52 protein-coding genes are annotated in these 44,195 nt (G+C 63.2%); 19 read left to right on the top strand and 33 right to left on the bottom strand.

Features of this window, described 5'->3' with window-relative positions:
* The 20 genes from trbL to OPU69_RS18395 all read right to left on the bottom strand — a co-directional run.
* The coding region (gene trbL / locus OPU69_RS18490) for a P-type conjugative transfer protein TrbL (RefSeq protein ID WP_498512975.1) at nt 1–951 on the bottom strand (951 nt) is incomplete at its 3' end.
* A gap of 4 nt (nt 952–955) precedes the next feature.
* Nucleotides 956–1,327 (bottom strand): putative entry exclusion protein TrbK-alt, encoded by a 372-nt coding sequence (gene trbK-alt, locus OPU69_RS18485; RefSeq protein WP_054362437.1) that lies wholly within the window; start codon nt 1,325–1,327, stop codon nt 956–958.
* Between the two features lie 10 nt (nt 1,328–1,337).
* Nucleotides 1,338–2,102: a P-type conjugative transfer protein TrbJ gene (trbJ, locus tag OPU69_RS18480; RefSeq protein ID WP_054362438.1), complete on the bottom strand. Its 765-nt coding sequence runs from the start codon at nt 2,100–2,102 to the stop codon at nt 1,338–1,340.
* Nucleotides 2,099–4,537: a conjugal transfer protein TrbE gene (gene trbE, locus OPU69_RS18475; protein ID WP_058457577.1), complete on the bottom strand. Its 2,439-nt coding sequence runs from the start codon at nt 4,535–4,537 to the stop codon at nt 2,099–2,101. The genes trbJ and trbE overlap by 4 nt, the downstream gene beginning before the upstream one ends.
* A gap of 8 nt (nt 4,538–4,545) precedes the next feature.
* Entirely contained in the window at nt 4,546–4,827 is a 282-nt protein-coding gene (locus OPU69_RS18470; protein WP_058457578.1) for a VirB3 family type IV secretion system protein, read from the bottom strand.
* Complete coding sequence (locus tag OPU69_RS18465) at nt 4,827–5,159, bottom strand: TrbC/VirB2 family type IV secretion system protein (RefSeq protein ID WP_058457579.1); 333 nt, start codon at nt 5,157–5,159, stop codon at nt 4,827–4,829. Before OPU69_RS18465 ends, OPU69_RS18470 begins: the two co-directional genes overlap by 1 nt.
* Nucleotides 5,156–6,091, bottom strand: a complete 936-nt coding sequence (trbB, locus tag OPU69_RS18460; RefSeq protein WP_443026134.1) for a P-type conjugative transfer ATPase TrbB — start codon at nt 6,089–6,091, stop codon at nt 5,156–5,158. Before trbB ends, OPU69_RS18465 begins: the two co-directional genes overlap by 4 nt.
* Nucleotides 6,092–6,308: 217 nt before the next feature.
* Nucleotides 6,309–6,743, bottom strand: a complete 435-nt coding sequence (locus tag OPU69_RS18455; protein WP_058457581.1) for a ribbon-helix-helix protein, CopG family — start codon at nt 6,741–6,743, stop codon at nt 6,309–6,311.
* Nucleotides 6,744–6,750: 7 nt separating this feature from the next.
* Nucleotides 6,751–8,742, bottom strand: coding sequence for a conjugal transfer protein TraG (locus tag OPU69_RS18450; protein ID WP_058457582.1), 1,992 nt, complete (start codon nt 8,740–8,742; stop codon nt 6,751–6,753).
* A gap of 137 nt (nt 8,743–8,879) precedes the next feature.
* A complete protein-coding gene (locus tag OPU69_RS18445) occupies nt 8,880–9,620 on the bottom strand; it encodes an SDR family oxidoreductase (RefSeq protein ID WP_156416661.1) in 741 nt (246 codons plus the stop codon).
* 66 nt (nt 9,621–9,686) lie between these two features.
* A complete protein-coding gene (locus OPU69_RS18440; RefSeq protein WP_058457583.1) occupies nt 9,687–10,271 on the bottom strand; it encodes a TetR/AcrR family transcriptional regulator in 585 nt (194 codons plus the stop codon).
* A 77-nt stretch (nt 10,272–10,348) separates the two neighbouring features.
* Complete coding sequence (locus tag OPU69_RS18435; protein ID WP_443028503.1) at nt 10,349–12,103, bottom strand: relaxase/mobilization nuclease domain-containing protein; 1,755 nt, start codon at nt 12,101–12,103, stop codon at nt 10,349–10,351.
* 226 nt (nt 12,104–12,329) lie between these two features.
* Entirely contained in the window at nt 12,330–13,109 is a 780-nt protein-coding gene (locus OPU69_RS18430) for a lytic transglycosylase domain-containing protein (RefSeq protein WP_058457585.1), read from the bottom strand.
* Between the two features lie 3 nt (nt 13,110–13,112).
* Nucleotides 13,113–13,448, bottom strand: a complete 336-nt coding sequence (locus OPU69_RS18425; protein ID WP_058457586.1) for a DUF736 domain-containing protein — start codon at nt 13,446–13,448, stop codon at nt 13,113–13,115.
* 35 nt (nt 13,449–13,483) lie between these two features.
* Nucleotides 13,484–14,029, bottom strand: coding sequence for a S26 family signal peptidase (locus tag OPU69_RS18420; RefSeq protein WP_058457587.1), 546 nt, complete (start codon nt 14,027–14,029; stop codon nt 13,484–13,486).
* Nucleotides 14,026–14,547, bottom strand: a complete 522-nt coding sequence (locus tag OPU69_RS18415) for a DUF2840 domain-containing protein (RefSeq protein ID WP_058457588.1) — start codon at nt 14,545–14,547, stop codon at nt 14,026–14,028. The genes OPU69_RS18420 and OPU69_RS18415 overlap by 4 nt, the downstream gene beginning before the upstream one ends.
* Nucleotides 14,544–14,798 (bottom strand): ribbon-helix-helix protein, encoded by a 255-nt coding sequence (locus OPU69_RS18410; protein WP_058457589.1) that lies wholly within the window; start codon nt 14,796–14,798, stop codon nt 14,544–14,546. Before OPU69_RS18410 ends, OPU69_RS18415 begins: the two co-directional genes overlap by 4 nt.
* On the bottom strand, nt 14,795–15,433 hold the full coding sequence (gene parA, locus OPU69_RS18405) for a ParA family partition ATPase (protein ID WP_058457590.1): 639 nt from the start codon (nt 15,431–15,433) through the stop codon (nt 14,795–14,797). The genes OPU69_RS18410 and parA overlap by 4 nt, the downstream gene beginning before the upstream one ends.
* Nucleotides 15,434–15,641: 208 nt before the next feature.
* Nucleotides 15,642–16,526, bottom strand: coding sequence for a replication initiator protein A (locus tag OPU69_RS18400; protein ID WP_058457591.1), 885 nt, complete (start codon nt 16,524–16,526; stop codon nt 15,642–15,644).
* Between the two features lie 11 nt (nt 16,527–16,537).
* Nucleotides 16,538–16,819 carry a helix-turn-helix transcriptional regulator gene (locus OPU69_RS18395; protein ID WP_058457592.1) on the bottom strand — a complete coding sequence of 94 codons (282 nt, stop codon included), beginning with the start codon at nt 16,817–16,819 and terminating at the stop codon, nt 16,538–16,540.
* 366 nt (nt 16,820–17,185) lie between these two features.
* On the opposite strand from OPU69_RS18395, the gene OPU69_RS18390 reads away from it, so the two are divergent.
* Nucleotides 17,186–17,761, top strand: a complete 576-nt coding sequence (locus OPU69_RS18390; RefSeq protein WP_062348312.1) for a TetR/AcrR family transcriptional regulator — start codon at nt 17,186–17,188, stop codon at nt 17,759–17,761.
* A 259-nt stretch (nt 17,762–18,020) separates the two neighbouring features.
* The gene (locus OPU69_RS18385; protein WP_231735709.1) at nt 18,021–18,947 is read left to right on the top strand and encodes an alpha/beta fold hydrolase; all 927 of its coding nucleotides are present in this window, start codon (nt 18,021–18,023) and stop codon (nt 18,945–18,947) included.
* A 115-nt stretch (nt 18,948–19,062) separates the two neighbouring features.
* Here OPU69_RS18385 and OPU69_RS18380 read toward each other — a convergent pair whose 3' ends face one another.
* The 4 genes from OPU69_RS18380 to OPU69_RS18365 all read right to left on the bottom strand — a co-directional run bounded on the left by OPU69_RS18380 (nt 19,063) and on the right by OPU69_RS18365 (nt 24,317).
* Nucleotides 19,063–22,032, bottom strand: a complete 2,970-nt coding sequence (locus OPU69_RS18380; RefSeq protein ID WP_498512964.1) for a Tn3 family transposase — start codon at nt 22,030–22,032, stop codon at nt 19,063–19,065.
* A 91-nt stretch (nt 22,033–22,123) separates the two neighbouring features.
* Nucleotides 22,124–23,500 carry a mercury(II) reductase gene (gene merA / locus OPU69_RS18375; RefSeq protein ID WP_021222959.1) on the bottom strand — a complete coding sequence of 459 codons (1,377 nt, stop codon included), beginning with the start codon at nt 23,498–23,500 and terminating at the stop codon, nt 22,124–22,126.
* Nucleotides 23,501–23,579: 79 nt separating this feature from the next.
* On the bottom strand, nt 23,580–23,885 hold the full coding sequence (locus OPU69_RS18370) for a heavy-metal-associated domain-containing protein (RefSeq protein WP_017503487.1): 306 nt from the start codon (nt 23,883–23,885) through the stop codon (nt 23,580–23,582).
* A gap of 36 nt (nt 23,886–23,921) precedes the next feature.
* Complete coding sequence (locus tag OPU69_RS18365; RefSeq protein ID WP_014072602.1) at nt 23,922–24,317, bottom strand: mercuric transporter MerT family protein; 396 nt, start codon at nt 24,315–24,317, stop codon at nt 23,922–23,924.
* A gap of 76 nt (nt 24,318–24,393) precedes the next feature.
* Between OPU69_RS18365 and OPU69_RS18360 the strand changes: the two genes are divergently transcribed.
* Together OPU69_RS18360 and OPU69_RS18355 are read left to right on the top strand one after the other, a co-directional pair.
* On the top strand, nt 24,394–24,816 hold the full coding sequence (locus OPU69_RS18360) for a MerR family transcriptional regulator (protein WP_014072603.1): 423 nt from the start codon (nt 24,394–24,396) through the stop codon (nt 24,814–24,816).
* Between the two features lie 167 nt (nt 24,817–24,983).
* Nucleotides 24,984–25,544 (top strand): recombinase family protein, encoded by a 561-nt coding sequence (locus OPU69_RS18355; protein ID WP_017184234.1) that lies wholly within the window; start codon nt 24,984–24,986, stop codon nt 25,542–25,544.
* Between the two features lie 84 nt (nt 25,545–25,628).
* On the opposite strand, the gene OPU69_RS18350 is transcribed toward OPU69_RS18355, so the two are convergent.
* From OPU69_RS18350 to OPU69_RS18335, 4 genes are all read right to left on the bottom strand, one after another.
* A complete protein-coding gene (locus tag OPU69_RS18350) occupies nt 25,629–26,723 on the bottom strand; it encodes a Cj0069 family protein (protein WP_137776362.1) in 1,095 nt (364 codons plus the stop codon).
* Nucleotides 26,724–26,794: 71 nt separating this feature from the next.
* A complete protein-coding gene (locus OPU69_RS18345; protein ID WP_171007877.1) occupies nt 26,795–27,463 on the bottom strand; it encodes a superoxide dismutase in 669 nt (222 codons plus the stop codon).
* Between the two features lie 75 nt (nt 27,464–27,538).
* The gene (gene chrA / locus OPU69_RS18340; protein WP_062342956.1) at nt 27,539–28,936 is read right to left on the bottom strand and encodes a chromate efflux transporter; all 1,398 of its coding nucleotides are present in this window, start codon (nt 28,934–28,936) and stop codon (nt 27,539–27,541) included.
* A 2-nt stretch (nt 28,937–28,938) separates the two neighbouring features.
* Complete coding sequence (locus OPU69_RS18335) at nt 28,939–29,862, bottom strand: chromate resistance protein ChrB domain-containing protein (protein ID WP_062342958.1); 924 nt, start codon at nt 29,860–29,862, stop codon at nt 28,939–28,941.
* Nucleotides 29,863–30,057: 195 nt separating this feature from the next.
* On the opposite strand from OPU69_RS18335, the gene OPU69_RS18330 reads away from it, so the two are divergent.
* The 3 genes from OPU69_RS18330 to OPU69_RS18320 all read left to right on the top strand — a co-directional run bounded on the left by OPU69_RS18330 (nt 30,058) and on the right by OPU69_RS18320 (nt 31,751).
* Nucleotides 30,058–30,948: a DUF1259 domain-containing protein gene (locus OPU69_RS18330; protein WP_066659794.1), complete on the top strand. Its 891-nt coding sequence runs from the start codon at nt 30,058–30,060 to the stop codon at nt 30,946–30,948.
* 56 nt (nt 30,949–31,004) lie between these two features.
* The gene (locus OPU69_RS18325) at nt 31,005–31,349 is read left to right on the top strand and encodes a PepSY domain-containing protein (protein ID WP_236614763.1); all 345 of its coding nucleotides are present in this window, start codon (nt 31,005–31,007) and stop codon (nt 31,347–31,349) included.
* Between the two features lie 75 nt (nt 31,350–31,424).
* The gene (locus OPU69_RS18320; protein ID WP_223178489.1) at nt 31,425–31,751 is read left to right on the top strand and encodes a Rap1a/Tai family immunity protein; all 327 of its coding nucleotides are present in this window, start codon (nt 31,425–31,427) and stop codon (nt 31,749–31,751) included.
* 112 nt (nt 31,752–31,863) lie between these two features.
* Here OPU69_RS18320 and OPU69_RS18315 read toward each other — a convergent pair whose 3' ends face one another.
* Nucleotides 31,864–32,151, bottom strand: a complete 288-nt coding sequence (locus OPU69_RS18315) for a hypothetical protein (RefSeq protein WP_062342959.1) — start codon at nt 32,149–32,151, stop codon at nt 31,864–31,866.
* Nucleotides 32,152–32,675: 524 nt separating this feature from the next.
* On the opposite strand from OPU69_RS18315, the gene OPU69_RS18310 reads away from it, so the two are divergent.
* From OPU69_RS18310 to OPU69_RS18280, 7 genes are all read left to right on the top strand, one after another.
* Nucleotides 32,676–32,951: a PadR family transcriptional regulator gene (locus OPU69_RS18310; RefSeq protein ID WP_230959640.1), complete on the top strand. Its 276-nt coding sequence runs from the start codon at nt 32,676–32,678 to the stop codon at nt 32,949–32,951.
* On the top strand, nt 32,948–34,126 hold the full coding sequence (locus OPU69_RS18305) for a putative peptidoglycan glycosyltransferase FtsW/RodA (RefSeq protein ID WP_196490289.1): 1,179 nt from the start codon (nt 32,948–32,950) through the stop codon (nt 34,124–34,126). The genes OPU69_RS18310 and OPU69_RS18305 overlap by 4 nt, the downstream gene beginning before the upstream one ends.
* Nucleotides 34,127–34,131: 5 nt before the next feature.
* Complete coding sequence (locus OPU69_RS18300; RefSeq protein WP_062342963.1) at nt 34,132–35,064, top strand: alpha/beta hydrolase-fold protein; 933 nt, start codon at nt 34,132–34,134, stop codon at nt 35,062–35,064.
* A 49-nt stretch (nt 35,065–35,113) separates the two neighbouring features.
* Nucleotides 35,114–36,106 (top strand): alpha/beta hydrolase, encoded by a 993-nt coding sequence (locus OPU69_RS18295; protein ID WP_337192648.1) that lies wholly within the window; start codon nt 35,114–35,116, stop codon nt 36,104–36,106.
* A 95-nt stretch (nt 36,107–36,201) separates the two neighbouring features.
* Nucleotides 36,202–37,143 carry an alpha/beta hydrolase gene (locus OPU69_RS18290; protein ID WP_062342967.1) on the top strand — a complete coding sequence of 314 codons (942 nt, stop codon included), beginning with the start codon at nt 36,202–36,204 and terminating at the stop codon, nt 37,141–37,143.
* A 151-nt stretch (nt 37,144–37,294) separates the two neighbouring features.
* Nucleotides 37,295–37,927: a tyrosine-type recombinase/integrase gene (locus OPU69_RS18285; protein ID WP_053556534.1), complete on the top strand. Its 633-nt coding sequence runs from the start codon at nt 37,295–37,297 to the stop codon at nt 37,925–37,927.
* A 198-nt stretch (nt 37,928–38,125) separates the two neighbouring features.
* Nucleotides 38,126–38,758 carry an imm11 family protein gene (locus OPU69_RS18280; RefSeq protein WP_067399893.1) on the top strand — a complete coding sequence of 211 codons (633 nt, stop codon included), beginning with the start codon at nt 38,126–38,128 and terminating at the stop codon, nt 38,756–38,758.
* Between the two features lie 185 nt (nt 38,759–38,943).
* Here OPU69_RS18280 and OPU69_RS18275 read toward each other — a convergent pair whose 3' ends face one another.
* The gene (locus OPU69_RS18275; RefSeq protein ID WP_067403134.1) at nt 38,944–39,237 is read right to left on the bottom strand and encodes a hypothetical protein; all 294 of its coding nucleotides are present in this window, start codon (nt 39,235–39,237) and stop codon (nt 38,944–38,946) included.
* A 256-nt stretch (nt 39,238–39,493) separates the two neighbouring features.
* Between OPU69_RS18275 and OPU69_RS18270 the strand changes: the two genes are divergently transcribed.
* Genes OPU69_RS18270 through OPU69_RS18255 form a run of 4 tightly spaced genes read left to right on the top strand, consistent with a single transcriptional unit; the run spans nt 39,494 to nt 40,849 of the window.
* Nucleotides 39,494–39,787: a putative quinol monooxygenase gene (locus OPU69_RS18270; protein ID WP_062342971.1), complete on the top strand. Its 294-nt coding sequence runs from the start codon at nt 39,494–39,496 to the stop codon at nt 39,785–39,787.
* A gap of 38 nt (nt 39,788–39,825) precedes the next feature.
* Nucleotides 39,826–40,236: a MarR family winged helix-turn-helix transcriptional regulator gene (locus OPU69_RS18265; RefSeq protein WP_230959651.1), complete on the top strand. Its 411-nt coding sequence runs from the start codon at nt 39,826–39,828 to the stop codon at nt 40,234–40,236.
* Between the two features lie 26 nt (nt 40,237–40,262).
* Entirely contained in the window at nt 40,263–40,451 is a 189-nt protein-coding gene (locus OPU69_RS18260) for a putative antibiotic biosynthesis monooxygenase (protein ID WP_062342974.1), read from the top strand.
* Complete coding sequence (locus OPU69_RS18255; protein WP_081096823.1) at nt 40,448–40,849, top strand: carboxymuconolactone decarboxylase family protein; 402 nt, start codon at nt 40,448–40,450, stop codon at nt 40,847–40,849. Before OPU69_RS18260 ends, OPU69_RS18255 begins: the two co-directional genes overlap by 4 nt.
* A gap of 98 nt (nt 40,850–40,947) precedes the next feature.
* Here the strand turns inward: OPU69_RS18255 and OPU69_RS18250 are convergent, their stop codons facing one another.
* Together OPU69_RS18250 and OPU69_RS18245 are read right to left on the bottom strand one after the other, a co-directional pair.
* A complete protein-coding gene (locus OPU69_RS18250; RefSeq protein ID WP_062342978.1) occupies nt 40,948–42,066 on the bottom strand; it encodes a glutathione S-transferase family protein in 1,119 nt (372 codons plus the stop codon).
* A 16-nt stretch (nt 42,067–42,082) separates the two neighbouring features.
* Entirely contained in the window at nt 42,083–42,529 is a 447-nt protein-coding gene (locus OPU69_RS18245; RefSeq protein ID WP_419470498.1) for an AbrB/MazE/SpoVT family DNA-binding domain-containing protein, read from the bottom strand.
* Between the two features lie 249 nt (nt 42,530–42,778).
* Between OPU69_RS18245 and OPU69_RS18240 the strand changes: the two genes are divergently transcribed.
* The gene (locus OPU69_RS18240; RefSeq protein ID WP_230959431.1) at nt 42,779–43,360 is read left to right on the top strand and encodes a recombinase family protein; all 582 of its coding nucleotides are present in this window, start codon (nt 42,779–42,781) and stop codon (nt 43,358–43,360) included.
* Between the two features lie 6 nt (nt 43,361–43,366).
* On the opposite strand, the gene OPU69_RS18235 is transcribed toward OPU69_RS18240, so the two are convergent.
* The gene (locus OPU69_RS18235; RefSeq protein ID WP_066114288.1) at nt 43,367–43,978 is read right to left on the bottom strand and encodes an SOS response-associated peptidase; all 612 of its coding nucleotides are present in this window, start codon (nt 43,976–43,978) and stop codon (nt 43,367–43,369) included.
* Between the last annotated feature and the right edge of the window lie 217 nt (nt 43,979–44,195).

The following is a 44,195-nucleotide window of genomic DNA, read 5'->3' as shown; positions in this document are numbered from 1 at the left end:
CGCGAGGGCGGCGCCCCCGCGAGCGGCGGCGGCCGCGCCTCCTGCCAGCGCGGCTCCTCCGGACGCCACCGCTCCAACCGTGGCGGCGCCTGCGGCGACCATGCCGCCCGCGGCTAGGCCGGTTCCGATGGCGGCGCCCGCGCCGAGCTGGGGTCCGCCAGAGACGAGACCGTTGGCGATGCCCGGACCGAAGATGCCAAGACCGAGCAGCGTCAGCGCCGCGAGCACGATGGCCATGGCCTGATCGATGGTGGGTGTTGCCCCGCCGAAGCCGGCGGTGAATTCGGAAAACAGGCTCGACCCGATGCCGATGATGACGCCGAGGACGAGCACCTTGATACCTGAGGAGATGACGTTGCCAAGCACACGCTCGGCCATGAAGGCGCTCTTGCCGAACAGCCCGAACGGGATGAGCACGAAGCCCGCCAGCGTGGTGAGCTTGAATTCGATCAACGTCACGAAGAGCTGGATGGCCAAAATGAAGAAGGCCAACAGCACCAGCGCCCAGGCGAGCAGCATCACCGCGATCTGGATGAAGTTCTCGAAGAAACTCCAGTAACCCATGAGATCGGATATGGAATCGAGCAGTGGCCGGCCGGCATCGAGGCCGGTCTGGGCGACGCGGCCGGGCCGCATCATGTCGGCGACGGTGAAACCGGTGCCGGAGGCTTTCAGGCCGAGGCCAGCAAAGCTCTCGAAGATGATGCGGGCCAGGTTGTTCCAATTGCCGATGAGGTAGGCAAAGACGCCGACGAACAGCGTCTTCTTCACCAGGCGCGCCATGATGTCTTCGTCGGCGCCCCAGCTCCAGAACAGCGCGGCGAGCGTGACGTCGATCACGATCAACGTCGTGGCGATGAACGCAACTTCGCCGGAGAGAAGCCCGAAGCCGCCGTCGATGTAGCGGGTGAAAACTTCCAGGAAGTGGTCGATGACGCCGGTGCCGCCCATGATCTCAGCGCGCCTCGTTCGTGTGGGAGTCGACGGCCGGCACGGGCTCCTTGACGATGGGCTCGCGCGTGACCGGCGGATTCTGCGGGATGTCCTGCGGACCGGGCGCCTGCGGCGCCGGCTGCGACGGCGTGAGGAAGCGGTCGCGGTTCTCCGCCCAGGTCTGCAGGCACTCGCTGTCGCTGGTGCCGGCCTCGCCGAGCCGCTGGCAGCGGCGCAGCTTTGCCTTCAGCGGATCGGCCGCCGCTTCCGCGGGCACCGCGATGCTGCGGTAGATCGGCGGCTCGTCCTTGCGGGCGAGTTCGATGGCGGTGGCGGTGACGGCGAAGGTCACGAAGAAGATGGCGCCGATGCGCGCGAGGATCTTTCCGTCCATCGTCGCGCCCTCAGTTGCCGTTCTGGAACATCTGCGCGTTGCCGGGCTGGTAGCCCGAGCCCGGCGTCAGGAAACGGCGGCGCTGCTCGCGGCCCTGTTCGGCGGCCGCCGACCGCTCGGCTTCGGCGAGCGCCTGGGAACGGCCGTTCGCCGAGACGACGGCGGTCAGGTCCGCGAGCTGCTGGGCCTGGAGTGCGAGAAGCTGGTTGCCCGCCTGGGTGGCCTGCAGCGCGCCGGTGGCGCCCTGGCTCTGGCCGACCAGCGCCGACATCTGGGTGCGGTTGGTGTCGATGTTGCCGACCACGCCGGCCTGGACGCGCATGGCGTCCTGAAGGCCGGAAACGGTGTTGTTCCAGCGCTCTTTCGCCTGGGCGATGAGCTGCTGATTGGACGCGCTCATCGAGGCGCTTCCGGCCCCGTAATTGGTGCGGAACGCCTGATCGATGTTCTGGACATCGTAGGCGATGCGCTGCGCCTGCTGCAGAAGCTGTTGGGTGCGCTGGACCGATTGCTGGAGCTGTTGCAGCGAGGAGAACGGCAGGCTCGCGAGGTTGCGGGCCTGGTTGATCAGCGAGGTGGCCTGGTTCTGGAGCGAGGTGATCTGGTTGTTGATCTGCTCCAGCGAACGCGCCGCCGTCAGGACGTTTTGAACGTAGTTCGTCGGGTCGTAGACGATCCATTGCGCCGAGGCCGGCGCGACTAGCACCGGCGACGCAGACAAAGGGATGGCGAGGACGGCGGCGGTGATCGCCGCGCGGGGAATGCGCAGTTTCATGGCAGGCTCTCCAGGTTGGTGAGGTCGGGAATGAGGTCGACCGCCCATGTCGCGCCGCGCAGCCGCAGCCAGGCGGCGAGGAATCCCTTGCGGCCATGCTCGGTGACGATGCGGTCTATGGCGGCCTGGTCGGTCTTCGACGAGGCGGCGCAGAGCGCCAGCGCGACGTCGGACAGGCCCAGCTCGAACAGGCGATTGCCTCGGCGGGACTGGCAGTAGTAGTCGCGCTTGGGCATCGCCCGCGCGAGGATCTCGATCTGGCGCGAATTGAGCCCGAAGCGCTGATATATCGCCGTGATCTGCGGTTCGATCGCGCGCTCGTTCGGCAGTAGCAGCCGGGTCTGGCAGCTTTCGATGATGGCTGGCGCGATCGCCGAGCCGTCGATGTCGGAAAGCGACTGCGTGGCGAAAACGACGCTGGCGTTCTTCTTTCTGAGCGTTTTCAGCCACTCGCGGAGCTGGCCGGCGAAGCCCTCATCGTCGAGCGCGAGCCAGCCTTCGTCGACGATGATGAGCGTCGGCTCGCCGTTCAGCCGGTCCTCGATGCGATGGAAGAGATAAGCGAGGACCGCCGGGGCCGCATCGGTCCCGATGAGGCCTTCGGTCTCGAACGCTTGCACCGTGGCGCTGCCGAGATGTTCGCTCTCGGCGTCGAGCAACCGGCCATAAGGCCCGCCGACGCAATAGGGTCTGAGCGCCTGCTTCAGGTCGTTCGACTGGAGCAGCACCGCCAGCCCGGTGATCGTGCGCTCGGCGACCGGCGCCGAGGCGAGCGACGTGAGCGCCGTCCAGATCAGCTCCTTGACGTCCGGTGTGATCGCGACGCTTTCTCGTGCTAGGATTGCGATGATCCAATCGGCAGCCCATGCCCGTTCCGGGGTCTCGTCGATGCGGGCGAGCGGCTGGAGCGAGACGCTGTCGGCCGAGCCTTCGGTAAGCCCGCCGCCAAGATCGTGCCAGTCGCCGCCCATAGCGATGGCGGCGGCGCGGATCGAACCGCCGAAGTCGAAGGCAAAGACCTGTGCTTGGCGGTAGCGGCGGAACTGCAGCGCCATGAGCGCGAGCAGCACCGACTTGCCGGCGCCGGTCGGGCCGACGACCAGCGTGTGGCCGACGTCGCCGACATGGATGGAAAACCGGAACGGGGTGCTTCCCTCGGTCTTGCCAAACAGCAAGGGGGGCGCACCGAGATGGTCATCCCGTTCCGGACCCGCCCACACCGCTGATAGCGGGATCATGTGGGCAAGGTTCAATGTGCTGATGGGAGGTTGGCGGACGTTGGCGTAGACGTGGCCGGGCAGCGAGCCGAGCCAGGCGTCGGCGGCGTTGATGCCTTCGGGCATCGCGGTGAAGTCGCGGCCTTGGATGACCTTCTCGACGAGCCTGAGTTTTTCCGCCGCGATGCGGGGATCGTTGTCCCAGACGGCGATCGTGGCGGTGACATGGGCCTGGCCTGCGAAATCCGCGCCCAGCTCTTGCAGCGCCAGGTCGGCGTCGGCGGCCTTGTTGGCGGCGTCGGTGTCGACGAGCGTCGAGGCCTCGTTGGTCATCACCTCCTTGAGGATCGCGGCGATCGACTTGCGCTTCGAGAACCACTGCCGTCGGATTTTCGTGACGAGCCTGGTGGCGTCGGTCTTGTCGAGCAGGATCGCCCGGGTCGACCAACGGTATGGGAATGCGAGGCGGTTCAACTCGTCCAGGAGCCCTGGCGTCGTGACGGTCGGGAACCCGACGATGGTCAGGATACGCAGATGCGCTTCGCCGAGCCGCGGTTCGAGCCCGCCGGTCAGCGGCTGATCGGCGACCAGGGCATCGAGATACATCGGCGTCTCGGGCACGCGAACGCGGTGGCGCTTGGTCGATACGGTCGAGTGCAGGTAGGTCAGCGTCTCGACGTCATCGAGCCAGGCGCATTCCGGCATGAAGGCTTCGACGAGCTGCAGGATGCGGTCGGTGCGGTCGACGAAGCCGCGCAGCGCCTCCCACGGGTCGACGCCGCGATCGGCCTTGCCCTCGTAGAGCCAGCTTTCGGCGCGCGCGGCGTCCTCGGCCGGCGGCAGGTAGGCGAAGGTGATGAAATAGCTGGACTCGTAGTGGGCCGCGTCCTCCTCGAAATCCGCCTTGCGCTCGGCATCGACCAGAGCGGATGCGGCATCCGGAAACCGGCTCGCGGGATAGGCGCCGACGGCATGGCGCTGTGCCTCGACGAAGATTGCCCATCCGCTGCCGAGGCGGCGGAAGGCGCTGTTGAGGCGGCCGGCGACGGCGACCAGCTCGGCCTGCACGGCGGAATCGAGGTCGGGACCACGGAAGCGCGCCGAGCGCTGGAACGAACCGTCCTTGTTGAGGACGACGCCGGGGGCGACAAGCGCCGCCCAGGGCAGGAAATCCGCAAGGCGGGTCGAGGTGCGGCGATATTCGGCGAGGTTCATCATGGCGGGCCTCAGACTCCGAGATGGCCGGGGATGCGCAGGTGCCGACGTCCGACGTCGACGAACTGCGGGTCGCGCTTGGCCGCCCACACAGCGGCAAAGTGGCCGACGGCCCAGACCGCAAGGCCGACCAGCCAGAGGCGCAGGCCGAGACCGAGGGCTGCGGCGAGCGTGCCATTGAGGATGGCGATGCTCCGGGGTGCGCCGCCGAGCAGGATGTGCTCGGTCAAGGCGCGGTGAACCGGAACGGTGAAGCCAGGCACGTCGCCGCCGCTCTCGATCGGTCCGGCCATCAGACGAGCGCTCCGCCGCCGAAGCTGAAGAAGCTGAGGAAGAACGAACTGGCCGCGAAGGCGATCGACAGACCGAAGACGATCTGGATCAGGCGCCGGAAACCGCCGGACGTATCGCCGAAGGCCAGCGTCAGGCCGGTGACGATGATGACGATGACGGCGAGGATCTTGGCGACCGGTCCCTCGATGGATTCGAGGATCGATTGCAGTGGGGCCTCCCACGGCATCGAGGAGCCGGACGCGTGGGCGGCGGGCGCCAGCGCGAGGCTGACGAACGCGACGGCCGCGAACGTGCGGATGTGGCGCTGAATGCGCAGGACGTGACGGATCATGAGGGGTCTCCTTCGGGGGGCTGGGTTGCGGGGGTGACGCGGTAGTCGCCGCTGGGTCCGAGCCCCTCGACGCGGCCGAGTTCGGCGAGACGTCGGTTCGAGCCGCGTCCGGAGAGGACGGCGACGAGGTCGATCGTCTCGGCGATCAGCGCGCGCGGGACGGTGACGACAGCTTCCTGGATGAGCTGTTCGAGGCGCCGCAGCGCGCCGAGCGCGGTGCCGGCGTGAATCGTCCCGACACCACCCGGATGGCCGGTGCCCCAGGCCTTGAGCAGGTCGAGAGCCTCGGCGCCGCGTACCTCGCCGATCGGGATGCGGTCAGGCCGCAGGCGCAGCGAGGAGCGCACGAGGTCGGACAGCGTCGCGACGCCGTCCTTGGTCCGCATGGCGACGAGGTTCGGCGCGGCGCATTGCAGCTCGCGGGTGTCCTCGATCAGGACGACGCGATCCGAGGTCTTGGCGACCTCGGCGAGCAGCGCGTTGGTGAGCGTGGTCTTTCCGGTCGAGGTGCCCCCGGCGACCAGGATATTGCGGCGGTCGGCGACGGCCTGACGCAGGATCTCGGCCTGCACGGGGGACATGATGCCGGCGGCGACGTAATCCTGCAGCGTGAAGACGGCGACCGCCGGCTTGCGGATGGCGAAGGCCGGGGCCGCCACGACGGGCGGCAGCAGGCCCTCGAACCGCTCCCCCGTTTCCGGCAGCTCGGCCGAGACACGCGGATTGCCGATATGAACCTCGGCGCCGACATGGTGCGCGACCAGGCGCACGATCCGCTCGCCGTCCTCCGGCGACAGCGTCTCGCCGGTGTCCGACAGCCCCTCCGAAAGCCGGTCGATCCAGAGGCGGCCGTCGGGGTTGAGCATCACCTCGACGACGCTGGCGTCGCTCAGGAATCCGGCGATGGCGGGGCCAAGGGCCGTCCGCAGCATGCGGGCGCCTCGAAGTATCGCTTCAGATTTCTGGTGCGAATCGGCCACGCTGTCCCCGTTCTTTGCGGGACCGCGTCAGGCCGCCCCTGGATCGGGGATGAGTAAGAGAACCGGAAATCGGCCCTCGGCAACAGGTGTCAGGGCGTAGTAGCAGTGTAGCGTGCAGAGACAGGGAAACGGAGGAACTGCCGATTACTTGAGTTGCCGCAATCGCTGCTTATTGCGCGTCGCGCGCGGGCTCGATGTCCTCCGAAATCTCCTGACGGAGCTTTGGCCCCTTGGCGAGTCGGCGGCCGAGCGCAGCGACGAAGGCGTCGTAGCGTTCTCCAGCCTGTGCCCGGGCGGCGGCCTGGGCCGGTTCGGGCAGCGGCGGGTTCGAGGTCAGCCAGAAGCGCACGAACACCGCCAGCATCTCGACCGAAATCCCCATGTCGCGCTCCATGCGGGTCATGCGGCGGTCGAGCTGGTCGAGGCGTTTGGTGGTCGCCGCTTCCTGCCGCTCGGCCGCGTCCGGCGACAGGAAGGACGCGATCGCTGCCTCGGCGACCAAAGAGCGCGATTGATCGCGGCGTGCGGCATGGGCGACGAGCGCCTTCATCACCTCGGGTTCGAGATAGACCGACAGGCGCTGTTTCTTCGACGGATCGGCCATGGGCGTCTCACAGCTCCATGCCGTCGTTCGGGTCGAGCGAGACCTGACGCGCGACGCCCTGCATCACCTGGTTGGCGCGGCTGATCCGAGCGGCATCCTCGTCGGCGTCGTCATCGAGCCCCACCTCGAATTCATTGTCGATCGGCGCCTTCTTCTCGACGGGCGCTGCGCGGTTCAGCTCGGGCTGATGGCGTCGCTCGGAGCCGGTCGGATCTTCGTCGCCAGCGTCGGCCGCCGCGTCGGCCCCGGCGAGCGCGGCGACTGGGCGGGCCGGAACCGGCAGCCTGGTCCAATCGTCGGAGCTGGGTCGGTTCGACTTGGCGAGCGTCGGTGGCGCGACGATCCGCTCCTTGAAGCGTCGGTCCTCGAAATAGCGGGCCTTCTTCGCGCGGATCGGCGGCGTGCCCGCGACCATGACGATCTCGTCGGCCGGCGGGAGCTGCATCACCTCGCCGGGGGTCAGGAGCGGTCGCGCCGTTTCCGAGCGCGACACCATCAAGTGGCCGAGCCAGGGCGACAGCCGATGGCCGGCATAGTTGCGCATGGCCCGCATTTCGGTCGCCGTGCCGAGCGCATCGCTGACCCTTTTCGCGGTCCGCTCGTCGTTGGTGGCGAAGCTGACGCGCACATGGCAGTTGTCGAGGATCGAATTGTTCGGCCCATATGCCTTTTCGATCTGGTTGAGCGACTGCGCGATCAGGAATGCCTTCAGGCCGTAGCCGGCCATGAAGGCCAGCGCGGATTCAAAGAAGTCCAGTCGCCCGAGCGCCGGGAATTCGTCGAGCATGAGGAGCAGCCGATGCCGGTTGCCCTTAGCGTGCAAGTCCTCGGTCAGGCGCCGGCCGATCTGGTTCAGGATCAGGCGGATGAGTGGCTTCGTCCTGGCGATGTCGGATGGCGGCACGACGAGGTAGAGGCTGGTCGGATGCTTGGCGCCGACGATGTCTGCGATGCGCCAGTCGCAGCGGCGCGTCACCTCCGCCACCACGGGGTCCCGGTACAGCCCGAGAAACGACATGGCGGTCGACAGCACGCCCGACCGCTCATTGTCTGATTTGTTCAGCAGCTCGCGGGCCGCCGACGCGATGACCGGGTGCGGACCGGCTTCGCCGAGATGGGCCGTCTTCATCATCGCCGCCAGCGTCGACTCGATCGGCCGCTTCGGATCGGAGAGAAAGGCGGCGACGCCGGCGAGCGTCTTGTCCTCCTCGGCATAGAGGACGTGCAGGATGGCGCCGACCAGCAGCGCATGGCTGGTCTTCTCCCAGTGGTTTCGCTTTTCGAGCGAGCCTTCCGGATCGACCAAAATGTCGGCGATGTTCTGGACGTCGCGCACTTCCCATTCGCCGCGGCGCACCTCGAGCAGCGGATTGTAGGCGGCCGATTTCGCGTTGGTCGGATCAAAGAGCAGCACCCGACCGTGGCGGGCGCGGAAGCCGGCGGTGAGCGTCCAGTTCTCGCCCTTGATGTCGTGGACGATGGCCGAGCCCGGCCAGGTCAGCAGCGAGGGCACGACCAGGCCGACGCCCTTGCCCGATCTGGTCGGGGCGAAGCACAGCACATGCTCGGGCCCGTCATGCCTCAGATAGGCGTGGTCGAACTTGCCGAGCACCACGCCATCCTCGCCGAGCAGACCGGCGCCGCGCACCTCGTCGGCGCGGGCCCAGCGAGCCGAGCCGAAGGTCTCGGCGTTCTTCGCCTCACGCGCCCGCCAGACCGACATGCCGATCGCAACCGCGATCGAGATGAACCCTCCGGAGGCGGCGATATAGGCGCCCTCGACGAAGATCGGGGGCGCATACGCATCATAGAAATACCACCACGGGAAGAAGGACCAGGGATAGTAGACCGGCCAGTCGCCGAGCATGAACCAGGCCGGGCCGAGCTGCGGTTGGAAGCCGAGCTTCCAGGCCGTCCATTGTGTGGCGGCCCAGGTCGTCAGCAGGACGATCGCGAAGACGGTGAGGATCTGACCCCAGAGTATTTTCGTAGCAGACATCGACGCTCACCAATTGCATTTTCGCAAATTGGTGAAGAGCTGCGGCGCTATTCAATACGTGTCGTCATCATGTCGTACTGTAGCGCAAGGTAGCGAGAAATTACCGGTCTTCGACCGCCAATACGTGCGATCAACGTTCACAGCACGAACCCGCCATCGATAGTCAGGCTGGCGCCCGTCATATAACCAGCCTGATCGCTCGCAAGGTACGATATGAGGCCCGCAATCTCCGCCGGCTGTCCAACCCGGCGAAGGGGAATCATCTCTCGCAATTGTGGAATCATCCCCGCCGTCATGTCCGTCTCGGTCGGACCAGGCTGGATGTTGTTGACGGTGATTCCACGCGGAGCGAGATCGAGGGCAACGCCCTTTGCCATCGATGCGACAGCCGCCTTGGTCATGGCATAAACGCTGGCGCCCGGTGTGCCTGTGCGGACTGCAGTGTTGCTGCCGATCGTAATGATACGACCTCCGTCGCGCATGTGGCTGGCGGCAGCTTGGATGGCGAGGAAAACGCCCCGAACATTGACGGCCAGCATCAGGTCGAGATCCTCCAAAGTGAAGGCGTCCACCGTTGCTATCCGAATGATCCCGGCATTGACGACGACGACGTCGATCTGTCCAAGAGCCTCCGCGGTTTGCGCCGTGGCAGCTCGGATCGCCGTTGGATCGGCACTGTCAGCCCTTATCGAGAGCGCCGTCCCTCCCGCCGCCTCGATGGCGGAGACGACCTCTGCCGCCTTGTCCGGGCGCGACACATAGGTCAGAGCCACCGCGAATCCGTCTGCGGCCAGTCGCGATGCCGCGGCGGCGCCGATGCCACGCGATCCGCCGAACACCAGCGCTGTCCGGCGTTCCGTCCTTGATCCATTGCTCATGAAGAGTCCTTTCTTGATCGATCAGTGCATAACTAGGTGTGGTTCTACGCAGACCATGCCGATCCCCTAGTGAGATCGCAGGCGGTCGGTGGCGAAGTCGGCCATGCGGCGTAGTTCCTCCAAGCCACCGCCGCCACGCGCGGCAAGCTGAATTCCCGCCATGGTCAACTGAATGAAATTCGCTGCTTCCCCGGGGGTGAAGGTGGGGTCGATCTCTCCATTCGCCTGACCTTCGCTGAGTCGCTCGGCAAGCCGCTTGTTGATGGCCATCCCGACTTTGGTCCTTAGTTCGCGAAGTTCGGGATCGGATGCCCCGAATTCGCCGACCGAATTGACACCCATGCAGCCCATCGTCCTGAGCCTGTCGTCCTCGTCGATGAGTCCGATGAGCAGATCGCGGACGCCGGCTAGTGGTGAAATGGCGCCGTTCAGCCGCTTCAGGTGGCCGCTCGTCGTCTCTCGCTGATAGGTCTCGAGCGCTTCCACATAGAGCCGTCGCTTGTCGCCGAAGGCGTGGTAAAGACTCTGCCGCCCAATTCCCATTGCTTGGATGAGGTCTTCCGTCGACGTGGCGGCATAGCCCTTCGCCCAGAAGGCCTTCATGGCTTCCTTCAGGGCGACTTCCCGATTGAACTCTCGCGGTCTGGCCATGAACGCGGTTTAACCGTTATGCACTGATCAGTCAATAACGGCTCGCATGACTTTCATCGGCGAGCGACGTCAATTCCCTAGAGGCCGATTCCCCGCTGCCGGCCGAAGCTCCAGTCGACGCCGCCGTCGCCGCGGGCGACGCCCGAGACGTGACGGCCGAGCTGCTTTTCAATCGATGGTGTCCAAGGCACAAGGCTGAAGCCCAGGCCATCGTCGATCATGGCGAAGCGGCCGGTCGCGAGCGTGAGGCGCCGCTGATAGGTGCCGGTGACGTACTCGCCGGCCTCCGACTTGACCTGGGGTCGACCGGTCTCGGCGGTGATGCGGGCGGCAACTGCCTCCAGCTCGCGCCGGCGCAGCGTGTCGATCAGTCCGGGCTGGAAGCTGACGCCGCGCTTCTGGCGCTCGGCGAGGCCCTGACCGACGAGATGCTCGGCGCGGCGATCCATGGCGTCGCGCACCTCGGCGCCGAAGCCGCCGCCGAGCGCCACGGGCTCGCGGGCGATGGCCTGCCGGTCGAGCCAGGTCGCACCGGTCGCGGTGACCTGCCGCTCGATGTCGATATCGGAGCGCACGGCGATCGCGACGCGACGACGGCCCTGCGCATCGTCGAACTTGCGCAGCTCGACGATCGAGCCCGGCGCGCTGTCGCCGGCCGCGTCGAGGTCGGGCAGCTTGATATGATGGGTGCGGCCGTCGATGCCGTCGACAACGGCGAACGCCGTGCCCTTCAGCTCGTCGTCGAGCCCGCGCGCGACCAGGCGGCCGATGACGGGATCGTTGAGGCTTTCCGACGCGAGCACGTAGCTCGCGGTGCCGCGTGCGATGCCGCGCTCGGTCAGGCCATGATGGATGCGCTTGATGATGTCGCCGCGCTCGCCCAGCTCGCGCAGCGTCGCCTCGGCCTTCTCGGAGATCGTCCACTGGCCGGGGCCGATTTCATCGGCGAGGCCGAGCCCTTCGAGCTTGCGCAGCCGCCCGACTTTGAGCGCGCGGAATTCGTCTGGCCGGCGATCGGCATGCGGTGCGAGATCGATGACGCCGGTGCGATAGGCATCGCGGGCGAACTGGCGATCGAGATTGGTCCAACGATCGGCGTCGATCTGACGTTCGAGGGTGCGCCGGATCTCCTGATCGGTGCGCGGCCCCAACTCGTGGGTGATGAGGTCGCGCGCCCGGTCGCGCATGCCCTCTTTTATGTAGTCGCGCGAGATGACCAGGTCCGAACCGTCGTCGCGCACGCCGCGCACGATCAGGTGGACATGGGGATGCTCGGTGTTCCAGTGATCGACCGCCGCCCATTCGAGCTTGGTGCCGAGATCCTTCTCCATCTGCCCGACCAGCTCGCGCGCGAAGCCTCTGAGGTCGGACATCTCCACGGCGTCGTCCGGCGAGACGATGAAGCGGAAGTGATGGCGGTCGCCCTCGGCGCGCTCGGCGAACGCCTTGGCGTCGACATCGTCGCCGCCGGGACCGAACATTTGGGCCTTCTCCCCGTCACGGGTGACGCCGTCGCGCTGGAGATAATTGAGATGGGTGGCGAGCGGCGCGTTGCGGCCGCCATGGCGGAGCACACGCGCCTTGATCACCGCGCCGCGCGAGCGCGCCGTGATCAAACGGTTCGCCTGGATCGAGGCGCGTTGGCCGCGCCCGAATCGGGAGCGCGCGCCGGGCCCGATCTTCCCTTGCCGGGATACGCTGCCGCCAGCCCGCTGCGCCGCCGCCAGCGCCTGGGCGATGAAGGGCCGCACCCGCTGGGCGCTGGTTGAACGGATGCGGCCGGGCCGGATGCGGAATTCGTTCTCGTCGGTCACGGCTGAGGCCCCGCACATCGCGCGAAGCCGATGATTTTGTTGATGAAAGCGCCGGAGCGCAGGCTGCGCCGATCAGGCGCACCTCGCGAAATCGCGGCATAAGTCCTTGAAAAAGCACAACCGAACCAAGGCGCACATCGCGCCCTTTTATCCTGCCATCGTGCGGTTGTGCTTGCGGCTTCCCCTCCCGACACCCTCCAAGATGCGCCGTGGTTCGCCGTTGTGCGATGGAGTGCAAACCGGCTCATCGGGGACCTGCAGGGTCTCGCCGGGAGACGAAGAGGCCGCCGGCCGGTGCTGCCTCTGCCGCAGCGTCACGCGGCCGGACTGCGGTGTCGGTGTCGCGCGGTTGTTGTTCGGACTGCGCTGGAGCCGCCGCCGAGACGCGTTCGGCCGCACCGATGAAGAGCGGTGCGCGCGTCCAGGCCAGTGGATCGGCGACGGCAACAGTGACGGTGGCCGCCGTTGGTTCGCCGCCTGCAAGGGGGGCGAGCTGGGCGGCGTAGGCGCGCGTTTCCGCAGGCAATGCGCGACCGCCGGCGAGGAATTCCTCGTAGCGTCCTGGCCCGGCGTTGTAGGCCGAGAGGAAGCCCGGCGAGCCGTATTTGTCGTAGAGTTCGCGCAGATACGCCGTGCCCGCGAGAATGTTGTCGCGCGGGTCGAAGGCGTCCGTGCCGAGGCGATACCGGGTGCGCAGCTCTGCCCAGGTATCGGGCATGATCTGCATCAGCCCCATCGCGCCCTTGGGCGAGATGGCACGCACTTCGTTGGCGCTTTCGACCCGCATGACGGCGCGAATCCAGGCGACCGGAATGCCGAAACGCTGCGAGGCCTCCGCGACGAAGGCAGCGAACGGGCCGCCTGCCTCGGGCTGCGATAGCGGCACCGACTGCGCGAAGCCGTGCGACGTCAGCCCGGCGGCCAGGGACAGGCCGGAAAGGAGAAGGAGGAGCAGCCGGTGAGCGGCGCGGGTTCGCCGCGCGCCGCCCTGGTGCTGCCCCCGCTGCTGCTGCGGAGCGCGCACCGATCAGTCCTCCCTCTGCGGCTTGGTCGGGCGCGTCCAGTGCAGGCCCCAGGCGGAACCTTCGTCGTTCGAACGGAAGAGGTTGGCGCGCAACGGCCGGGGGAAAAGCGGGCTGTCGAACTGCGCGGAGACGTAGTCGCCGGCACGTTCGCCGACGTGTTTCCAGCCGGCGCCGACCTCGACGCCTTCCTCGCTGCCGAGCAGGATTCGGAAGTCCGGCGCGTTCTCGGCGTCCGAGGGTTCGGCGGGAACGAAGACGGCTTCGACGTCGATGCCGAGCGCGAGGATGCGCCCGGCATAACCGCTCCGGGTGCGTGTGAATTGTCCGATCTGGGTCATGGTGGTCTCCTTTGGTTTGGGGTGGACGCGGAAACTCAGTGGGTCGGCGCGCCCCAGACGTAGCGGCCGTCGCCGTCTTCATCGGTCCAGACCGGGAGCGCCCGGCCGATGACGGCGCCGACGGGCATTGGCCCGAAATAGCGCCCGTCCAGGCTGTCGCGGACGGCCCAGTTCATCAGGAAGAGTTCGCCCCCGGCGATGCGGCGGCAGCCCTGCCAGTCGGGCAGCGGACGGCCGAGATGATCGCGGTCGAGCGCGTCGCCCATCGGCGCGCCATCGACCGTGATGGCGTGATCGCGGCGGCAGACTTCTTGTCCCGGAAGGCCCGCGACGCGCTTCATCAGCGGGACGCCGCGGCCGATATAGCCGCGCTCCACCATGAAGTCGGCGAATGCCTCGGGCGCGCGGACGGCGACCAGATCGGTCACCGCGAGGTGACGCGGGTGGTCGATGCGATAGAGCCCGATCGGTGTGCTCGCCGAGGCGTTCCAGATGAAGGTCTTGGGGAACTCGACGAACGAAGCGATCGCGATCCCCATGGTCATGAAATAGGTGACCATAACGTAGCCGAAGCGGCTCATGACCCGACCCTCCGACGCAGGAGGAACGCCCGGTGATGGTCGTGCGTGTAGGTGCGCGGCTGATGGCCGGCGGCCATGCGGTTGTGGATGTGGCGCCAGTGATCCATCGAGACCTCGGCGGGATCGACGCCGATCGCCTCGATGGCGTCGATCATCTGCAGCACGCGCTCGACCTTCGGCCAGCCTTCGACCTTCAGCAGCACATCGGCGCCGGGACGGACGAAGGGAACGGTCTGGCGCGGCTCCACCGGCAGCGTGGCGCGCAGCACGTCGAGAGTGGACGCGACGGTGCCGAAGTCGTTGGCGGCCCAGCGCACGAAGGCGAACACGCTGTCCGGCGCGAAGCGCAGCACGCGCCGCCGACGGTCGAGGATCTGCTCGCCGGCCTCGCGGCCGAACCTGATCCAGTTCTCGACGCGCTTTTCGATCCAGGTGAGTTCGACTTCGGTGAGGATGTTTGGCGGCGGCGTGGTCGGTCTCGGTTCGCCGCGCGCATGGGTGGCGCCGGGGCCGGTCATGTCGCGTCTCCTTCGGTGGCTGGAAATTCGCGCGCGAGCAGCTCGCGCAGCATGTCGGCCACGGTGACGCCGCGCTGGAAGGCGGCGATCTTGATCCGCGCCCGCTGTTCGGTGGTCACGTCGATGGTGAGCCTGGCCGTGAACGCGTTGGCGTCGGTGACGCGGGCGGCGGGCGTGTCGGCTGACTTGATCCAGCTTTCCGGATCGCCCGGTCGGCTGGCGAAGCCGCGCTTCGGAGAGGACACGGTCACGGCGCGATCCTCGCGATCTCGGTGGCGAGTGCGGCGATCTCACGCGCGGCCGGGCTGTCGGCGTCCAGCTCACTGACGAGCCGTCCAGTCTGTGCGGTGTCGGCGAAGGCGACCCGCTGGCCGATCGTCGATGCGAGCAGCGGCGGATCATGGTCGGCAAGCGTTTCGGCCGTCTCACGGGCGATGACGGTGCGCGCAGCGCAGCGGTTCAGCACGAAGCGCGCGGCGAGCTGCGGCCGGTAGATGCGGGCCTCGCTGAGGAGCGAGAGCATTTCGGCGCTCGCCCATCCGTCGAACGGCGACGGCTGCACCGGGATCAGCACTAGGTCGGCGGCGAGCAGCGCCGAGCGCATCAGCCCGGCGACGCGCGGCGGACCGTCTATGATGACGTGGTCGACATCACGCGCCAGCTCGGGCGCTTCCCGATGCAGAGTGTCGCGCGCCAGGCCGACGACGCCGAAGAGCCGCGGCAGGTTCTCGCGCGTCCGCTGCTGCGACCAGTCGAGCGCAGAGCCTTGCGGGTCGGCGTCGATGACCGTGACGCGCTGCCCTCGCTGTGCCCATTCACCGGCAAGATGGAGCGCCAGCGTCGTCTTTCCCACGCCGCCCTTCTGGTTGAGGAGCGCGACGATCATGACGGTCTCCCGGTGATCGGGGACTCGTCCACAACTGCGCAAAAAGCGGTTTGCGTTAGAAAGATTCCGAAGGAATCTAGGTTAGAGAAGTTACGAGGCTCGCAAGTTGCTGATTCAGCGAGCGGATTCGACGATTCCGGTCCCCGATAGCACGAGGATCGGGTCCTCGATGGCACGATGAGTCCGGTCCCTGATAGCACGAGACGATTCACAGCTTATCCCCAGGGTGCATGGTCGAGCGGCGGCGCTGGCGAGAGATGCCGAGCGCGTGCGGGTCGATGGGTTTGAAGGAGAGGATTTCGGGCGCGCCGAGGCACTGCTCGATGGTCAGGCGGTAGCCCGGCAGCGGCTGGCGGCGGACGATGTCGCGCAGGTCGTAGGCGAAGTGCTTGAGCGGCGAGAGCGAACCGGACTTGGCGTGCAGATGCGGGAAATCGAAGCTCCAGCCGAACTCCTGTTTGCCGCCGTGCTTGCGCACGAGGCGGTAAAGCCAGCGCTCCAGTCCGCCCGTCAGGCCGAAATAGTCGCGGTCGATCGTGAGCACGAGCGCGTCGTCAAGGACGGCGGCGTAGAACCAGTCCGGCACGATCAGTTCGAGCCCAAGCGGACGTCCGCGTGCGTCAGCGCGCTCTTTCCACTCGTTGATCCAGGAGAAGCGGTGCAGTCGCCGTTCGGTCGGCTGGCGGATCGACGTCGCCACTGTTGTCGACTGGAGACGGTCGAGCGCGGCCTTGAGCCGGTCATAGTCCCGCAGGCTGACGCCGCGGCCGATGAACTGCAGAATCTCGTAGGGTGTGGTCGCCATCAGACGCGACGGCCGAAGACCGTGGTCGCGCGCCTCAACGATCTGCGAGGCCGCCCAGATCAGCACGTCGGCGTCCCAGATGGTGGCCATGCCGTGCTCGGGGACGGCCTCGACGCGGATGACGATGGAGCCGGCCTTGAAGTTGATCGGCGCCAGCCGCTTCGACTTGCCGAGCGCAAAGAACGGGTACGCCATCAGGTCCTGCGCGTCGCGCGGCGCGAGATCGCCAGGCAGCGCCCGGAAGAGATCGAGCTGCTCGCGTTCACTTCTGTGATGGCGCGCCGACATCCGCTGGCTGCTCAGCGCTGTGGCGCGTGGCTGCCTGCCGCGCCGGTCGGTTCGTGACGCTTCGCCGGCAGGATCGCGTCGCTGTCAGCGGTCGAGTTCTTGGTGCCGCGGTTGGCCCAGGCCTGTAGGTCGGCGATCGCGTAGACGACGCGGCCGCCGAGCTTCTTGAAGGCCGGGCCGGTGCCGTAGGTGCGGTGCTTTTCGAGGGTGCGGCCGGACAGACCGAGGAAACGTGCTGCCTCGGGCGTGCGCAAATAGCGGGGAGGGACTTGGACGGTTGTGCTTTCGGCCATGATCGAAGCTCCGTGCGGTGCTGGGGGGCCGCCGGATGTCGGCGGCGGTTCCAGCGCACGGTCGTTCGCTCAGGCGAGATTCACGATGTCGAAGATTTCCGGGAATAATCGACACCCCTTCGCGCTCTTGGTCAGTATCTGACGAATCACGGATAAAAGTCGCCCATCGGGATCTCGTCGGATCTGCGAACGTGTCGGATGCCAAAGCCGGGCCCAGCCCGCCACTCAGCGGGAAGCTACGATTGATCATCACAAGCGGGGATAGCTGCCCAATAAATCGAATAAAAAGATAATGCGCTGTGAATCGAAACCGAAGACTATCTGCCGGAACTTGATCTATCGGAAGATAGGTAGTATCACATCCTTATGAGTTCCGATGGACCTACCGACACCCGCAACGCCATCATGAAATTTGGCCGTGCCCTGGTTCAGGCGCACGGTTACAACGCGCTGAGCTTTCGGGAAATTGCTAAAGAGGTTGGCGTCAAAAGTGCGAGCGTTCACTACCATTTCCCGACAAAAGGCGATTTGGCAGCGGCTCTCGCGAAAGAATATACCGATCAGGCCGTGAGTTTTTTCCAGTCGTTGGAAGCGTCGGAGAGCGATCACGATCGTATGATCGACGCGTATATCAGTGTCTATCGGGCAGCTCTCGAGCAAGACAACCGGATGTGTCTCTGCGGGATGATGGCTGCTGAATCGGCCGATCTTCCGGCGTTTGTGCTGACTGAAGTCAACCGCTTCGGAGAAGTGAACGCGCGGTGGCTGACGAAAATGCTGTCGAAGAGACACCCCAAAACCTCTCACGAGAAGCTCGAAGCGCAAGCACTGTCAATCTACGCCGCGATAGAAGGCGCCCAACTCGTTGCCCGTGGTCGCGGGGACGTGGCGGTCTTCGATCGTATCATTGCCGCCTACAAGGCCCTGGGCTTGTTCTCTTAAGCGCGCCCTCCAAGATAACCAATCTATCGATTGATAGGCTTGACAGGTGACCAGCCACCCAAATAGAACGTGATCACCTATCTATCGATAGGTAATCATGCGATCAAGCACTCTATAGAGAGGGACGAATGTCTCGGGTTTTCGAACGCCTGACCTCGCTCCGCCGCTCACATCCTCAACTCAACGGAATTTAACAAGGACAGGTCCGATGCATCCTACATTATCAAAAAACTTGGTTCGTCTTGCGGTCGCTCTCGGCTTGGCAGCCGCGACCGTTCTCACGTCTCAGATCGCGCCCACCGCTGCTCTCGCCAAGTCGACCAAGACGAGTGTCGTCGGCGGCTCGTTACATCAATTCGCTAAAACGCAGTTTGTAACGGTCGATGGCACCCGTCTCGCCTATCGACGCTTTGGCAAACAGGGCGGCGTTCCGCTGGTCTTCTTCCAGCACTTCCTGGGCAATATGGACAACTGGGATCCGATGATCACGGACGGTTTTTCCAAGAACCGCGAGGTCGTCATCTTTGACAATGCAGGCGTTGCCGGCTCGGAGGGCCAGGTTCCTCACACGGTTCAAGGCATGGCGAAGTATGGTATCGGCCTGATTGAAGCGCTGCACATCAAGCAGACCGACATCCTGGGCTTCTCGTTGGGCAGCCTCGTCGCGCAGGAGGTCGCCTTTCAGCGTCCGGATCTCGTCCGCAAGGTGATCCTTATCGGTAGCGCGCCGCGCGGCGGCGACGGCATGGCAACTTTGACGCCGGAGTTCCAGGCGATGCTGACGAAGAAATACGAACCGGCAGACACCATCCTGCTGACGACGTTCTTCAACCCGACGCTGGCAAGCCAGGCAGCAGGTCAGAAATTCCTAGACCGCATTCGTCTGCGCACGGTCGATCGCGATGCAAATCCCGGTCCCGATGTATACGGTGCGCAGGTCGCCGCCTTCGCAGCCTGGGGCACACCGTCGGCAAATTCGAACGATTATCTGAAGAGCATCAAGCAGCCGGTTCTGATCGTCAGTGGCAGCAAGGATCTGATCCACTACACCAGCAATTCATATAAGCTGGAGGACAATCTGCCGAATGCCGAACTCGTAGTCTATCCGGACACCAATCACGGTTCCTTCTACCAGTATCCGGAGCTATTCCTGCAACAAGCAACGACGTTTCTTGATCAGAAATAAGCCCTGAATCAGCATGGGCCGGTATTCTCCCGGCTCATGCGCTTTCTTCCTAGATGGCGTCACCTCAAGCTTTGTTCGCCAGACAACGATTTCTCGGACATAAGCGGAACATGGGCTACGCTACACGCTTCAACCGCGCCATTGGCTCGTTGAGTGGGTGGAATTCACCTGCTGGAAGTCGCCTGGCCTGCTCCCAGAGGTAATCGCCGGTCAGACTGATGTGCGCCCAGCCCATCGGAGAAAGGTGCGCAAGCAGTGCCGCATCGAACGTCGTGCCGACAGCGTTGAGGTGCTGGGCGGCCCGGTCGAGATAGACCGTGTTCCAGTAGGAAATCGCCGCAATCAGCAGGTTCAGCCCAGATGCGCGAAATTCCTGATTTTCCAGCGAGCGATCGGTGAACCGACCCTGCCGGTTGGTATAGATGGCGGCGGCAAGCGTGTGCCTCGCCTCGCCTTTGTTGAGACCGGCCTGACAGGCACGTCGCAGTTCCGGTTGTTCAAGCCAATCGAGCGTGAACAAAGTGCGCTCGATACGGCCCAGTTCAGCCAATGCAAAATCCAGCCTGTTCTGGCGTTTGTAGGCGGCAAGTTTTCGCAAGATTACTGACGGCGCCACCGTGCCATCCTTGATTGAGGCGACAATCCTGACGATGTCATCCCAATCGGCCTCGATCGCTGCCGTTTTGATGGTGCGGCCCATCAGATTTTCGATGCCCTTGTATGTCGATGGCGCAGCGATCGAACCCAGCTTGCGGTCGCCAATATCGCGCAGCCGGGGCGCGAAGCGGAACCCGAGTAGGTGGCAGAGTGCGAAAACATGATCGGTGGCGCCGCCGGTATCGGTATAGTGCTCATGCAACGGAAGGTTGCCGGCGCCCAGGACAAGCCCGTCGAGCACGTAAGGCGCTTCACCTGCCGTCGCGGACATGATCCGTGATCCGAATGATGCGAAGTGATCGGAAAGGTGAGAATAGATTTTCACGCTAGGTTCGGCGCCATATTTGGCATTGACGTCCGCCGCCCCTGAACGTCTCCGCCCCGACCGGAAGAACTGGCCATCGGACGACGAACTGGTGCCAGCGCCCCAATGCCGCGCGAAGGGTAATTCGTGATGGGCTGAGATGATCATGGCCAGCGCGGCCTGATAGTTCTCGGGTGAAAGATACCAGTTGTGGGTCCATGCGAGTTGGGCATAGCTGACGCCTTCGCTGGCATTGGCCATCCGCTCCAGCCCGAGGTTGGTGCCATCAGCCAGAATTGCGGCGAGTACCGTGCTGGGGTTGTCGTGCTCCTTGCCTGAGCGCAGGTCACGGAATGCGTTCAAAAAACCAGTGCGTTCGGCGACTTCAAGCAGCAGCTCGGTGATGCGCACGCGGGGAAGCAGGGTATCGAGCTTGCGATCGAGGGCTTCAGCTTCCGGTGGGGTGACAGGCGGCATTTGCTGAAGCTTGAGCCGGTCTCGTTCGAGCGACACTCCCTCAAGCTTGTTTGTTTTCAACTGCTTGGCAAATCGGCGCAGCCGCCAGTCAAGATTTCGTGCCCGGTCAGCGAGGTAGGATGCAGCATTTGAATCGAACGGAAGCACATCCGCCACTTTGGCGGCGTCGCGCCGACCCAGCAAATAGGCATCGAAGCGCTGATAGTTGCGGGTTCCCTCGATCCATACATCACCGGCGCGCAAACGATCACGCAAGGTTGCCATGATCGCAATTTCATAACGTCGGCGGTCGATACGGCCGCTTTCGGTGATGAGACGCTTCCACTGCCGATTGGGGAATGGCAGTGGAACGCCATCGGGAAGGTCGCGCGACTTTCGTGTGTTCGCATCGCGAATGACATCGATGGCTTTGATCAGTGCCGTCCCTGTTCCAGACGCCTTGAAGGTGAAGGCGTCCAGAAATGCCGGGCTGAAACGCCGTAGCGTGGCGTAACGCTCGGTTGCCGTTACCAGTGCGTCCTCGCCGGCAAGATCAGCAAGGGCATCTACTTGGGCCTTTGCCGCAACAAGCCGGTGCCAGCCCACCGCTTCGTCAATCAATTCGAGCGGATCGCCGCCATTCTGGACAGCCTCATCAAGTGCTGTAATCGTGGCGCCAAACAGCCGCATGAGTTGCCCCACCGACTGAATACTATCTTGGTAGCGACGCTCGCGCCCACGCCGCGCGCGCGTGAACATGCCGCCGATAAGTCGGTCAAACATTTGGATCGCGGCATCGGCAAGTCTGGCCTCAAGGTCGATCACTGCGGCCGTCAACGTCGCCCGCCTGCGATTGACGCTGTAATCCGAAAGCAGGAATGCCGGTGCCACGCCGCCCTCGCGGACAAATTGGGCAAAGCGGAATTCCGGAATGGCGCCCCCAACTACCGGGTGGATACCTATGCCGCGAACATAGCGCAGGCGCTCAAGCAAGCCATTGATATTGGCCGCAGTCGGGGCTTCTTCGAAATTACGCAACCACGCCAGCGGTGTCATGCCGAAATCCGGGTTGTTGATTACGAGTTCGTCTAGCCGTGTCAGTTCAGCAGAGCTGAGGCCTTCGACGATTGCGGCTGCGGCAGCTTTGCGTGCGCGTGCCCGGCCAGCAAGACCGGCGCGTTCCAGTGTGTCGCCTGACGGAAGAATGAACCGCTCACCCTTCAGGCCAACCATGAGGGCGCGAACAATCGGTTCACCTCTGTCTGTATACTCGGCGGCTTGCGCGGCAAGATTCAGGGCAAGTGCCAGGTCGCCACGTCGAAACGGGCGTATGCCAAGATAACGCGCCACGAGATCGGCATGATCGGTACGGGTTTGCGCGCGCTGACCATATGCAGAGAAGGAGGAAGGATCGACGAATAACTGTGCCGCGAGGTACTGAAGAATGACGTCGGGAAGCCCGATCTCGGGTTGCAGACCAAAGCCGGGATGTCGCATCAAAGCGATTTGTGCAGCCAGACCGAGGCGATTTGCTGGACCATAGCGGCGCCCAACCAATTCAACATCTTCCGCAGAAAGGGTATAATGCCCAATGATCGCGGTTTCTTGGACAGGAGGATCGAACAGGCGCCGGCGCTCGTCTCCGGTCAGAAGTCGGCGTCGTGCCATTTTGCTCTCCCGCTGAGGCGAATAACAAAATTGACACCAAAGCGGCTTGCACTGGAGGGAGGCCATTCGTTGCCGGTTGATCCCCGAGCAATCACCCGGCGCAGCAAGACAGTTTGGCGACATCCTTATCAAACGTTTGGGCCGCCAGTTTGAGGCCTTCCACAGTGGTCAGGTAAGGAAATATCGTTGCACCCAATTCCAGGGTGGTCATGCCGTGTTTGATCGCCAGCACCAGTGTCTGGATCGAATCCGCGCCTTCGGGTGCCATGATCTGGCCGCCCAGCAAACGGTCGTTCGCCTTGTCGGCAATCAGTTTGATGAGACCCCGCGTATCGCGTGCTGCCAGTGCCCTTGGCACAGCATCGAGCGGGAGCAGCGAAACCTTGATGTCCAGGCCTTGCGCCCGTGCTGTCGTTTCAGTGAGGCCGGCGCTGGCGACTTGCGGGTCGGTGAAGACGACGGATGGCATGGAGGAATTGTCGTAGCGGTATTGGTTGCCCGTCACCGCGTTGCGCGCGGCCAGTTTTGCGCCATAGGCGGCCATGTAGACGAACTGGTCCCGTCCCGTTACATCGCCCGCCGCGTAAATGCCTGGAACCGACGTTTCGAGGTGGTCATCGACGACGATTCCACCATTACGGGCAAGCACTATGCCGCGCTCCTCCAGCCCAAGCCCGTCGCTATTGGGTCGGCGTCCGGTGGCGATGAGCACCTGTTCCGCCGCGACGGTGTCACAATGCCCCTCGCAGGTCAATTCGACCCCGCTCTGTGTTTGGGCGATACGCTGATAGCCGACACCTGCGCAAACCCGCACGCCCTCGGCTTCCAAATAGTTTTTCAGCGCGGCACTCACTTCCGGGTCCATTTCGGGGAGCAGGCGGCTTCGGCAGCAGATGGTGACATCAACGCCCAGACGCGAAAACATCTGTCCCAGTTCTACCCCGATCACCCCGCCACCGATCACCAGCAGCGATTTGGGCAAGCGATCCAGCGCCAGCGCCGATGTGCTGGTTAGGTAGGGCACGCTGTCCATCCCCGGAATCGGCGGCACGGCGGCGTGCGCACCCATCGCCAATATGACCTTGCCGACCTTCATGGGCGCATCGCCGACAATCAGCGCACCATCGGCAAAGCGTGCCTTGCCCTCGATATAGCTCACACCGTCATAGGCGGGCAGCAGATCGACATATTTTTTTTGGCGCAGCGTCGTGACAAGATCGTCCTTCGACGCCGCCAATACGGACCAGTCATCCATCTGGACAGCGCCCCCAAGGCCGGGAAAGCGCGCGGCGGCAAGCCCACCATGCACCGCTTCGGCGGCGCGGATCAGCGTCTTGGAAGGAACGCAGCCAACATTGACACAGGTGCCGCCAATCGTGCCGTGACCGACGAGCGCCACTTTCGCGCCCAGATCGGCAGCGGCGATCGCGGCGGAGAACCCGGCAGAACCCGCGCCGATGACGGCCACGTCAAATCCTTCCTGCCCGGGGCGGTTGCAACAGTCGTTCATTGCTTATCGCTTTCTTGAGGCGCTGGCGGCGCCCCGCTCAGTTTTGAATAGCGCGCGCCGGATAACCCGCGTTGGTTGATGCAGCGGCAATCGCAGCAGCATTGGTGCGGCGCGGGTTATAGGTTGCGCGCGCGGTCTTGGCTGCGAAATCGACCGTGACCGCCGTTACCCCGGCGACGCCTTCCATCGCCTTCTTCACGGTGATCGGGCAGGTGGCGCAGGTCATGTTCTCTATGGCAAAGGTGGTTTGCTTCTGAGCGGTTGCGGTAGCCGCGGGGCGATCTTGCGCCGTGCCACTAACTGCATAGGCGACCCCGCCGCCAGCCATAGCCAGCACGGCCATAGCGATACATACTGTCTTTTTCATGGGTATTTCCTTTCAATAGAACCAGGGTGCCCACCAGTCGATGGTGAGCGCCAGGATGGCGACGGCAAGGCCCAGCCACAGCACCGCCTTGGTGGTCCAAGCCGATTGTGGACGAGCGCAGTAGGAACCGTCTTCACAGGGCGGTTTCGGCTTGAAATAGACATGCCAGAAGCCGTAGCCGAGCAGCGCGAGCGTTACGCCTGCGACATAGGGCTTGTAAGGTTCGAGCGCCGTCAGGTTGGCGATCCACGCGCCGGAAATTCCGAGCATAACCAACAGTAGCGGGACGACGCAGCAAGCCGAGGCGAGCCCCGCGCCGATCAATGCGCCCGCCGCAACCCAGTTTGCCTGCTTCGGCTCGTGGTTTTCGGTGAGGGCTGGCTGTCCCGCTTCCGGCGTTGAGACCATGGCTTGAATCCCTTGTTCCAACTGAGTGATTCGCAATGTAGGCTCTGTAGCCACTACAGACTCAAGAGGTATTTTCATGGAGCAACAGGTCGGCATCTTGCGTGCCCAGCTTGCCCGGAAAACAGGCTGCAATCTCGAAACCATCCGCTATTACGAGAAGGTGGGATTGCTGCCGGGGCCGCCTCGCAGTTCCAACGGCTACCGCGTCTATTCGCCGGAACTGGTGCAAAGGTTGCAGTTCATCCTGCGCGCGCGCGACCTTGGCTATGCAATGGATGAGATACGGTCATTGTTGTCGCTCACCGATACCGGTGCACAAACCTGCGCGGAGGTTATGGCGAGAACCGAACTCCACCTTGAAGATGTCCGCCGCCGCATTGCAGATTTGCAGAAGATAGAGGTGACGCTGGCGACCACGTTAGCCAGATGCACTGGAGATGACGTTGCCGAATGTCCCATCCTGGAAGCACTCCAGTTTTTACCCCATCAAGGCAATTGACGCCATCTTTGAGGGATTTGATTTTGTGATGTCAGCTTGGAGTATAGCCTAACCGGACGTCAGGATGCAGCGGCGGTTTCTGTCAGGATAGGGTTATGGCAAGCATTTATTGACGCATGTTCCGCCGTGTCATAGAATTCAACCTGACATTTTGACCGGAGGCGGCGATGAAAGGCCAGAGGATCGGTTACGTCCGGGTGAGCACATTCGATCAGAATGTCGATCGCCAGTTGGACGGGCAGTCGCTCGACCGGATTTTCACCGACAAGGCATCGGGCAAGGACATCAACCGCCCCGAACTCGATGCCATGCTCGCCTTCGCCCGCGAGGGTGACACCGTCGTGGTCCACAGCATGGATCGATTGGCGCGTAATCTCGACGATCTGCGCAAACTGGTTCAGTCCCTCACCAAAAGAGGCGTCCGGATCGAGTTCGTGAAGGAAAGCCTGGCCTTCTCGGGCGAGGATTCCCCGATGGCCAACCTGATGCTCTCGGTCATGGGTGCGTTCGCCGAATTCGAGCGCGCCCTGATCCGGGAGCGGCAGCGCGAAGGCATTGCGGTCGCCAGACAACGCGGTGCTTATCGCGGGCGGAAACGTTCCCTCTCCGACGAAATGGTCGCCGAGCTGCACCGCCGTGTTGATGACGGCGAGCGCAAGGCCGTCATCGCCCGTGACCTGGGGATCAGTCGCGAAACCCTCTACCAGTATCTCCGCGCTGCCACCTGAGCCGGTTTCACCCAGCCTCGCTCACCCTTAGGCTTGTCTGATTGATACGACCAATGTCACGTCTCTTGAATTGCTTGAATCATATCAATGAGGATTGGAGGTCTCCTTCGTCAAACGAATGGCAAGAGCGCGACCGATTGCCGCTGCGGCGACTGGCTGGACGGCGCTTGGCGGAAATGGTGCAACCGAACTAGCATTGATCTCGCAAAGCGCATAGGAGCCATCGCTGATGGCTTCACCAGGGCGAAATAGGAAGTCGGCGTCCCAAAGAAGCGGAAGATCGTGGTCGGCGATCGACAGCAACCTTTGCATCTCTGGAATCCAGCGATCCTCCATCGCTTTCCGTAAGGCTGCGAAGCGCGTCACCTCCGGTCCGAACATGGCGCGGCCCATCGGCTGTGGGGTTGACGACGTTGTATCAATGGCCGTTGGCGTCATCAGCGCAGTGATCAGGTTGTGCCCAAAGCCAACCACTCGGTGCCCGCACACGTAGCAGCGGACCATGCCCTCGGACGACTGCGGCTGATAAGCCTGATCGATCAGCACGCCGCCGTCGTTTAGAAACGGCACCCACCTTTCCAAGCACTCGGCTAGGCTGATGCGCTCCGATTTGCTTCCTTGGCGGGCCTCTTGAACTTTCACCGACGTTTTCAAAGCCGGAGCGTTTCCCGCTTCGTCTAGTTGGACACGCCATACATTCCTGCCGCCGTTGCCGTAGTTCGGCTTCAGCACGCGCGGGCCTGCGGCAAGATGTTCGGGGAAACGAGCGCGAAGGCCTTCAGCGTCCACGTATCGATCGACATCGCTGCCCCATTCCATGGATCGCGTTGTGTAGAGCACTTCCTTGACGCCGATTTTGGCGATCACGTCAGGATGCGCGCTGACGACAACGCCGCACGCCGCGACTTCGCGCAGCATCGGGTCGAGCACCGAGCGGTCGCCTGAAATGTCCAACGGATTCACCCAGACCAGCACCGCGTCGAACGACAGCAACTCGTCACGAATGTCGCGAACCGCTTCGTCTCTGTACAGTACAGGCCTTGTGGTCGCCCCGAACGACCGCAAGGCTTGAACGATCGGCCACTGCCGAGCTTCATGAAAGCGATGCGTCCACTCGGCCGCTTGTCCGCGCCAAAGAAGAGCGATGTTCGGGCCGGATGTCACTGTTGCATCTCCCATCGGACCTGCCCCCTTTGTGGTCGCCAACTCAGGTGTCGCGCAGAAGTGGGTGTTGATCCTCGGCGGACGGGTCAGCCGCCGCCGCGCAAAGCCGCGGCATAGCGGCGGTCGACCACTTCCCAGTCGATGTTGCGGAAGAAGGCGTCGACGTATTTGGCGGCGGCGGTGCCGTAATCCATGTGAAAACTATGCTCGTACATATCGAGCGCCAGCAGCGGCACGCCGGCGATTGCGCCGTGCATATGATCCCACGCCCAATGGTTGTGCAGCGAGCGGGTGTGGAGATTGTAGACGAGCACGCACCAACCTGATCCGCCGGCAAGACTCATGCCGGTGCGGCGGAAGTCGGTCTCCCAGCGGTCGAACGAGCCGAACGCCGCGCCCAGCGCGTCGCGGATCGAGCCGGCTGCTTGACCGTTGCCGCCCAGCCCGTCGAAATAGATTTCATGGAGCACGACCGAGCCGGTGCGGTGCAGCTCCTCGCGCTTGAGGCCGCCATAGACCACCGGCGGTAGGTCCGGGTCAGCGAGCGCGGCGGCAAGGCGTGTTTCGATCATATTCAACGCCTTGACCGAGCCGGCATAATTGTTCTCGTGGTGCGATGTGATCAGCCTTTCGGAGAGGCCGTGGAGCCTGGCGGGATCGAACCTGAGCGGCTTGATCTGATGATTGCCGGCGAATGCGAGGACATTCGTCGGCGCTGCGGTCGGCGTCTGCGCCGAGGCTTCGTTCATAGTCATGGCTGCGGCTCCAATGCCAAGAGTTGCGATTGCACTGCGTCGGGAAAATTGGTCGATCGTCACACGTCACTCCCTTCAGATGATCATTACATATGCGGCCCCGAGGACGGAGCAGACGCCGAGCACCGGCAGCATGCCGGCCTTGAACCGGAACATGGCGAGGATCGCACCCACCGCCAGCGCTAACGCGGGCCAGTCGACGGACGTCAGGACTGGGAGATCGATGGCGCCGGCCGCGAACGGCACTTCGCGGACTTGCCCGAACAAGGTGTGAATCCCGAACCAGACTGCCAGATTGAGAATGACACCCACCACTGCGGCGGTGATCGCCGAAAGCGCGGCCGACAATGCGCGGTTGCCGCGCAGGCGTTCGATGAACGGCGCGCCGGCGAAGATCCACAGGAAGCAGGGCAGGAAAGTGACCCAGGTGGTGAGAATCGCGCCCAACGTCGCGGCGATGAGCGGCGGCAGTCCGGTGGCCTCGCGGAAGGCTGCCAGAAAGCCGACGAACTGCGTCACCATGATCAGCGGCCCGGGCGTGGTCTCGGCCATGCCGAGCCCGTCGAGCATCTCGCCGGGCTGGAGCCAGCCATAGGTCTCGACTGCCTCCTGCGCGACATAGGCGAGCACCGCATAGGCGCCGCCGAAGGTCACCACCGCCATCTGGCTGAAGAAGGTGGCGATGCGGCTGAACACGTCGTCGGGGCCGAACGCGAACAGCAGCGCTGCGACCGGCCCGAGCCAGAGCAGCAGCAGGACGCCGGAGATGCGCAGCGACCAAGAGAGGTTCGGCCGGGCATGGTCGGGAAGGCCCTCGCCAAGAGCGGTGTCGCGGTCGTGGACTATCTCAGCGCCGGCGGGACCATGTCCGCCGCCGCCCTTGAATGCGGCGTAACCAGCGCGGCCACCGAAGAAGCCGATCAGCGCGGCGGCAAGCACGATCAGCGGGAAGGGCACGTCGAGCACGAAGATCGCGACGAACGCCAGCGCGGCAAAACCGCGCATGACGTTGTTCTTCAAGGCACGCGAACCCACCCGGACCACCGCCTGTAGCACCACCGCCAGCACGGCGGCCTTCAATCCGAAGAACAATCCCTCGACCAGCGGCACTTCGCCGAGCAGCACATAGACATAGCTGAGCCCTAAAATCGCGAGGAAGCCGGGCAGCACGAATAGCGCGCCCGCGACCAGGCCGCCCTTGGTCTTATGGAGCAACCAGCCAATATAGACAGCTAGCTGTTGCGCTTCAGGGCCGGGCAGCAGCATGCAATAGTTGAGCGCGTGGAGGAACCGCTCCTCGCCGATCCAGCGCTTCTCCTCGACCAGGATGCGATGCATCACCGCTATCTGGCCCGCCGGTCCGCCGAAGCTGAGCAGCGCGACCCTGATCCAGACGCGCACCGCCTCGCCAAAGCTGATGCCGTGCTCGTGCAGCGTCTCGACTGCGATTTCAGCGCGTGCGCTGGCCTCCATCTTTAGTCCTCTTTTCGCCGGGTGAAGTGAGCATAGAATCCGTCGAGCGCGGTCGATCCGCGCGCGATCCGCTCCTCGTCGTCGTCGGTGCCGGCACAGATGCCGGCGATAAGCGCGCTCACTCCCGGAGTTTCCGGGCGCTCGAACCGAGCATCGGCAATATCAAGGTCGTGAACAATTTCGCCGAGCGCCCGCAGCGCGGGGTCGGTCTCGAGACCGGTGCGGAACACCAAGGTCTCGAAGGAGCAGCGGTCGCCTTCGTGGGTGAACTCAGCGTCCGCCATGTCGAACCTCAGTTCGTCAGGCTCCGGCACATATCCTTTGCCCTCGACGAACTTGAAGCTCGCCTCGGGGTCGATGAAGCGGCGAATGAGCCAGGCGGACGCGATGCGATCGACATGGACATGGCGGCGCGTCACCCAAACGCGGCGCTTTAGCTCCGCCGGGGTCAGCTCGGGCGCACTGGGGCCGCTCACATCGGGATGTTGGTGAGAGCGGCGGTCCGCCTCGGTGATGGCGGCCTGTGCCGCCTGCCGACCATGCGCACCGAAAAAGTCGATCGCGGCGACCTCGTTCAGGCGTTTGCGCAGGCGGCCCACATCCGCCGCCGCGACATACTCGCCCTCACACAGCGCGCGCGCCTCGCGTGCCAACTCCTCATAGTCGGCGTCACGCGCAGCGTCGAACACTCCGCGCAGCTCCGCATCGCCCATGCCGCCGACAAGGCGCGCTTCGAGGATCAGCGCCTCGCCGCCATTTTCGGTGATCTCGCGATGCAGTTCTTCGAACAGCGCGCGCGTGTCCTCGCGATTGGGGAGCGCATGGACGGCGTTCTTGAGCGGCGCGGCCCCGATCGCCTGCAAACGCCGCCAGACCTTCACCCGCAAATAGGCAGGCTTAGCCGGAAGCTGCGGGATCAGGAGCAACCAAGGGGAAGCTTGTGTGTTTGTCATAGTTGTATCGTCACTAGCCTACAAGTGTAAGGGTTGCATCACAAGCCTCATGAGCATAGGACTGCTTATCCCGAAGAAAGAAACCGGAGCGCAATGTCGCGGCTCGCCGGCGGCGCGCTCGCATGACGTGAGGCTTTCCGTGTCGAGTGCGCTGATGAAGGATCAATTATGCTGAAAAAGACCATCGCCTTGGGATTCGCCAGCCTCCTGCTGGCAAGCCCGGCATGGGCAGCGCCGGACTGGTCGGCTGTCGACCGGGCGATAGGACGAGCGGGGGCCGAACAGCCGGGGGGCGTTTACCGCTACAGCTTCCCGCGTTCGGACCTGAGCGTCACGCTGGATGGGGTGACGATCAAGCCCTCCCTCGCGCTCGGTTCCTGGGCGGCGTTTCAGCCGATGGGCGACGAGGCGATGGTGATGGGCGATCTCGTGCTGACCCACGACGAGGTGAACCCCGTTTTGAGCCGCCTGCTCGCAAGCGGTTTTACGATCACCGCGCTCCACAATCACCTGCTCCGCTCTTCGCCTGCGACCATGTACATGCACATTGCCGGCCACGGCGACCCGGTGAAGCTCGCGGCCGCGCTCCGGCAAGCGCTATCAGCCAGTCGGACCCCGCTCGCCGCGCCGCAATCGCCTTCGGCCAGCGCAGCCGCATCGCGGCTCGACCTCGATGTGGCCGCGCTCAACCGGTTGATGGGCGGTGAGGGCAAGACGGCCGGTGGCATCCTCCAATACAGCTTTCCGCGCGCCGAGCGGCTGATGGACGGCGATATGGAGACTCCGCCGACGATGGGCACGGCGACCGCGATCAACTTTCAGCCAACCGGGGACGGCCGAGCCGCCATCACCGGCGATTTCGTACTTGTCGCAAACGAGGTCGATCCGGTCCTGCGCGTGCTGCGGACGAACGGGATCGAGGTCACGGCGCTGCATAATCATATGCTAAACGACGAGCCGCGGCTGTTCTTCATGCACTTCTGGGCCAACGACGACGCAGCCAAGCTCGCCCGTGGGCTGCGCGCGGCGCTCGACAGGATGAACAATCAGAGGAGTTGAACTCGGACGACGGCTCATTGGGCCGTAACCGCCGCCCGCCCGACCCCACGGCCCTTATGCAGGAAGTGGAATGGAACATGGCTAGCAAACGAACTCTCACTGTTGTCGCAGGCGTGGGCGCGGCCGCGCTGGCGATCGCGGGCGTGGCGATCGCGCAAAACCACGAGGCGAACGAAAACCGGATAATCGGCAAGCACAGCGAACGAGACATCCCGCTTGCTCAGGTGCCCGAGGCCGCGATGAACGCGGCACGCGCGCAACTCGCGTCAATAAGCAAAGCGGAGCAAGTCACCCGAAAGGCGGACGGAAGCACGCTCTATGAAATCAAGGGCAAGAACAGCGACGGAAAGACGATCGAACTGTTCGTCACGCCCGAAGGCCAGGTGCTCGGCCGCGAATGATGGATCAGCACGGGGCGCCGGCCGTCGAGGGCCGTGCGCCCCTTCCGAAATGATACTGCGGAATAGGAGACGAAAATGCGGCCAAGACGATGGATATTGTTATGCGCCGCTTTGGCCGCCCTGCCTGATAGTGCGATCGGCCAAACCGAACCCGCGTCGGCGACGGGCTCGGCGTTGTTCGTAAGCTGTCAAGCGAATGAGCCGCGATGCGGCGCTTACCTCCAAGGCGTGCTCGACATGATGATCGTCGCGCGAAAAGCGGAATGCCGCGCTCCACGCTATGACCGATCGGCGCTGCGCGCGGCATATTTACGCTGGGCGGAGCAGAATAGCTATTTTATGAGTGTTCATATGGTGGCCGGAGCTGAACGCTCGTTAGCGAAGGCTTGGCCATGTCAGTAGCATCGTACCCCGCGGCGTAGCCTGCCCGGCGGCTGCCTTTGAGGGCAGGCGGAGCGTCCGCCTGGCGGTGAATTCCGCCAGCTCAACGATCCCATGTCGCGCCTCAAGCTCGCTAATTAGCCGATGTTCGCATTATGTCTGCCAAATCGTTGTCTGGCGCACAAACCTTGAGGTGACGCCAGGTGGCGGCGACCCGACTGTTGAGGTCGATGGCCATGGCCGCCAACAGATGCCCGAGGCATGCGAAGAGCACGATCGCAGCCAATGTGGTGGTTGAGCCTTGCCGGTCGGGCATGGGGCTCAGGAGGTCATCGGTTGAACCGGCTCGAACGCATACCCACCCGACGATGCCGGGCAGGAGAAGCAACAGAGCAATAAATAGCTGGTAGCCGAGCGTCATGCCGGCTGCGGGCGTCGACCGCCAGCCTCGGGCTGTCGCTCGGCGATCGGGCGTGCCTCGCGCAGGCACGGGAGCTGGAGCGCCCTGCCCTCACCGCCGATAAGTCGTGGCGGGCTGTGAAGGTGAAAGGGCTGAAGGTCGAGGTGTTGCGATAGCCGGCGACGACCGCTTTGCGCCCCAATGCTGGTCGCTCAGCGAGCGCCCGGGCCTGCCCGGAAGCGGACATTCTGACCTACGATTGTGGTACCGACGGAGGGGCAGGCTACCGTGCATCGGGATCGCGTGTCAGAACCGACCGGTTGTGACACAAAGCTCACGGCGAAAAGCGCCGTTGCTTCAGCGCCCTGCTTTCCTGCAAGCGGTCGGGAAGCGGGGACTGAAGAAGGCTTCTCAAACCATTACAGTGAGAAGGTAGGCTGATCCGAGCGGCACCGACACGATCTAATCAGAGCTTGACTATAAAGCTATCTAGGTAGACTTAATGGCGCATGTCTCGAACACGCGCGCTCTCACCCCAAGCCCGGATGATCCTCGCCGTCCTGCTCGACGCACGTGACGGATGGTCTCACGGCTATGAACTGGCGCGGCTCGCCGGTGTGAAATCCGGCACGCTCTACCCCCTCCTGATCCGTCTGGAAGCGCAGGGCTATCTTGAAGCGGAATGGCAACAGCCTCTGGAGAGGGGACGACCGCCGCGGCACGCCTACCGACTGACGGCCAGCGGGGTGCAGCTCGCCCACGCCAATCCTCCGGGTCAATCGGCGTCACCGGCTTCAGGCCAGCGGGAGGCGACAATATGAGCGTTGGACGTCGGCGCGGCCTTGCCGATCTTGCCTGTCGCGCTCTGCAAGCCACGCTACCTCCCTCCTTGCAATCATGGGGAAGGGCCATCCGTTGCGAAACGGCGGAGATTTCCAACGATACCAAGGCGCTGCTGTTCGCGCTCGACAGTGTGTTCGGCCTCATACCACGCGTGCTCGCGTCGTATCTGCTCCGCCCCTTCGCCTCGCTGATCGGCGAAGGCGCCCTTTCCTCCGAAGGACTAACGACCATGGACTTTCACGAAAGCGCGGCGCGTCGCCCCCGCGCCATAGGTATCGCGTGCGCAACCGCCGCGGTCGCGCTGGGCCTCGCCTACATGGGGGTCGCCGGCGCTCCCGCGCGCTACCTGGGCATCAACCTCGTCGCGCTGGCGATCGGCATGACGCTGCTGGGTCTCGTCGGCCGCGTTATGCTCGCGGGCCCGCGGTGGGCGGGCGGGACGATCGCGGCGATGGCGGGTGCGCTGCTGGCTACCGCCCTGCTCGGCGACGACGTCGACGGCGCGGTGCGGTGGGTACGCCTCGGTGGGCTGTCCATCCAGCCGAGCCTGATCCTGCTGCCCCTGATGGTCGTAGCGTTCGCGCGATGCCGCGACGCGCTCGCGACGGCGGGCATGATCGTCGCCGCCGCCGCGATGGCGATCCAGCCCGACCGTGCGATGGCCGGAATGCTTGCGGCGGGTCTGGGCGTCCTCGCGGTCATGCGCCCCGAAAGGCACCTCATCGCGGCGCTCGGCGCGAGCGTCGCCAGCTTCGCCGCGACGTTGGTCCGTGCCGACACGTTGGCGGCGGTCCCCTATGTCGACCAGATCCTCTACTCGTCCTTCGACGTCCACGCAGCCGCCGGCGCGGCGGTACTGGGTGGCTCGGCCCTGCTCCTCGTTCCTGCGATCGTCGGCTGGCGCCGCGATCCGGCGAATCGCGACTCCTATGCCGCCTTCGGGTTCGTCTGGCTTGCCGGGATCATGGCTGCCGCCCTCGGCAACTACCCGACCCCGATAGTGGGTTACGGCGGAAGCGCGATCATCGGCTATGCCCTGAGCCTTCTGGCGCTGCCGAAGCTGACGGGAGCAGGAGTCGGCGTGGACGCGCAGGCGGCCGGCGAGGCCGAAACGACGCCGCTCGATCGCCATCTGCTCGTCGGCGCGGCCTGATCCGAATGGCCGACGCCCACACGGGCGGCCGCCCTCGCCGCGCGGCCAGCTCGATACTCAAGCGCCCATACCGGTCTTGGCTGCTCGCGATCCTCGTCGCCGCTTCGATCTACTACGCATGGACGGAGATCACGAAGACGCGAGGTGCCCAGAAGGTGTCCTTCGTCCCGGCGGAACAGGCGTGCGGGACGGCGGGCCCGTTCCGCTACTGCGTCAACCGGGACCGGCGGGGCTCCAACGGCGACATCGTCTATCATCTGCACGGTCGGAACCTGGACGAACGCATCTGGAACGACGACACCTACTTGACCGCGATGCTGCAGGGCGAATGGCAGCGTAGCCGGGCGCTGCCGCCCACCGTCGTCACCCTGTCCTACGGATCGACCTGGATTCTGACGCCCAAGGGCGAAAAGGCTGACAGCGGCTTGCTGGACGATCTGATGACGCGCCTGCCGGCGATCGAGGCCAAGGTCGGGCGCCCGCACCGCCGCCTGCTGATGGGCGAGTCGATGGGCGGGCTCAACGTCCTGGTCGCGGGCCTCTCCTACCCATCGCGGTTCGCCAAGGTGGCGGCGTTATGCCCCGGCGTATATGCATCCTCGCCGTTCGCATCGCTGTCTACGATCCGCACGACGGCGGAGCGTACGGGTGCGAACCCCAAGATCGTGTTCGGCGTTTTGCTTATGGCACGGAAGTATTTGGCTAGCGATGCGGAGTGGCGGCGCGTCTCGCCGCTCGATCTGATCGAACGGGCGGGGCCTCACTATCCGGCGCTCTACCTCTCCAACGGTCTGTACGACACCTACGGCAACTTCGAGGGTACTCAGCGACTTGCCGACATGGCTCGCCAGCGCGGGGTCAGAACGGAGTGGCATCCGATTTATGGCGGGCACTGCGCGACCGATACGTCTTCCTTGGCCGCGTTCCTTCTTTCCTAAGCACACCTGCTCTCTCTCAATAGGAGACTTTATCTTGCCAAGAATCCGGGTGGTCATTCCCACGCTCCTTGCAATCGGCATCGCTGGAGCGGCCTGTGGGCAGGCAATGAAGAATGACAGCTCACCCGCGAGAGTCGAGGTTCCGAAGGTAGAACGGGAGGGCGTCTGGCAATCTACCCCTGGCGGCACGCAGGTGCCGCTCTGGCCTGCGAACGTCCCTCTCGCCAAACCCGACAGCGGCGATCGTCCCGAGACGACCGGCAACGGCTCACCCCTTGTGGGGGGAAGAAAATGGCATTGGGCGACCTATGTCACCCGGCCGACCATGACGGTCTATCGGCCGAAGGGGCGCAATACCGGTGTTACGATGCTGGTCCTGCCGGGCGGAGGTTTTTACGCCGTAGCTATGGACCTGGAAGGCACCGAAGTCTGCGATTGGGTGACCCGGCAGGGTATGACCTGCGTCGTGCTCAAGTACCGGACGCCGCAAGTGTGGCCGAAGGAGAACGGAGAGCAGCAGCGACCGAAGGTGCTACTGGGTTTGGAGGACGCCCAGCGCGCGATTGGGTTGCTGCGGCAACGCGCCTCGACCTACGGGATCGACCCGCGCAAGATTGGCGTAATCGGTTTCTCGGCCGGCGCGTATCTCGTGGCGAATATGAGCAACACGGAAGAGCGCACTTATCCGCTTACCGACGCGGCCGACCGACAATCCCCGCGGCCCGACTTCGCGATCGTGGCCTATACGGCCCGCATGTTGGATAACAGCAAGGGGAAGAACAGCCTCGAACTAAAGCCTTGGGTGAAGATCAGCGCGAAGGCGCCGCCCACGCTCATCATTCACGCGATGAACGACTCCGTCGATGATATCCGACAGCCGATGGCTTATGCGCTGGCGCTGAACGACGCCGGCGTGCCGGTCGATATGCGTGTCTACGCGAAGGGTGGTCATGCATTCGGGATGCGGCCGACGGCCGATCCGATAACAACGCAGTGGCCTGGGCAGGTCGAACAATGGCTGCTTAATATAGGCATGCTGTGACGCGGACGACACGACCACGTTCTTAGAGACTCTAAATCGTCTCACATGCTCTGCCGTCTCCTTCAGCGTCTGCGGCAACTCTTAGGGCTTGTACTATGATTCGTTCCTGGCTTTGCGCTGCGCTCCCCTTTATCCTACTCGTTCCGGGCGCGACGGCTTGCGCCGAACAGGTCGCTCCAGAGCCGCCCAAGGTCACTGACGCGCTCCCGCCCATCACCTTTCCCACTAGCGCCGCGCACGACGCGCCCTCGGCACTCGGCCGCCGTTATCAGGTGTGGGTCGACCTACCGCCGTCCTACGCACGTTCTAAGAAGTCGTTGCCGGTCGTCTTCGTCCTCGATCCACACTGGGCGCTCCCGGTGACGCGCTCGGTGCGCTCGCTCGTCGGACAAAGGGGTCGCAATATCGAGGACTTCATCCTGGTCGGTCTTTCCCATGACCAGGACAGGGGCTTGGAGGGGCAACGGCGCGACTACACTCCTACCGATCCCCGACGCGACCCCGCGCACTCTCCGGGGTCATACTCGGCTCCGAGCTACGGTGAGGCGGAAGCATATCGACAGTATATTGAGACGGTCGTGTTCCCCTTGGTCGCTCGGAATTATCGCGTCGACATGAACCGCAAAATCTTGGTGGGGCACTCCTATGGCACGCTGTTCGGCTTCCACGTGCTGTTTACGCGGCCGGAGATGTTCAACGGCTACGTCTTCGGCAGCCCCTCTCTCTGGTTCGATCTCGGGGTGATGTTCCGTACGGAAGAAGCGTGGGCGCGCTCCGGCCGGAAGCTGTCCGCGCGCATACACATGGTGACCGGCAGCTTCGAGGCGATCGCTCCAGGAGCCCGCTACAACACCACCAACGACCTCGTCGCGGATATGGAGCGGATGCGCCGCACGCTGGCCTCACGGGGGCATCCCGGCCTTTTGATCACAAGCGAAATCGCGCAAGGCGAGGACCACCTGACGGTATTCCCCGACGTGGTCACGCGCGGTCTCCTGGCAGTGCTGCCCGGCCATGGGCCATATACGGGCAGCTGAGCAGCAGGGTCACAACCGAACGGTTGTGACACCTTGCGCCTTGGTCCGCTTACCACGCCGATGCGTCCGTAAGCCGACGTTCCGCTTCCGGCCCAAAAGCCTCCTCTTTCAGCGTTCCCCGCTTGGCCAATGACGGCCGAGGAGATGAACCATGGGATACTCTCGATTTGACCCCGCAATACAAGCCCGTGCAGCCTGGAACGCCGGCAAGACCGTTGGCACCAAGCGACCTCTGACGCAGAAGCAAATCTGGGCGATACGCTTCCACCTAGATCGCGAAGGCCGTCTCCGGGACAAGGCTCTCTTCGATCTCGCGATCGACAGCAAACTGCGTGGCTGTGATCTCGTCAAGGTCAAGATTGGCGATGTCGTTGCTGGCGCGGACATTCGCAATCGCGCCATTGTCATCCAGCAAAAGACCAACCGTCCCGTCCAATTCGAACTGACAGCGGATGTTCGCGCGACTCTGATCGCCTGGCTAGAGCGACGCGGCGGTTCGGCTCACGATTATCTATTTCCGAGCCGCGTCGATCTCCATGGCCATATGAGCACACGCCAGTATGCCCGCCTCGTCGATGAGTGGGTGACCGCCATCGGTTTGCGTAAGGCTGAGTACGGCACTCACTCGCTGCGGCGAACGAAAGCTGCGATGATCTACCGTGCCACCGGCAATATCCGAGCTATCCAAATTCTGCTCGGCCACACCAAGATCGAAAACACGGTTCGGTACCTTGGTGTCGACCTCGAGGATGCCTTACTGTTGGCGGAGCGCACCGAAATCTGACACAGCAAGCGGTCGACCGACCTATTCGGTCGGCCGCTTTGAGGCGGCGTTAGAATGGCGTGATCGACCGAAATTGGGTGGAAAGCTGACATTCACGACAACGCTCGTTCTGTCCATCGTCGTGGCGACTGGAACGCAAGTCGGAGTCAACTTATGGAGCGAGAACGCCCCATGCGGGCCAATGAGAGAACGCAGTAAATGGCCTGGCTTCTTGAGCGTGAGAACACGACGGTAGCGACCGTCAAGTTCGACATGGAGCCATCATGCTCCGAAATAATGATACCTTACGAACTTCTGGAACAGCGCGGTCTTGCTCATGTTTCGGCTCGTCCCACCCGCGCGGCCATCGATATCGACGATCAGTTTTGGCCGAAACGCGCACGACTGAAAACGCCACGAAAATCGCTTCCCGATTGGGTTGGGTTCTGCTCCTTCTGGGGGGTTAGCCAGCCATTCCGTGATTGCATTGATGGCCTGGAGCCCGGGCTTCACGAATTCAGGGCGGTAGAGGTGCTTCGCTCCGACGGGGCACCCTTTGAGGTTTCATATTATGCCATCAACGTTCGCCGGGCAATATCCGATGCCGTCGATTGGCAGAAAACCGATGTCCCGTCGAAAGAATACAAACATGGGCGCAAGATGCTGGGACTAAAGACTCTGGCAGAGACGCGCAATATTGTCATGAAAAGATCAGCAATAGGGGGCTCCCATTTGTGGGTTCCAGACGAGTTAATCACGTCGGCTATCGCTGTATCTAATGAACTCTACACATTGCTGGGACAGAGGAAACTTCTAACTGGCGTTGCCTGTTTTCGTGTTATCGAAGAATGATGAGGCCAGAGGCATGGGCAATAATCATCAGGGATTTATGCTGGTTTTCGGGAACGGCCGCAATGGGGTCGTTAGGGGCTGGTCCGCTTCTGGGTCGCCTCGCACTTGGCAGCTAGGTCACGAGCTGGGGTGGAAAGCAAATTATCCAGCGCTCGCAGCTCGGTCGCATCGGGTTTGGCCGACGTTCAGCGATTAGACGATCTCGGTCGCACCACGAACAGGATCCAAAGTCCAAGCGCGCCCCCGAATGTTGCAGCGATCTTGATGGCGTCCAGAAAAAATCCCGAGGGCCAGTATCCCAAGGGCGATTGCAGACCGGCCCCGAGTATGAAAAGCCCCAGGAACAGGGCGCAGGTTATGGCGCAGACGATTGTAGCCGTTGCTGCATCGGTTCGGGCCTTTTTGATCGCGATGAGCGGCCCAAAGAAGAGCCCAAACATGATGAGCGCGCCGGGCCAGTATTCGATGAGCTCGCTCACTGGTCACATTCCCCGAACTTCACATGCTCATGCCCAGAATGCCGATCAGGATGAATGTCCGCAATGGGGTCGCTTCCTGAATGGCAGAAATTTTTCAGAAGCATGGCAAAGCTGCAAGACCGCTTTTGGGATCAAGCCCAGGCTTCCGTTTCGACTGAAACTGGGTGGTTAGCGGACGGTCTGCTTTCAGGAAGTTCTGGACTTGACCAGCCATCACCCTGAATTATATAGTTAGCATGATAACTAAAGGAATGTCATGATCCATCAGTTGAACATCATCGCACGGATCGCGCCACATCCAACGCACTACAACAAGGCGCGCGAGGCCATCTGCGAGATCATCGAACAGACGCGCGCCGAACCCGGCTGCATGGAGTTTCGTCTCAGCGAAAATGCACAGGACGGAACACTGTATCTCTATGAGGAATGGCGAGACGAGGCCGCACTGGCATCGCACCACGATCAACCATACACCCGGGCCGTCTTTGAAGCCTACCGGGACTGGCTGGCAGAAGAGCCGCAAATCCTTCATCTCCGTCCGGTTCGGTAAGGCTGATGTTCTTTCTTAAAGAACTTCCCAGCCGACAAATGGTCGACGGTTATGCCGACCAATTCGCCGATGTCGATGTCGACAGAGTGCTCGACGCGCTTCGGTTGATGCGACGCGCGAGCCTGCTGATCCGCGAGCTGGAAGCATACTTCGCGCGCCATGACCTCTCGCAGCTTCGCTTTTTGATGATGATCCTTATCGACCGCGAACCCGAGCGAAACTGCCTCGCTGCAAGTGAAATTGCCGAAAGGCTGGACGTATCGCGGCCCGTCGTCACGCGCACCTTGCAGGGCTTGGAACGGGCTGGCCTGATCGCGATTTCGGAAAACTCAGAAGATGCTCGCTCCCGGAACGTGACCCTTACTCTCTCGGGGAAAGCCAAGCTCGACGAGGTTCTGCCGGGATACTTCGCCATCCTTCATCGTCCCGATCCAGCAGCCGACAAATGACATTCCGGATCGTTATATTGCGGACCATGCTCGTCTGGCTCGTCGTATGGCCGCTTGTGACCGGGATGCTCAAGCTGCTGGGGTTCATCGCGAGCGATATGGCGCTTGGATTTCAGACACTCATTCTGACGGCAATCCTTGTTCCCCTCATCAGTCTGCTGCTTGCTCCAGCGATGCATTCGCTGGCAACTCGCTTAATGAAGGAATGGTCATGACTGACAGGTTCGAAAGAGGCCTCGAGAATCTTCGCAGAATCGACGGTGAAGCCGGAGAGAAGGTGGTTGAAAGCTTAAAGGACATATCGCCGGATCTTGCCCGCTACACCATCGAATACCCGTTCGCCGATATCTACGCACGGCCCGGTCTTGGCCTCCGCGAACGAGAGATCGCGACGATCGCAGCCCTTACGGCGATGGGCACGGCACAGCCCCAGTTGAAGGTCCACATCCAAGCCGGACTCAATGTCGGTCTTACGAAGAGCGAGATCGAGGAAATTATCATCCAGATGAGCGTGTATGCCGGATTTCCAGCAGCGTTGAACGGGATGCAAGCCGCCAAGGAAGTCTACTCGAGCTCGGATGCCAGCGAATTCGATCAGGATGAGCCTAATTGACGGCAGCTTGCGGTAAGGAATTCTGCCCAGGCGAATGTCCGCAACTGGGTGGAAAGCGGCCATGAGTAGCGGTTTCCTTAAATGAGTAGTTGGGGCAGTCAGTCGCTCCGTTCGTCCCACACTTCGATATTGTCGGCGCGCCTGATCCTGATGGGCAGCTTCTCCTCGAGAAGGGCTGAGAGGGAACGCGCGGCAAATAGGTCTCGTACGGATTCGCTATCTGCTGCCGCGTCCTGCAATCGTTGCCAAAGAAGGAAAGTGTAGGGCTGTACCCCTCCCGTATAGGGGATGCCGCGGAATGACGTTTCCACTTCGCCGACGATCCGCTGATGCGGTTTGGAGGTGACGGGCTGGCCAGGTTTGGCGGCGCCGCTGGCGACGTAAGCGCGCAGAAACTTCAGCCTATCGGTCAGGCCGGGCAGCAGTTCGACAGCGATCTGATCTAGCACCGGACTTAGCGACGCCGGGATCTCATCACCGGCAGCAAAACCATGTTCGCCCTCTAGGTTATATTCCACAAGGTCGAGATCGGGCGCATGCATGCGTTCGACCCAGCGATGAACTTTGGGCGCGTCGCGCTGCATGATTGCGAGCGGAACCGGATCGCGCCCAAGATGAGCGAACAACGGGCCAAAAAGCGAATAGTCGCCGATCGAAGGCTGGGTGCCAACCAGATAGGGATGCTGTGTGAAATGTGCGTCGAGCCCTTGAAGTAGCTGGCGATAGCTTTCCTCGATTGCCGGGATTGTCTCGTCCGACACGCCCAGCATTGGCAGATAGCTGTTCATCCGCGCCATCACCGAGGCGGTGCGCTCGGCATTGCCGCCGACCCCGAAAGCATCTTGCAGAAAAGCTTTCTGTCTATCGAGGTAGGACCAGCGGTAGTGCATGGCATGTCGCGTCAGGCCAAGCACCGAATAGAGTTCGAACAGGTGCGCGACTGCGAGTTGGCGCGGCGTCTTCGGATAGGCAGAATAGCGCACACCGGCGCGTTCGAAGTGATCGATGATGTCGACGGTATCTTGCACGACGCTACCATCGGCAAGCTCCACGACCGGGATGATGCCCCGCCCGATTCTCGGCACCACTACTTGCGCGAAATGGGGGTCGCTGGGCGGTCTCTCACGGTAGCCGATGCCCTGCTTGCGCAAGTAACTGCGAACCTTGCCGGTATAGAGCGAGTGCGGCAGGCCATAGAGGACAAGAACATTTGTCATCAGGTGGGCTGATTCCTCAATATGAAACTGCAAGGCCGCTGAGCTTGCCCGCTAACAAGGATGCCGCCGAATGTCTGCAACGGGTCGTTTGCGGCTGGTCCGCTTCTGGGCATGTGGCCGGCAACGATGTCCGCCCCCGGCTCGTCACGCAGAAGCGCCAGCACGGCCGATGCATCCAGCACCACCTCGCTCGTGGGGCAGGATCGCTAATGCTCGCTTCGTCGTGCCCGGCCTCTTCACGCCTGTCGCGTAGGAAGTCTTCGGTGGTGCGCGGCGACTTGACCGCCTGCAGGTACAGCTCGCGTGCGCGCATCACACGATGGCCGATGGGCACAAGTCGGACGCCACCCGCTTCTACGATCGCGGTCACCTTCGTATCGCCCGACAAGCCCATTGCTTCGCGCACGGACTTCGGAAGAACCATTCGCCCATTGGCAGCCACCTTCAGATCAATAGCCGTCATCACACGTTGAACCTTAGACCAAATATGCCACGGTTTAAAAAGTGGCACACAATCAGATAGGACGCAACGCCATAAGAAATTTGGTTGTACGATAGGGGGTCGCTCAACGGACACAAAATTTGGCCCGATCGCCAATCAATAGAATTTGGCTTTCGTCCTCCAAAATCGGGGTCGACCAGTCCGTCTCATTAAGGTAGTACGACTAGATTCTCATTGATGGGGCGCTAAGCGTTACAGATGACCGGGACTTTGATCGGATACGCACGGTGTTCAACCGACAAGCAGGATTTGACGGCCCAACGCCATGCTCTCGCCGAGCTCGGTGTGTCGGCCGACCGGATCTATACCGATCACGGCCTCACCGGCACTTCGCGCGATCGGCCAGGGCTTGCGCAGGCACTCGCCGCCGTCCGTGCCGGCGATACCTTGGTCGCACCGAAGCTCGACCGCCTAGCCCGATCGGTCCCCGATGCGCGGGCGATCGCCGAGGAGCTCGAGAAGCGCGGTGTTGCCCTCGCCCTCGGCCGACAGATCCACGACCCGAGCGATCCTATGGGCAAGATGTTCTTCAACATCCTCGCCACCTTCGCTGAATTCGAAGCTGACCTGATCCGGATGAGGACGCGGGAAGGTATGAAGGTCGCCAAGGCGAAGGGAAAGTTGAAGGGCAAGCCCCCCAAGCTGACCGACCGCCAGCAGCGCCATCTGCACCAGCTGCATGAAGGAGGCGAGCACTCGATCAGTGAGCTGAGCGAGTTATTCTCGGTTTCGCGCCCAACAGTCTATCGAACCATCCAGCGCATGGCATCCAAGCTCGCTTCCGGACAGTAGTGCATTCTAGCGGCCCGTCCGCACCCAGGGCACCGTCGTTCGATCGACTTTGATATCTCTCTGGTATGGCAGCTCGCATAGGGTCAACGCTTCAGCGGCTGAGCCGTGTTCCCATATCGGATATTGGTCGCCTCGCAAAATAACCGGCATCCGGGAATGGACTTCGGCCGCGGCACCAGTGCCATCCTTCATCACCATCGAATAGCAATCACCCCATTCATCCGAAGACCGCCATACGCCGGCGACGGCGAACAACTCCGCGTCCGGCAGCGACAGCCAGGTGCGCGTCATGGATCCTCGGGGACCCTCGGCCTCCGCCCACGCGGTAAGGGGGATGAGGCAACGTCGCTTCTCGAAGCTGTCCCGCCAGAAGAACTGGCTCAGCTTGTCGGTGCGGGCGTTGTTGACCGGTTTCGGCTTTAGAGGCTGGCCCGACTTCTTGCTCTTCAGCGACAGCGGAAAGCCCCACACCATCGATCGGATCGATCCGTTGGCCACGACCAACCCGGGATACCCTGGATAGATCTCTCCCGGCGCGTTGCTCGCTGCAGCGGGCGCGGCGTTGAACAACCCAGCGACCTCGGCCGAGCTCTTGGTCATGCGATACAGGTTACAAATACACGCCTCCCAGCCTTCAGGAATCTTCAACTGTCATCGCAGTATGATAGAAGAAGAGATCATGCCCGCCACCATTCTTGCCGCCGCCGCTGCCTTTGTTTGCACCCCGATCGCGGTCTGGGACGGAGACGGGCCAATTTGGGGTCAGGACATAGAACGGGCACAGATATACGCTAAGCGTCTCTGCGCGCACTTATGGGTCGACTCTATGCGTCGA

It is taken from the genome of Blastomonas sp. 34TW (genome assembly GCF_059803595.1).
The sequence above is the reverse complement of the archived record's forward strand: the minus strand, read 5'-3'. Positions and strand labels throughout refer to the sequence as shown.

Excerpts from the sequence above, each read along its gene's own strand:
- OPU69_RS18300 (WP_062342963.1), top strand. The coding sequence starts at position 34,132 with ATGGCCGACGCCCACACGGGCGGCCGCCCTCGCCGCGCGGCCAGCTCG.
- OPU69_RS18355 (WP_017184234.1), top strand. The coding sequence starts at position 24,984 with ATGAAAGGCCAGAGGATCGGTTACGTCCGGGTGAGCACATTCGATCAG.
- OPU69_RS18395 (WP_058457592.1), bottom strand. The coding sequence starts at position 16,819 with ATGGCCGAAAGCACAACCGTCCAAGTCCCTCCCCGCTATTTGCGCACG.
- OPU69_RS18415 (WP_058457588.1), bottom strand. The coding sequence starts at position 14,547 with ATGACCGGCCCCGGCGCCACCCATGCGCGCGGCGAACCGAGACCGACC.
- OPU69_RS18265 (WP_230959651.1), top strand. The coding sequence starts at position 39,826 with ATGGTCGACGGTTATGCCGACCAATTCGCCGATGTCGATGTCGACAGA.
- OPU69_RS18280 (WP_067399893.1), top strand. The coding sequence starts at position 38,126 with ATGGCCTGGCTTCTTGAGCGTGAGAACACGACGGTAGCGACCGTCAAG.
- OPU69_RS18320 (WP_223178489.1), top strand. The coding sequence starts at position 31,425 with ATGCGGCCAAGACGATGGATATTGTTATGCGCCGCTTTGGCCGCCCTG.
- OPU69_RS18290 (WP_062342967.1), top strand. The coding sequence starts at position 36,202 with ATGATTCGTTCCTGGCTTTGCGCTGCGCTCCCCTTTATCCTACTCGTT.
- OPU69_RS18250 (WP_062342978.1), bottom strand. The coding sequence starts at position 42,066 with ATGACAAATGTTCTTGTCCTCTATGGCCTGCCGCACTCGCTCTATACC.
- OPU69_RS18420 (WP_058457587.1), bottom strand. The coding sequence starts at position 14,029 with ATGAGCCGCTTCGGCTACGTTATGGTCACCTATTTCATGACCATGGGG.
- OPU69_RS18465 (WP_058457579.1), bottom strand. The coding sequence starts at position 5,159 with ATGATCCGTCACGTCCTGCGCATTCAGCGCCACATCCGCACGTTCGCG.
- OPU69_RS18315 (WP_062342959.1), bottom strand. The coding sequence starts at position 32,151 with ATGACGCTCGGCTACCAGCTATTTATTGCTCTGTTGCTTCTCCTGCCC.
- trbJ (WP_054362438.1), bottom strand. The coding sequence starts at position 2,102 with ATGAAACTGCGCATTCCCCGCGCGGCGATCACCGCCGCCGTCCTCGCC.
- OPU69_RS18255 (WP_081096823.1), top strand. The coding sequence starts at position 40,448 with ATGACTGACAGGTTCGAAAGAGGCCTCGAGAATCTTCGCAGAATCGAC.
- OPU69_RS18365 (WP_014072602.1), bottom strand. The coding sequence starts at position 24,317 with ATGGTCTCAACGCCGGAAGCGGGACAGCCAGCCCTCACCGAAAACCAC.
- OPU69_RS18440 (WP_058457583.1), bottom strand. The coding sequence starts at position 10,271 with ATGGCCAGACCGCGAGAGTTCAATCGGGAAGTCGCCCTGAAGGAAGCC.
- OPU69_RS18400 (WP_058457591.1), bottom strand. The coding sequence starts at position 16,526 with ATGTCGGCGCGCCATCACAGAAGTGAACGCGAGCAGCTCGATCTCTTC.
- OPU69_RS18450 (WP_058457582.1), bottom strand. The coding sequence starts at position 8,742 with ATGTCTGCTACGAAAATACTCTGGGGTCAGATCCTCACCGTCTTCGCG.
- chrA (WP_062342956.1), bottom strand. The coding sequence starts at position 28,936 with ATGGAGGCCAGCGCACGCGCTGAAATCGCAGTCGAGACGCTGCACGAG.
- OPU69_RS18360 (WP_014072603.1), top strand. The coding sequence starts at position 24,394 with ATGGAGCAACAGGTCGGCATCTTGCGTGCCCAGCTTGCCCGGAAAACA.
- trbE (WP_058457577.1), bottom strand. The coding sequence starts at position 4,537 with ATGATGAACCTCGCCGAATATCGCCGCACCTCGACCCGCCTTGCGGAT.
- OPU69_RS18435 (WP_443028503.1), bottom strand. The coding sequence starts at position 12,103 with ATGTGCGGGGCCTCAGCCGTGACCGACGAGAACGAATTCCGCATCCGG.
- OPU69_RS18245 (WP_419470498.1), bottom strand. The coding sequence starts at position 42,529 with ATGACGGCTATTGATCTGAAGGTGGCTGCCAATGGGCGAATGGTTCTT.
- trbB (WP_443026134.1), bottom strand. The coding sequence starts at position 6,091 with ATGCTGCGGACGGCCCTTGGCCCCGCCATCGCCGGATTCCTGAGCGAC.
- trbK-alt (WP_054362437.1), bottom strand. The coding sequence starts at position 1,327 with ATGGACGGAAAGATCCTCGCGCGCATCGGCGCCATCTTCTTCGTGACC.
- OPU69_RS18445 (WP_156416661.1), bottom strand. The coding sequence starts at position 9,620 with ATGAGCAATGGATCAAGGACGGAACGCCGGACAGCGCTGGTGTTCGGC.
- OPU69_RS18330 (WP_066659794.1), top strand. The coding sequence starts at position 30,058 with ATGCTGAAAAAGACCATCGCCTTGGGATTCGCCAGCCTCCTGCTGGCA.
- OPU69_RS18270 (WP_062342971.1), top strand. The coding sequence starts at position 39,494 with ATGATCCATCAGTTGAACATCATCGCACGGATCGCGCCACATCCAACG.
- OPU69_RS18325 (WP_236614763.1), top strand. The coding sequence starts at position 31,005 with ATGCAGGAAGTGGAATGGAACATGGCTAGCAAACGAACTCTCACTGTT.
- OPU69_RS18350 (WP_137776362.1), bottom strand. The coding sequence starts at position 26,723 with ATGGGAGATGCAACAGTGACATCCGGCCCGAACATCGCTCTTCTTTGG.
- OPU69_RS18345 (WP_171007877.1), bottom strand. The coding sequence starts at position 27,463 with ATGACTATGAACGAAGCCTCGGCGCAGACGCCGACCGCAGCGCCGACG.
- OPU69_RS18470 (WP_058457578.1), bottom strand. The coding sequence starts at position 4,827 with ATGGCCGGACCGATCGAGAGCGGCGGCGACGTGCCTGGCTTCACCGTT.
- parA (WP_058457590.1), bottom strand. The coding sequence starts at position 15,433 with ATGATCGTCGCGCTCCTCAACCAGAAGGGCGGCGTGGGAAAGACGACG.
- OPU69_RS18455 (WP_058457581.1), bottom strand. The coding sequence starts at position 6,743 with ATGGCCGATCCGTCGAAGAAACAGCGCCTGTCGGTCTATCTCGAACCC.
- OPU69_RS18310 (WP_230959640.1), top strand. The coding sequence starts at position 32,676 with ATGATCCTCGCCGTCCTGCTCGACGCACGTGACGGATGGTCTCACGGC.
- OPU69_RS18390 (WP_062348312.1), top strand. The coding sequence starts at position 17,186 with ATGAGTTCCGATGGACCTACCGACACCCGCAACGCCATCATGAAATTT.
- OPU69_RS18260 (WP_062342974.1), top strand. The coding sequence starts at position 40,263 with ATGCTCGTCTGGCTCGTCGTATGGCCGCTTGTGACCGGGATGCTCAAG.
- OPU69_RS18285 (WP_053556534.1), top strand. The coding sequence starts at position 37,295 with ATGGGATACTCTCGATTTGACCCCGCAATACAAGCCCGTGCAGCCTGG.
- OPU69_RS18425 (WP_058457586.1), bottom strand. The coding sequence starts at position 13,448 with ATGACCCAGATCGGACAATTCACACGCACCCGGAGCGGTTATGCCGGG.
- OPU69_RS18305 (WP_196490289.1), top strand. The coding sequence starts at position 32,948 with ATGAGCGTTGGACGTCGGCGCGGCCTTGCCGATCTTGCCTGTCGCGCT.
- OPU69_RS18370 (WP_017503487.1), bottom strand. The coding sequence starts at position 23,885 with ATGGCCGTGCTGGCTATGGCTGGCGGCGGGGTCGCCTATGCAGTTAGT.
- OPU69_RS18380 (WP_498512964.1), bottom strand. The coding sequence starts at position 22,032 with ATGGCACGACGCCGACTTCTGACCGGAGACGAGCGCCGGCGCCTGTTC.